The 56155-nt window shown below is 67.9% G+C and carries 49 protein-coding genes and 1 riboswitch (1 of these 50 only partly in view); of the genes, 24 read left to right on the top strand and 25 right to left on the bottom strand.

Annotated elements, in window-relative coordinates:
* Positions 1–272, bottom strand: the beginning of a protein-coding gene (locus MFF07_RS03125) for a helix-turn-helix domain-containing protein (protein ID WP_147815048.1). The gene continues 745 nt to the left of window position 1, outside the view; only the first 272 of its 1017 coding nucleotides appear in the window; its start codon is at positions 270–272; the stop codon falls past the left edge of the window.
* Between the two features lie 209 nt (positions 273–481).
* Here MFF07_RS03125 and MFF07_RS03130 point away from each other — a divergent pair, with 209 nt between their 5' ends.
* The gene (locus MFF07_RS03130) at positions 482–1486 is read left to right on the top strand and encodes a helix-turn-helix domain-containing protein (RefSeq protein ID WP_147815050.1); all 1005 of its coding nucleotides are present in this window, start codon (positions 482–484) and stop codon (positions 1484–1486) included.
* Positions 1483–2763 (top strand): MFS transporter, encoded by a 1281-nt coding sequence (locus MFF07_RS03135; protein WP_238230640.1) that lies wholly within the window; start codon positions 1483–1485, stop codon positions 2761–2763. Before MFF07_RS03130 ends, MFF07_RS03135 begins: the two co-directional genes overlap by 4 nt.
* A gap of 56 nt (positions 2764–2819) precedes the next feature.
* Here MFF07_RS03135 and rpoD read toward each other — a convergent pair whose 3' ends face one another.
* Together rpoD and dnaG are read right to left on the bottom strand one after the other, a co-directional pair.
* Positions 2820–4826: an RNA polymerase sigma factor RpoD gene (rpoD, locus tag MFF07_RS03140; RefSeq protein WP_147815054.1), complete on the bottom strand. Its 2007-nt coding sequence runs from the start codon at positions 4824–4826 to the stop codon at positions 2820–2822.
* Between the two features lie 159 nt (positions 4827–4985).
* Entirely contained in the window at positions 4986–6923 is a 1938-nt protein-coding gene (dnaG, locus tag MFF07_RS03145; RefSeq protein WP_147815136.1) for a DNA primase, read from the bottom strand.
* A 124-nt stretch (positions 6924–7047) separates the two neighbouring features.
* Between dnaG and MFF07_RS03150 the strand changes: the two genes are divergently transcribed.
* Positions 7048–8031, top strand: coding sequence for an SMP-30/gluconolactonase/LRE family protein (locus tag MFF07_RS03150; RefSeq protein ID WP_147815056.1), 984 nt, complete (start codon positions 7048–7050; stop codon positions 8029–8031).
* Positions 8032–8193: 162 nt separating this feature from the next.
* A complete protein-coding gene (locus MFF07_RS03155) occupies positions 8194–8442 on the top strand; it encodes a pilus assembly protein PilZ (RefSeq protein ID WP_147815058.1) in 249 nt (82 codons plus the stop codon).
* A 78-nt stretch (positions 8443–8520) separates the two neighbouring features.
* Here MFF07_RS03155 and MFF07_RS03160 read toward each other — a convergent pair whose 3' ends face one another.
* The 3 genes from MFF07_RS03160 to MFF07_RS03170 all read right to left on the bottom strand — a co-directional run bounded on the left by MFF07_RS03160 (position 8521) and on the right by MFF07_RS03170 (position 9632).
* A complete protein-coding gene (locus tag MFF07_RS03160) occupies positions 8521–8985 on the bottom strand; it encodes a GatB/YqeY domain-containing protein (RefSeq protein ID WP_147815060.1) in 465 nt (154 codons plus the stop codon).
* Between the two features lie 70 nt (positions 8986–9055).
* A complete protein-coding gene (locus MFF07_RS03165; protein WP_147815062.1) occupies positions 9056–9370 on the bottom strand; it encodes a BrnA antitoxin family protein in 315 nt (104 codons plus the stop codon).
* Positions 9357–9632, bottom strand: a complete 276-nt coding sequence (locus MFF07_RS03170; protein ID WP_147815064.1) for a BrnT family toxin — start codon at positions 9630–9632, stop codon at positions 9357–9359. The genes MFF07_RS03165 and MFF07_RS03170 overlap by 14 nt, the downstream gene beginning before the upstream one ends.
* Positions 9633–9820: 188 nt before the next feature.
* Between MFF07_RS03170 and carA the strand changes: the two genes are divergently transcribed.
* The gene (carA, locus tag MFF07_RS03175) at positions 9821–11050 is read left to right on the top strand and encodes a glutamine-hydrolyzing carbamoyl-phosphate synthase small subunit (RefSeq protein ID WP_147815066.1); all 1230 of its coding nucleotides are present in this window, start codon (positions 9821–9823) and stop codon (positions 11048–11050) included.
* A 177-nt stretch (positions 11051–11227) separates the two neighbouring features.
* Positions 11228–11605, top strand: coding sequence for a hypothetical protein (locus MFF07_RS03180; RefSeq protein WP_147815068.1), 378 nt, complete (start codon positions 11228–11230; stop codon positions 11603–11605).
* Between the two features lie 64 nt (positions 11606–11669).
* Here MFF07_RS03180 and MFF07_RS03185 read toward each other — a convergent pair whose 3' ends face one another.
* A complete protein-coding gene (locus MFF07_RS03185) occupies positions 11670–12113 on the bottom strand; it encodes a pseudoazurin (protein WP_147815070.1) in 444 nt (147 codons plus the stop codon).
* Between the two features lie 307 nt (positions 12114–12420).
* Between MFF07_RS03185 and carB the strand changes: the two genes are divergently transcribed.
* From carB to MFF07_RS03220, 7 genes are all read left to right on the top strand, one after another.
* Positions 12421–15894, top strand: coding sequence for a carbamoyl-phosphate synthase large subunit (carB, locus tag MFF07_RS03190; protein ID WP_147815072.1), 3474 nt, complete (start codon positions 12421–12423; stop codon positions 15892–15894).
* A 124-nt stretch (positions 15895–16018) separates the two neighbouring features.
* The gene (greA, locus tag MFF07_RS03195; RefSeq protein ID WP_187272443.1) at positions 16019–16495 is read left to right on the top strand and encodes a transcription elongation factor GreA; all 477 of its coding nucleotides are present in this window, start codon (positions 16019–16021) and stop codon (positions 16493–16495) included.
* Position 16496: 1 nt separating this feature from the next.
* On the top strand, positions 16497–17027 hold the full coding sequence (locus tag MFF07_RS03200) for a hypothetical protein (protein WP_238230642.1): 531 nt from the start codon (positions 16497–16499) through the stop codon (positions 17025–17027).
* Between the two features lie 133 nt (positions 17028–17160).
* Positions 17161–18192 carry a mitochondrial fission ELM1 family protein gene (locus MFF07_RS03205; protein WP_373322227.1) on the top strand — a complete coding sequence of 344 codons (1032 nt, stop codon included), beginning with the start codon at positions 17161–17163 and terminating at the stop codon, positions 18190–18192.
* A 62-nt stretch (positions 18193–18254) separates the two neighbouring features.
* The gene (trxB, locus tag MFF07_RS03210; protein WP_147815077.1) at positions 18255–19232 is read left to right on the top strand and encodes a thioredoxin-disulfide reductase; all 978 of its coding nucleotides are present in this window, start codon (positions 18255–18257) and stop codon (positions 19230–19232) included.
* A gap of 260 nt (positions 19233–19492) precedes the next feature.
* Positions 19493–20383 (top strand): LysR family transcriptional regulator, encoded by an 891-nt coding sequence (locus MFF07_RS03215; protein WP_147815079.1) that lies wholly within the window; start codon positions 19493–19495, stop codon positions 20381–20383.
* Positions 20384–20448: 65 nt separating this feature from the next.
* Positions 20449–20727, top strand: a complete 279-nt coding sequence (locus MFF07_RS03220) for a YARHG domain-containing protein (RefSeq protein WP_147815081.1) — start codon at positions 20449–20451, stop codon at positions 20725–20727.
* 105 nt (positions 20728–20832) lie between these two features.
* On the opposite strand, the gene MFF07_RS03225 is transcribed toward MFF07_RS03220, so the two are convergent.
* The 3 genes from MFF07_RS03225 to MFF07_RS03235 form a co-directional block, all read right to left on the bottom strand.
* Positions 20833–22536: an AMP-binding protein gene (locus MFF07_RS03225; RefSeq protein WP_238230644.1), complete on the bottom strand. Its 1704-nt coding sequence runs from the start codon at positions 22534–22536 to the stop codon at positions 20833–20835.
* A gap of 74 nt (positions 22537–22610) precedes the next feature.
* Positions 22611–23312, bottom strand: a complete 702-nt coding sequence (locus tag MFF07_RS03230; protein ID WP_238230646.1) for a hypothetical protein — start codon at positions 23310–23312, stop codon at positions 22611–22613.
* The gene (locus tag MFF07_RS03235) at positions 23309–24805 is read right to left on the bottom strand and encodes a leucyl aminopeptidase (protein ID WP_238230649.1); all 1497 of its coding nucleotides are present in this window, start codon (positions 24803–24805) and stop codon (positions 23309–23311) included. Before MFF07_RS03235 ends, MFF07_RS03230 begins: the two co-directional genes overlap by 4 nt.
* Before the next feature lie 225 nt (positions 24806–25030).
* Here MFF07_RS03235 and lptF point away from each other — a divergent pair, with 225 nt between their 5' ends.
* The 6 genes from lptF to MFF07_RS03265 all read left to right on the top strand — a co-directional run bounded on the left by lptF (position 25031) and on the right by MFF07_RS03265 (position 32685).
* The gene (gene lptF / locus MFF07_RS03240; protein ID WP_147815085.1) at positions 25031–26200 is read left to right on the top strand and encodes an LPS export ABC transporter permease LptF; all 1170 of its coding nucleotides are present in this window, start codon (positions 25031–25033) and stop codon (positions 26198–26200) included.
* Between the two features lie 7 nt (positions 26201–26207).
* On the top strand, positions 26208–27296 hold the full coding sequence (gene lptG, locus MFF07_RS03245) for an LPS export ABC transporter permease LptG (RefSeq protein WP_147815087.1): 1089 nt from the start codon (positions 26208–26210) through the stop codon (positions 27294–27296).
* Positions 27297–27353: 57 nt separating this feature from the next.
* Complete coding sequence (locus MFF07_RS03250) at positions 27354–29948, top strand: LPS-assembly protein LptD (protein WP_147815089.1); 2595 nt, start codon at positions 27354–27356, stop codon at positions 29946–29948.
* Positions 29949–29975: 27 nt separating this feature from the next.
* Positions 29976–30992, top strand: coding sequence for a 4-hydroxythreonine-4-phosphate dehydrogenase PdxA (gene pdxA, locus MFF07_RS03255; protein ID WP_147815091.1), 1017 nt, complete (start codon positions 29976–29978; stop codon positions 30990–30992).
* On the top strand, positions 30989–31849 hold the full coding sequence (gene rsmA, locus MFF07_RS03260; RefSeq protein ID WP_147815093.1) for a 16S rRNA (adenine(1518)-N(6)/adenine(1519)-N(6))-dimethyltransferase RsmA: 861 nt from the start codon (positions 30989–30991) through the stop codon (positions 31847–31849). Before pdxA ends, rsmA begins: the two co-directional genes overlap by 4 nt.
* A gap of 434 nt (positions 31850–32283) precedes the next feature.
* Positions 32284–32685, top strand: a complete 402-nt coding sequence (locus MFF07_RS03265; protein WP_147815095.1) for a hypothetical protein — start codon at positions 32284–32286, stop codon at positions 32683–32685.
* Positions 32686–32730: 45 nt separating this feature from the next.
* Here the strand turns inward: MFF07_RS03265 and MFF07_RS03270 are convergent, their stop codons facing one another.
* The 3 genes from MFF07_RS03270 to MFF07_RS03280 form a co-directional block, all read right to left on the bottom strand.
* On the bottom strand, positions 32731–33090 hold the full coding sequence (locus MFF07_RS03270; RefSeq protein WP_238230651.1) for a SpoIIAA family protein: 360 nt from the start codon (positions 33088–33090) through the stop codon (positions 32731–32733).
* A gap of 58 nt (positions 33091–33148) precedes the next feature.
* Positions 33149–35518, bottom strand: coding sequence for a primosomal protein N' (locus MFF07_RS03275; protein ID WP_147815099.1), 2370 nt, complete (start codon positions 35516–35518; stop codon positions 33149–33151).
* A gap of 106 nt (positions 35519–35624) precedes the next feature.
* Positions 35625–36917: an MFS transporter gene (locus tag MFF07_RS03280; protein WP_147815146.1), complete on the bottom strand. Its 1293-nt coding sequence runs from the start codon at positions 36915–36917 to the stop codon at positions 35625–35627.
* A 72-nt stretch (positions 36918–36989) separates the two neighbouring features.
* Here MFF07_RS03280 and MFF07_RS03285 point away from each other — a divergent pair, with 72 nt between their 5' ends.
* The 3 genes from MFF07_RS03285 (at position 36990) to MFF07_RS03295 (ending at position 39513) form a co-directional block, all read left to right on the top strand.
* Positions 36990–37694 (top strand): esterase/lipase family protein, encoded by a 705-nt coding sequence (locus tag MFF07_RS03285; protein ID WP_147815101.1) that lies wholly within the window; start codon positions 36990–36992, stop codon positions 37692–37694.
* A gap of 165 nt (positions 37695–37859) precedes the next feature.
* Entirely contained in the window at positions 37860–39035 is a 1176-nt protein-coding gene (locus tag MFF07_RS03290) for a complex I NDUFA9 subunit family protein (protein WP_238230654.1), read from the top strand.
* Positions 39036–39090: 55 nt separating this feature from the next.
* A complete protein-coding gene (locus MFF07_RS03295; RefSeq protein ID WP_147815103.1) occupies positions 39091–39513 on the top strand; it encodes a cupin domain-containing protein in 423 nt (140 codons plus the stop codon).
* A 15-nt stretch (positions 39514–39528) separates the two neighbouring features.
* Here MFF07_RS03295 and MFF07_RS03300 read toward each other — a convergent pair whose 3' ends face one another.
* Together MFF07_RS03300 and MFF07_RS03305 are read right to left on the bottom strand one after the other, a co-directional pair.
* Complete coding sequence (locus MFF07_RS03300) at positions 39529–40170, bottom strand: cyclic nucleotide-binding domain-containing protein (protein WP_147815104.1); 642 nt, start codon at positions 40168–40170, stop codon at positions 39529–39531.
* Between the two features lie 75 nt (positions 40171–40245).
* Entirely contained in the window at positions 40246–41577 is a 1332-nt protein-coding gene (locus MFF07_RS03305) for a flavin monoamine oxidase family protein (protein WP_373322229.1), read from the bottom strand.
* Positions 41578–41749: 172 nt separating this feature from the next.
* Between MFF07_RS03305 and MFF07_RS03310 the strand changes: the two genes are divergently transcribed.
* A complete protein-coding gene (locus MFF07_RS03310; RefSeq protein ID WP_238230656.1) occupies positions 41750–42238 on the top strand; it encodes a DUF3280 domain-containing protein in 489 nt (162 codons plus the stop codon).
* Between the two features lie 522 nt (positions 42239–42760).
* On the opposite strand, the gene gatB is transcribed toward MFF07_RS03310, so the two are convergent.
* From gatB to MFF07_RS03355, 9 genes are all read right to left on the bottom strand, one after another.
* Complete coding sequence (gatB, locus tag MFF07_RS03315) at positions 42761–44233, bottom strand: Asp-tRNA(Asn)/Glu-tRNA(Gln) amidotransferase subunit GatB (protein ID WP_147815106.1); 1473 nt, start codon at positions 44231–44233, stop codon at positions 42761–42763.
* Positions 44234–44306: 73 nt separating this feature from the next.
* On the bottom strand, positions 44307–45095 hold the full coding sequence (locus tag MFF07_RS03320; RefSeq protein ID WP_147815154.1) for a class I SAM-dependent methyltransferase: 789 nt from the start codon (positions 45093–45095) through the stop codon (positions 44307–44309).
* Between the two features lie 63 nt (positions 45096–45158).
* Positions 45159–46556, bottom strand: coding sequence for a GntP family permease (locus MFF07_RS03325; protein WP_147815108.1), 1398 nt, complete (start codon positions 46554–46556; stop codon positions 45159–45161).
* 79 nt (positions 46557–46635) lie between these two features.
* Entirely contained in the window at positions 46636–47136 is a 501-nt protein-coding gene (locus MFF07_RS03330; protein ID WP_238230658.1) for a GNAT family N-acetyltransferase, read from the bottom strand.
* 262 nt (positions 47137–47398) lie between these two features.
* A complete protein-coding gene (locus tag MFF07_RS03335) occupies positions 47399–48373 on the bottom strand; it encodes a DUF6925 family protein (protein WP_238230659.1) in 975 nt (324 codons plus the stop codon).
* Positions 48370–49170 carry an ABC transporter ATP-binding protein gene (locus tag MFF07_RS03340; protein WP_147815112.1) on the bottom strand — a complete coding sequence of 267 codons (801 nt, stop codon included), beginning with the start codon at positions 49168–49170 and terminating at the stop codon, positions 48370–48372. Before MFF07_RS03340 ends, MFF07_RS03335 begins: the two co-directional genes overlap by 4 nt.
* The gene (locus MFF07_RS03345; protein ID WP_238230660.1) at positions 49170–50198 is read right to left on the bottom strand and encodes a FecCD family ABC transporter permease; all 1029 of its coding nucleotides are present in this window, start codon (positions 50196–50198) and stop codon (positions 49170–49172) included. Before MFF07_RS03345 ends, MFF07_RS03340 begins: the two co-directional genes overlap by 1 nt.
* On the bottom strand, positions 50195–51055 hold the full coding sequence (locus MFF07_RS03350) for an ABC transporter substrate-binding protein (RefSeq protein ID WP_147818106.1): 861 nt from the start codon (positions 51053–51055) through the stop codon (positions 50195–50197). Before MFF07_RS03350 ends, MFF07_RS03345 begins: the two co-directional genes overlap by 4 nt.
* 5 nt (positions 51056–51060) lie before the next feature.
* On the bottom strand, positions 51061–53055 hold the full coding sequence (locus tag MFF07_RS03355) for a TonB-dependent receptor plug domain-containing protein (protein WP_147818107.1): 1995 nt from the start codon (positions 53053–53055) through the stop codon (positions 51061–51063).
* Between the two features lie 115 nt (positions 53056–53170).
* Positions 53171–53368, bottom strand: a riboswitch (cobalamin riboswitch).
* A gap of 335 nt (positions 53369–53703) precedes the next feature.
* On the opposite strand from MFF07_RS03355, the gene MFF07_RS03360 reads away from it, so the two are divergent.
* On the top strand, positions 53704–55770 hold the full coding sequence (locus MFF07_RS03360; RefSeq protein WP_147818108.1) for a M23 family metallopeptidase: 2067 nt from the start codon (positions 53704–53706) through the stop codon (positions 55768–55770).
* A 27-nt stretch (positions 55771–55797) separates the two neighbouring features.
* Here the strand turns inward: MFF07_RS03360 and MFF07_RS03365 are convergent.
* Positions 55798–56155: glutamate--tRNA ligase family protein (locus MFF07_RS03365; RefSeq protein WP_238230661.1), on the bottom strand; the 358-nt coding region annotated here is incomplete at its 5' end.

The following is a 56155-nucleotide window of genomic DNA, read 5'->3' on the forward strand; positions in this document are numbered from 1 at the left end:
CCCGCTTCCATGACGTTGATGAAGACATGGTCGAGACCGACGCGCTCGGCCGCCGCCTTCGTCCGAACGAGACGGAAATCGCTCGCCGTGATGCGCCCGACCATCACCGGCCCCAGGCGCCGCCACAGGCTTTCGCTCGTGAAACGCTCGGCCTCCTCGGGCGTCATCTGGATCTCTCCCGACGTCCCCATGGCCTCCTGCCAGGCGGCCCTGCGATAGGCGGCGTCGCCGTCCGAGAGCCGGATGGAATGCCTGACGATGGTCGCCGTCATCAACGCTGTTCTTCCGGATGCGGGCCGTCGCCGCGGTGGCGATCGTCACGGTCAATTCGTCTCGATTTTTTGCACAGTCAAGACGGATCGTCCGGTGCCCGCAAAACGGCGTTGACGGCGCCACGCGGCTGAAACACCCTTTCAATATAAGGGACTAAGCGCTCTTCCGCACTTGCGGACAAGACCGGCAGGCCGTCAGGATCTCACGCGTGGCCACCCCCTCCTTCACATTCGCGTCCGAGACCGAAACGACGGGCTTCGAGGCCTATCGCGACCTCTACGCGGCCGGCTCCGACGTCGCGGCGACCGGTGCTCCGTTCCATGCGCGGGTCGACGGTCACCGCTTCGAGCAATTGCTGCTGTTCGAGCGCCGTCTGGCCGGTGTCGCGCATAGCCGGAACCCCGCTCGGGTGCGGCGGGACGACTTCGACCACTTCACGCTCCAACTCCTCTGCGACGGAACCTTCCAGGGCGGGCCGATCGGCAGCGAGTTGGCGTTGGCACAGGGTGACATCATCCTGTTCGACATGACCCGGCCGCAGCGGACCCTGGCCGAGGGCGCGCATTTCCTGACGGTCGCGCTGCCGCGCGACGTCGTCGAAACGGTCGCGCCGCATGCCGGGAAGTTCCACGGCACCATCCTGCCGCGGGCCAATACGGGACTTCTCGGCGATCTGCTCCGATCGCTGGCACGCCGCCGCGATACGGTTCCGGCGCATTCCGCCGTGCATGTCTCGCGGGCCGTCGCCGAGTTTCTGGCGATCGCGATCGGTACCGATGCGCCCGGCGCGGCGGTTCCGCCGGCGCGGCTGACGGCGATGCGGTTGGAGCGCGCGCAAGCCTTCATCGACGCCCGCCTGGGCGATTCTCGGCTCGACGCGGCCACGATCGCCTCGGGCATCGCGGTCTCCCGCAGCGTGCTCTATCGGCTGTTCGCGCCGGCCGGCGGCGTCGCCCAGTACATCCTGAACAAGCGGCTCGAGCAGATGCGGGCGGCCCTGCGCCATTCCACCGAGAGCCGAAGCGTCTCGACGCTGGCCTACGATTTCGGCTTCTCCAGCGAGAGCCATTGCAGCCGCGCCTTCCGCACGGCCTACGGCCTGCCGCCGGGCCGTTATCGCGCCGAGACGGGCGGTGGGCGCACCACCAGCCCGGAAGATCCGGGCGTCGGCGCCAAGGCCCTGATGGTTGACTGGGTGAGCAAGCTGTATTGAGCCGGTCTTCATCGGACCGGGGAGGCTGGCCTCTGGTCGCCCTCCTGGCCGCCACCCAGCTCGCGGCCTCCAGCGACCGCTTCCTGCTGACATTGGTGGCGACGCCGGTGAAGGCAGCCCTGTCCCTGAGCGATACGCAGCTCGGGCTACTGCAGGGCTCGGCCTACGCCCTGCCCTTCGCCCTCGTCTCACCGCTCCTCGGCCTGCTCGTCGACCGCGGCCATCGCCGCCGCCTGCTGCTCGCCGGCATCCTGCTGTGGAACGTGTCGCTCCTCGCCTTCGGACTCGCGACCGGGTTTCCGGCTCTGCTGGCGAGCCGGTTCGTCCTCGGCCTCGGTCAGGCCTGCATCCTGCCGGCCGCCCTCTCGCTGATGGCGATCCGGCTCGGCCGGAACCGGCTCGGCCGTGGTGTCTCGCTGCTCACCACGGGCTCCAGCCTCGGCCGCAGCGTCGCGCTGCTGGCGGGGGGCGCATTGCTCGGATGGCTGACGGCGCGTGGGTCCGCCGATCTGCCGGTCCTCGGCCGGCTGGCACCGTGGCAGACGCTGTTCGTCCTCGCCGTCCTGCCGAACCTCGTCCTCGCGGCGATGCTGCTGCGCATCCGCGAGGTGCCCGCCTTGTCCGCGCCGGTGCCCCGGATGAAATCCCTCGGTTGGATCCGGCGGCGCTGGCGGGCCTACCTGCCCCATGCCGCCGCGGCGACGGCCTCGGTGCTGATGATCCAGACGCTGGCCGCCTGGGCGCCGACCTTCTACGTACGCGCCTTCGGCTTCACCCCGGCCGAGAGCGGCATGGCCCTGGGGCTGATCGCCCTCCTGGCGGCCCCGTGCGGGCATCTGACGGGTGGCGCCCTCCTCGACCGCATGCGCCGTGCCGGCGATGCCGCGGCCGCCTCGCGGCTGCTCGCCCTGGCCCTGGTCCTGACGGTGCCCGCGACCGTGGTGATGAGCCTTTCGCCGGGCCTCGTTAGCTCGCTCTCGGGATTCGCAGCCCTCGTCGCCGTGTTCGGCTTCGCCAGCCCACCGGGCCTCGGCGGCATCCAGCTCCTGACGCCGCGTTCCCTGCGGGGCGGGGTGAGTGCGTTCTTCCTTGCCACCGTGACCCTCGTGGCCACCGGCACGGGACCGCTCATCGTCGGCATGCTGAACGATGCCGTCTTCGGACTGGCCGGGGTCGGCCACGCGCTGCTCGCGGTGTTTTCGGTCACGGCCGTCCTCGGCACCGGGGCCGCCGTCGCGGCCACGCGCGCCTGGACGCTGCCGGCGCGCCGCCCCTGAACGAAAAAACCCTCCTTGCCGGGCAAGGAGGGTTTTGGTCGGATCGGCCATCCGGCTCAGTTGTCGAGGAAGCTCCGCAGCTTCCGCGACCGGCTTGGATGCTTGAGCTTGCGCAAAGCCTTCGCCTCGATCTGACGGATGCGCTCGCGTGTCACCGAGAACTGCTGGCCGACCTCTTCGAGAGTGTGGTCGGTGTTCATGCCGATGCCGAAGCGCATGCGCAGCACGCGCTCTTCGCGCGGCGTCAAAGAGGCCAAGACCCGCGTCGTCGTCTCGCGAAGGTTCGACTGGATCGCCGCATCGATCGGCAGGACGACGTTCTTGTCCTCGATGAAGTCGCCGAGGTGGCTGTCCTCCTCGTCGCCGATGGGCGTTTCGAGGGAGATCGGCTCCTTGGCGATCTTCAAGACCTTTCGGACTTTCTCCAGCGGCATGGCCAGCTTCTCGGCCAGCTCCTCCGGGGTCGGCTCGCGGCCGATCTCGTGCAGCATCTGGCGCGAGGTCCGCACGATCTTGTTGATCGTCTCGATCATGTGGACCGGGATGCGGATGGTCCGCGCCTGGTCGGCGATCGAGCGGGTGATCGCCTGACGGATCCACCACGTGGCGTAGGTGGAGAACTTGTAGCCGCGGCGGTACTCGAACTTGTCCACCGCCTTCATCAGGCCGATGTTGCCCTCCTGGATCAGGTCCAGGAACTGCAGGCCGCGGTTGGTGTACTTCTTGGCGATCGAGATCACGAGGCGGAGGTTCGCCTCGATCATCTCCTTCTTGGCCTGACGGGCTTCGCGTTCGCCCTTCTGGACCATGTTGACGATCTTGCGGTACTCGCCGATCTGCAGGCCCGTCTCGGAGGCGAGCGTCAGGATCTGCTCGCGTAGATCCGCGACCTGCCGGCCGCCCTTCTCGACGAAGTTCTTCCAGCCCTTGCCGCCGAGCGCGCCGACACGCTCCATCCAGTTCGGATCGAGCTCCCAGCCCTGGTAATGGCGCAGGAACTCGTCGCGGGCGACGCCGTGATTCTCGGCGGCGCGCATCAGGCGGCCCTCGTGCGAGATCAGGCGCTTATTGATGTCGTAGAGCTGCTCGACCAGCGCCTCGATGCGATTGGCATTGAGCGAGAGCGACTTCACGTCGGTGACCACGACGTCCTTCAGTTCGGACTGCTTCTTCTCCTGGGCCGGCGTCGAGTTCTCGCCGGAGACCTGGCGCTCGTTCGACTCGTTCTGGAGCTTGCGCAGCTTGCGGTAATTGCCGGCGATCGCATCGAAGATCTCGAGGACGCGCGGCTTGATCTCCAATTCCATCGCGGCGAGCGAGACGTTGTTTTCGAGATCGTCCTCGTCGTCGCCCTCGGGCGGCTGCGGCCCTTCGGGCTCGGCCTCCTCGGTCTCCTCCGCGCCCTCGGCTGCGACCTGCGGCGCGGTCTTGGCATCCGGGCCGGCATAGGTGGCTTCGAGGTCGATGATGTCGCGCAGCAGGACCTTGCCGTCGACGAGCTCGTCGCGCCAGATGATGATGGCCTGGAAGGTCAGCGGGCTCTCGCAGAGGCCCGCGATCATGGCCTCGCGGCCGGCCTCGATGCGCTTGGCGATCGCGATCTCGCCCTCGCGGGAGAGAAGCTCCACCGAGCCCATCTCGCGCAGGTACATGCGCACGGGATCGTCCGTGCGGTCGGTCGGCTCCTTGGTGGTGGTGGCCGCCACGGTCACGGCACGTGCCGTCGGCGCGACTTCCGCGACCTCGCCGCCCTCGGAGGCTTCCTCGTCCTCGGCCGCCTCGCCGTTCGGCTTCTTCTCGGCCGTGGTCTCCTCGGTCTCCTCGCTCTCGATGACACGGATGCCCATGTCGTCGAGCTGCGCCAGCACGTCCTCGATCTGATCGCCGTCGACCTGCCCGTCGGGCAGGACTTCGTTGATCTCATCGTGCGTGACATAGCCGCGCTTCTTCGCGAGCTTGACCATACGCTTGACGGCGGCATCGGTCAGATCGAGGAGAGGGCCGTCCGTCTGTTGCTCCTGAGCGACGTCGGTCTCGTCCCGCTCGGTTGCCTTCGTTGCCATGCTCAGCCTATGTTTTCGTGGCAGCCGCACCGGACGCGATCGGACGCGTTTCCCCGGTACTGGCCGCAATACGGATGCCGATCGTCACCGGCAGATTTCAGTCGGTCTACGCATCGCTGCTTGACCGACCGTTAACCATGCGCAGCGATGTTCCGCGCGTCACAGTGTCGAACTTTCATCCGTTTCCGGATCCTCCGCCTCGGCATCGGCCCCTGCGATCACCGCCAGACGTTCTTTGACGTCGCAGAGCCAAGCAAAATTGGCCTCGGTTTCATCGTCGACAAGGGCACGTTCAGCTTGGCGAAGTTCGCTATTTAGCGTTCCGGCCTTGCGGTGCAAGATCACAGCCTGCCGGAGAGTCGTTTCGAGCCGTGCAGGATCCACATGCGGATCGAGCGCCCAGCGGTCTCCGGGCCTCACCAGAGCCGCCAGACGCGCCGCCGCGTCGGTCAATCCGGCCCGGTCCAGACGGGAGGCCATGATCTCGGAATCCGACGTCGTGTCGTCGGCGGCACGGTCGAGCAGGACTCCGCGCAGGAGCTGTGCGTCCGGGTTGTCCAGCTCCAGTTCCGAGAGCGCCTCTTCCTCGATGCCCAGGAGTTCGGGGTGAACGAGGAGGCTCGACACGATCATCGCCTCGCGTTCGCGGAAGGCGCTGCCCCGCGGCGGGGGCGTGGCGCTCGACAACAGCGGGCTGAACTTGAAGTCGATGCGCGGCGACGGCGGCGGGTCGCCGGGGCGCGGACGCCGGCGGAACGTCTCGCCGCCCTGCCGGTTCGAGGATCCGCCCTGTCGGTAGTTTCCGCGCTCGCCGCGGCCCCCTGCCCCGCCGCCGGAGAGCCCGCGCAGGCGGTCCTCGATGTCGTCCCGGTAGAACCGGCGCACGGTCTCGTCGCGGATTCCCGAGACGGCCTCGCGCAGGGTCCGGGCCATGCCGGCCCGGCGCTCCGGGGTGTCGAGCGGGCCGGCCTCGCTCTCGCGCGCCCACAGCATCTCGACCAACGGGCGCGCGCCCTCCAGCACGGCATCGATCGCGGAAGCGCCACCCGAGCGCAGCAGGTCGTCCGGGTCCTGCCCCTGGGGCAGCATGGCGAAGCGCAGCGACTTGCCCGGCTCCAGCATCGGCAACGCCACGTCGAGCGCCCGGAACGCCGCCTTCTGGCCGGCCTTGTCGCCGTCGAAGCAGAGGATCGGCTCGTCGCCATGGCGCCAGAGCAGCGCAAGCTGGTCCTCGGTGAGCGCCGTGCCGAGCGGCGCGACCGTCTCGGCATGACCCGCGAGCGTCATCGCGATGACGTCGACATAGCCCTCGACTGCGATGATGGTGCCGCGGTCATGCGCGGCCTTCCGCGCGGCGTTCAGGTTGTAGAGCATCCGCCCCTTGTGGAAGAGCGGCGTCTCCGGCGAGTTCAGGTACTTGGCCTTGGCGTCCGCCTGCATGGCGCGCCCGCCGAAGGCGACGACGCGGCCGCGGATGTCGGTGATCGGGAAGATCACGCGGTCGCGGAACTTGTCGAACGGCACGGCCACGCTCTCGCTCGTGGCGAGCAGGCCGAGTTCGAGCATGAGCTCCTTCTCGACACCCTTGCCGGCGAGATGGTCGCGAAGCGCGTAGCGCTCGCTCGTCGCGTAACCGAGGCGGAACTGCCGGCGTACCCCCTCCCCCAGCGCCCGCCGGTCGAGATAGTCGCGCGCCTGGCCGCCCCGTTGGCTCTTCAGCTGCTCCTCGAAATAGACGGCGGCGAGTTCCATCACCTCGAGCGCGCCCTTGCGCTGCTCTTCCGCCCGCTCGGTCTCGGGCGAGGGTTTCGGCAGGACGACGCCGGCTTCGCTGGCCAGCCGTTCCACGGCCTCGGGGAAGCTGAGCCCCTCCGTCTCCATCAGGAACTTGAAGACGTCGCCGTGCTTGCCGGAGGAGAAGCAGTGGTAGAACTGCTTCTGGTCGTTCACGTAGAAGGACGGCGTCTTCTCCGCGTTGAACGGCGAGAGCCCGCGCCATTCGCGGCCGGCTTTCTTCAGCCGTACCCGCCGGCCGACGATGTCCGACGCGGGCAGCCGCTGGCGGATCTCTTCGAGGATGTGAGGCGGGTATCGCAACGGAGTCCGGTCGCGGATCTTTTCGGGAGTGTCGGGACCAGGCATGATACCGCATCGACCCGGCCCGAGTCTCAACCGTCTCGCAGGACCGGAGCGAAGCCGTTCCGAAGGCGCTGGCCGGGCCATGGCCGACCCGATCCATCCACAATCTCTCCACAGGCGTGCACTGCTCGGCGCAGGCCTGCTTACGCTGCTGCCCCGGCCCTTGCGCGCGGAAGCCCCGGCCGCGAGCGACGGGCTCGCGGAGGTGCTGGCGCCGGGCGCGCGGGTCGAGACGCTCTACGAGGGCGGGCGCTGGTGCGAGGGGCCGGTCTGGGTGAAGCGGCTCGGCGGCCTCGTCGTCAGCGACGTGCGCAGCAATCGGATGCTGCTGGTCACGGAAAGCGGCACCCGGACCTTCCGCGAGCCCTCCGCCAATGCCAACGGCAACGCGCTCGACGGTGAAGGCCGGCTGATCACCTGTGAACACCGCAACCGTCGCGTCGTGCGCGAGGAGCCTGACGGGCGCCTCACCGTGCTGGCTGAGAGTTTCGAAGGCCAGCCGTTGAACTCGCCGAACGACGTGGTGGTCGCCCGCGACGGGGCGGTCTGGTTCACCGATCCGACCTACGGCATCGACAATCCGGAGGAAGGCATCACGCGCTCCTCCGAGCAGCGGGCCCGCTTCGTGTTCCGGCTCGATCCAGGCGGCCGCCTCGATGCGGTCGCCGACGGATTCGTGCAACCGAACGGCCTCGCCTTCTCGCCGGACGGGCGGGTGCTCTACGTCGGCGAGTCGAGTGGGAGCCAGAACCCCGGCGGCAGGAGCGAGATCCGCGCCTTCGACGTCGGCGATGGTGGCCGTCTGACCCGCGAGCGGGTGTTTTCGACGGTCGTCGACGGCGTGCCGGACGGGCTCAGGATCGACGCGCAGGGCCGGGTGTTCGCAGGAACCGGCAGCGGCGCGCGGGTCTGGCGGCCAGACGGCACGCCGCTCGGCACGATCCCGACGCCCGGCCCGTGCGCCAACATCGCCTTCGGCGGCCCCGACGGCCGGCGGTTGTTTCTGTGCGCAGGCCCCAGCGTCCTTGCCGTGAACCTGAAGGTTCGTGGCGCAGGCTTCAGTTGATGCGACCTCCGGACGGCCGAGCCTCGGCTTTGCCTCAGCCGGGCCCCGAAAAACGTTGGCGGATCTGTACGCGACGACCGTCTCGCAGGATTGCGGTGTACCCGCCGCACGTTTTGTTAAGCTGAGACTGCAACCGTACCGGCCTTCTCTCGGACGCCCGCCATGACCGACAATCGCCGGTTGGAGACTCGCAAGAACGCCTTCCGCTTCGGATCGCTGCAGTTCCACGGACTGTCGTCCGAACTCGACTGCCTCGTCTGGGACGAATCCGAAGGCGGCGCCATGATCGAGGTCTCCACGCCGGAGCCGATCCCGGATCGACTCACCCTGACGACCGGCCCGCACCGGCGTCCACGCACCTGCATCGTCGTGCGCCGCGAGGGGCGCCGGCTCGGGGTGTTGTTCGAGTAGGCCCGTCCGCAGCCGGACACCGATAGGAACCACCGCCGCGACCACGGGCGGGGACCGGCAGCAGCCGCTCAGGGACCGTCACTTCCCGGCAAGCGCCTCCTTCACCAGTCCGCTGGCCTTCGAGAAATCCATCTGGCCGGCATACTTGCCCTTCAGCACGGCGATGACCTTGCCCATGTCCTTCGGGCCGGCGGCGGCGGTCTCGGCCACGGCGGCCGCGATGGCGGCGCGGGTCTCGGCCTCGTCCATCTGCTGCGGCAGGAACGTCGCGATGATCGCGACCTCGGCGCGTTCGCCCTCGGCGAGTTCGGGCCGGCCGCCCTGCTCGTAGACGCTCGCAGCTTCCGTGCGCTGCTTGATCATCTTCTGCAGAAGCGAAAGGATCTCGGCCTCGTCGATCTGGCCGGTGCCGTTGCCCGACACGCGCGCCTCGATGTCCTTGTCCTTCAGCGCGGCCTGGATCATCCGGACGGTCGAGAGCTTCTGCTTCTCGCCGGCCTTCATGGCCGCTTTCATCTCGGCGGTGAGGCGCTCGCGCAGCATGGTCGGTTCCTGTCGGCTCGTTGGGCGAAACGGCGGTGCCTATACGCTTCGCGAAGCAGCCGCCAGCGTTTCAGGCCGTGGGCAGGTTTGGCGCGGCTAGCCGCAGCGCTTCGTTCATCCGCGACTGCCAGCCCGGCCCACTCGCCTTGAAGCGCTCCAGCACGTCCCGGTCGATGCGCAAGGATACGAGCTGCTTGGTCGGCGCCTTCTGGGCACCGCGCGACTTTCGCAGTTTTTCCGCGAGTTCGGGGAAGACTTCGGCGAACGGGCGCGCGGCCTTGAAGTCGTCCTCGGTCCATTCGGGATTCTCCGACACTTCGTCCCAGTCCTCTTGCGTGTAGGCTGGGTTCGGAACGTAGCCGGGCGCGTGCTTAGGAGCGTTCATGCAGACGGACCTCCGAGGGGTTGGCGCGGCGGAAACTGACGATCGACAGGGCCTCCGAACCGAGCGGCGAGACGATCGCCGCCGTGACAATGCGGCCTTCGAAGAGACCGATCAGTTTGAAGCGGCTGGGCCCCGTGCGCCTCGGGCGTGTTTCGTGAACGGTGCAGCCGTCGAGGTCGAACCCGTCCTCGAACTCCGCGAGATCCAGCCCGTGCTTGGCGAGGTTCGCGAGGCGCTTCGGCTCGTCCCAGACGATCAACATGCGGATCGATACGATCTCGTGGCTCTCGGAGCAAGCAAATCGTAGCTACGCAATGCAGTGTGCACCACCCCCTCGTCCCACCACGTTGCCCGCATGCGCCCGGATCGTTATGTGCAGCGCAATCGCTCGCCGCATGAATCCGCCCCGTGGGCGCCGGAATGCGGCCGACAGCCATCCGGATCCGATCGATGCTGCACGACGCCGCCGCTCCCGCGCGCCCCGCACCCGAGCCCTGGAGCGAGCCCCTCGCCACCGCCCTGCTCGTGCTCGCCGACGGCACCGTGCTGGAAGGATTCGGGATCGGACGTGAGGGCGTCGCCGACGGCGAGGTCTGCTTCAACACGTCGATGACCGGCTATCAGGAGATCCTGACCGACCCGTCCTATGCCGGCCAGATCGTGACCTTCACCTTCCCGCATATCGGCAATGTCGGCACCAACGACGAGGACCTGGAAAGCCTGGAGGCGGCCCCGGCCTCCGGCGTGCGCGGCGCGGTCATCGCCGCAGCCGTCACGCGGCCGTCGAGCTGGCGCTCCTCGTCGCATCTCGACGCTTGGCTGAAGGCACGCGGCATCACCGGGATCACCGGCATCGATACCCGCGCCCTCACCGCGCTGATCCGCGACCACGGCATGCCGAACGCGGTGATCGCCAACGACCCCTCCGGCAACTTCGACCGCGACGCCTTGAAGGCGCGGGCCGCCGCGCTCGCTCCGATGGAAGGCCTCGACCTCGTGCCGCCGGTGACGAGCCGCGAGCGCTCGACCTGGGGTGAGACCACATGGACGGTGAAGGGCGGCTACGGCACCCGCGCCGCCGGCGGAGATTCCTATCGGGTCGTCGCGATCGATTACGGCGTGAAGCGCAACATCCTGCGCCTGCTGGCCCAGGCCGGCTGCGACGTCACCGTGGTGCCCGCCACGACGAGCGCAGAGGACATCATCGCGCTGAAGCCCGACGGCGTGTTTCTCTCGAACGGCCCCGGTGATCCGGCCGCGACCGGTGCTTACGCGGTGCCGGTGATCCGGGAGTTGCTGGCGCAGCGGGTGCCGACCTTCGGCATCTGTCTCGGCCACCAGTTGATGGGCCTGGCGCTCGGCGGCCGCACCGTGAAGATGGGCCAGGGCCATCACGGCGCGAACCATCCGGTGAAGGACCACACCACCGGCAAGGTCGAGATCGTCTCGATGAACCACGGCTTCGCGGTCGATCCGAAAAGCCTGCCGGATACGGCCGTCGAGACCCATGTCTCGCTCTTCGACGGTTCGAATTGCGGCCTCTCGCTCACCGACCGTCCCGCCTTCTCGGTGCAACACCACCCCGAGGCCTCGCCCGGCCCACGCGACAGCCATTACCTGTTCGAGCGCTTCGTGAGCCTGATGCGTGAGAACAGGCCGGAGACTGTCCAGAAGGGATAGTGACGGATCGGTCACACGGGTCTTTCGTAGCCGGCGAGACCCGCCGAAAGCACGGTCTCGGCACCGTCCCGTCACAAAAAACCCCAGCTTCCCCGGCACCCAGAGCCCATCACGAGCCGGACGCGACACGTCGCAGAATCGCCGACCGGCAGGCTTCGGATCGATGGGGATTCCCGGATGACGTTCGACGACGCGCGCGACGACTTTTCGCGCCTGCATCGCCAGTTCACCCTGCATCTCGGCGTCGGTGTCGGCTTGGCATGGCTCACCGCGCTCTATGCGGCGGTGCATGCGCCTTGGGTGCGCAACATCCGCGCCCTGATCGAGCCTGCGGCCGGCACGGCGCGGGTCGAGAGCACGCTCTCCTATCTGTTCGTGATGCCCGCCGTGCTGACGCTCGCGTGGCTATCGGTCTATTTCGGCCGCGAGATGATGCGCCGCTTCCAGACCCTGCCGAACCAGACGCACGAATTCGCTGCTGCGGCGCTGGTCGCCTTCGGCGTGTTCTACCTCTCGATCGACAGGGCCATGGCCGCGCTCCACGCCGCATTCTGAATTCGTCGATCGCACGATGGCCGGGCCGAGGAATCGGCCCGGCTTTTTGCTGTCCGGACGCGCGTTACTTCGCTTCCGCCTTGGCCCAGAGCGGCTCGAAGCGCTGCTTGGCCATCTTGTTCTGGTCGAGGCCCTTGGCCTTCTCGAGATTCTCGAGGTTCGCGCCGACGGCGACCAGCGCCACCATGCCCATGATGTAGTGCGGCGAGCACTTGAAGCCGTAGACGCCTTCCTTCTCGAAGGTGACGGTCTCGTCCTTGCCGAGCGCGCCCTTCACGGGAGCGGTACCCTCCGGCGCCATGTTCTTGATGGTCTCGACGTTGTGGCCCTTGTCGGTCGCCACGAACTTCACCGAGTCGCCGGGCGCAATCTTCACGAAAGGCGGGTCGAAGACCATCATCCCGGCCGGGCCATTGTTCAGCATCTTGATCGTGACCTCGGCCGCCTGGGCCGATGCACAGGTCGCAGCGATCAGCGACGCTGCGAGAAACGTTCTGAAGGGCGTCATCCTTTTCCTCATAATAATTCTGAAATGATCCGGCGTCCATCGCCGAACTTTCATCTATTTGCTTTCGATGACTCGATCAAATCGGTCTCATTACTTAATAAATCGAATAATTATACTCTGAGCACCAGCCATGCGGCAGGCGCCTGACCGGGCCGTCCGCCACCCTTCCAAACCCTTGCGGCTGCGTGTAAACGCGGGGCCTGACGATCATCCCTGCGCCATCCCGCCTCGCACCTCGCCGACTCGTCGGCGGCGCGCGAGGGCGGATGCACGCGGCTGCAGCCCAGATTGCGACCCAAGGCGCCCGATGCCGAAACGCACCGACATCTCCTCGATCCTCATCATCGGTGCGGGCCCCATCATCATCGGGCAGGCCTGCGAGTTCGACTATTCCGGTACCCAGGCCTGCAAGGCGCTCCGCGAGGAGGGCTACCGGATCGTGCTGGTGAATTCGAACCCGGCGACGATCATGACCGACCCGGACATGGCCGACGCCACCTATGTCGAACCGATCACCCCGGAGATCGTTGCCAAGATCATCGAGAAGGAGCGCCCCGACGCCCTGCTCCCGACCATGGGCGGGCAGACGGCGCTGAACTGTGCGCTCTCGCTCAAGAAGATGGGCGTGCTCGAAAAGTTCGGCGTGCAAATGATCGGCGCCACGGCGGAAGCCATCGACAAGGCCGAGGACCGCAACCTGTTTCGCGAGGCCATGGCCAAGATCGGGCTGGAGACCCCGAGATCCGCGCTCGCCAACGCCTCGGCCGCCAAGAAGGCCGACCGCGACCGCTACCTCGCCGAGGTGGCCCGCATCGAGGCCGCGAACGGCGAAGGCCCCGCCCGCACGACGGCCCTGTCGGAATTCGAGCGGCAGTGGAACGGCGGCGAGAGCGACCGGCGCCGGCGCTACATCGAGCACGCGCTCGGCCAGGGCCTGATCGCGCTGGCCGAGATCGGCCTGCCGGCGATCATCCGGCCGTCCTTCACCATGGGCGGCACCGGCGGCGGCATCGCCTACAACCGCGAAGAGTTCCTCGACATCGTCGAGCGCGGTGTCGACGCCTCGCCGACCAACGAGGTGCTGATCGAGGAGAGCGTGCTCGGCTGGAAGGAGTACGAGATGGAGGTCGTCCGGGACAAAGCGGACAACTGCATCATCATCTGCTCCATCGAGAACATCGATCCGATGGGCGTCCACACCGGCGATTCCATCACCGTTGCCCCGGCCCTGACGCTCACCGACAAGGAGTATCAGGTGATGCGCGACGCATCGCTCGCGGTGCTGCGCGAGATCGGCGTCGAGACCGGCGGCTCGAACGTGCAGTTCGCCATCGACCCGGCCACCGGCCGGATGATCGTCATCGAGATGAACCCGCGCGTCTCGCGCTCGTCGGCGTTGGCGTCCAAGGCCACCGGCTTCCCGATCGCCAAGGTCGCGGCCAAGCTCGCCGTCGGCTACACCCTCGACGAGATCGCCAACGACATCACCGGCGGCGCCACCCCGGCCTCGTTCGAGCCGACGATCGACTACGTCGTCACCAAGATCCCGCGCTTCGCCTTCGAGAAATTCCCGGGCGCCGAACCGACGCTGACCACCGCCATGAAGTCGGTCGGCGAGGCCATGGCTATCGGCCGCTGCTTCGCGGAATCACTGCAGAAGGCGCTGCGCTCGCTGGAGACCGGCCTGACCGGCCTCGACGAGATCGAGATCGAGGGTCTCGGCAAGGGCGACGACCACAACGCGATCAAGGCCGCGATCGGCACGCCGACGCCGGACCGCCTGCTGAAGGTCGCGCAGGCGCTCCGCCTCGGCGTCAGCCACGAGGAGGTCCACGCGTCCTGCAAGATCGACCCGTGGTTCCTCGAGCAGCTGCAGGCGATCCTCGATCTCGAATACCGCGTGAAGGCCCACGGCCTGCCGACGACCCCGGCGGCGTTCCGACAGCTCAAGGCCGCTGGCTTCTCGGATGCGCGGCTCGCCGTGCTCACGAACGCGGAAGAGGGTGACGTGCGCGCCAAGCGCCGTGCGCTCGGCGTCCGCCCGGTCTTCAAGCGCATCGATACCTGCGCCGCCGAGTTCAAGGCGCCGACCGCCTACATGTACTCGACCTACGTCGCCCCCTTCGCCGGCACCGTCGTCGACGAGGCCCGGCCGACCGACGCCAAGAAGATCATCATCCTCGGCGGCGGTCCGAACCGGATCGGCCAGGGCATCGAGTTCGACTATTGCTGCTGCCACGCCTGCTACGCGCTGTCGGAGGCCGGCTACGAGACCATCATGGTTAACTGCAACCCGGAGACGGTCTCGACCGACTACGACACCTCGGACCGGCTCTATTTCGAGCCGCTGACCGAAGAGGACGTACTCGAGATCATCGAGACCGAGCGGCAGGCCGGGACGCTGCACGGCGTCATCGTCCAGTTTGGCGGCCAGACGCCGCTGAAGCTCGCCCGCGCCCTGGAGGCCGCCGGCGTGCCGATCCTCGGCACGTCGCCCGACGCCATCGACCTCGCCGAGGACCGCGACCAGTTCAAGCGGTTGCTCGACAAGCTCGGCATGAAGCAGCCGAAGAACGGCATCGCCTATTCGGTCGAGCAGAGCCGGCTGATCGCCTCCGAACTCGGCCTGCCCTTCGTGGTGCGTCCGAGCTACGTGCTGGGCGGCCGCGCCATGGCGATCATCCGCGACGAGGCGCAGTTCGCCGACTACCTCCTCGGCACCCTGCCGAGCCTGATCCCGTCCGACATCAAGCAGCGCTACCCGAACGACAAGACCGGCCAGATCAACACGGTGCTCGGCCGCAACCCGCTGCTGTTCGACCGCTACCTCTCCGACGCGGTCGAGGTCGACGTCGACGCGGTCTGCGACGGCGAGGACGTCTACGTTGCCGGCATCATGGAGCACATCGAGGAGGCCGGCATCCACTCGGGCGATTCCGCCTGCTCGTTGCCGCCACGCTCACTCTCGCCTGAGATCCTGGCCGAGTTGGAGCGCCAGACCAAGGCGATGGCACTGGCCCTCAAGGTCGGCGGCCTGATGAACGTTCAATACGCGATCAAGGACGGCGCGATCTACGTGCTCGAGGTGAACCCGCGGGCCTCGCGCACGGTGCCCTTCGTCGCCAAGGTCATCGGCGAGCCGATCGCCAAGATCGCGGCCCGGATCATGGCCGGCGAACGCCTGTCCTCCTTCGGCCTCAAGAAGAAGAAGCTCGATCACATCGCGGTCAAGGAAGCGGTGTTCCCGTTCGCACGCTTCCCCGGCGTCGACGTGCTGCTCGGCCCCGAGATGCGCTCGACCGGCGAAGTCATCGGGCTCGATGCCGGCTTCGGCGTCGCCTTCGCCAAGAGCCAGCTCGGCTCCGGCACCACCGTGCCGCGCTCGGGCAACGTCTTCGTCTCGGTGCGCGACGACGACAAGGCGCGGATCCTGGGGACGGTGCGGGCGCTGCACGAACTCGGCTTCGGCGTGATCGCCACGGGCGGCACACAGCGCTACCTCTTCGAGAACGGCATCCCGGCCGAGCGGACCAACAAGGTTCTGGAGGGCCGGCCGCACATCGTCGACGCCATCAAGAACGGCGACATTCAGCTCGTCTTCAACACCACGGAGGGTGCGGGAGCCCTCTCGGACTCCCGCTCGCTCCGCCGCACGGCCCTCTTGCATAAAGTGCCGTACTACACCACTCTCGCCGGAGCGATGGCGGCGGCCGAGGGAATTAAAGCCTACCTTGAGGGCGATCTCCAGGTCCGCGCCTTGCAGGATTACTTCGCGGCTTAGCCGTGTTGGCATCAGGTCCATTGAAATCCGGCCGCATGGGCGGTCCGGACGTTTTCTGTGTTTGGCCCGGAGGGAGCAGCCGCTCCCGGCCGGGCCTCTTCAATTGCGGCGTGAAACGATGGCGATAGACAAGGTTCCGATCACGGTGCGTGGCTTCGCGGCCATGGAAGAGGAGCTGAAGCATCGCCAGCAGGTGGAGCGCCCGCGCATCGTCGCGGCGATCTCCGAGGCGCGAGCGCATGGCGATCTCTCTGAGAACGCCGAGTATCATGCTGCCAAGGAGGCGCAGTCGCACAACGAGGGCCGCGTGCTCGAACTGGAGAGCATGATCGCCCGCGCGGAGATCATCGACGTCTCGAAGCTGTCGGGCGACAAGATCAAGTTCGGCGCCACGGTGAAGCTCATCGACGACGACACCGAGGAAGAGAAGACCTACCAGATCGTCGGCGAGCCGGAGGCGGACGTCCATGCCGGCCGCGTCTCGATCACGTCGCCCATCGCGCGCGCGCTGATCGGCAAAGGCGCGGGGGATACCGTCGAGGTCACCACACCGAGCGGCGGAAAATCCTACGAAGTCGTTGCGGTCAAGTACGGCGCCTGAAATGGGACGGGGCTCTGCCGTGATGCGGATGGCCGGCCGGATCGCCGGGGTGGCGATCCTCTGCCTGACGTTCGCTCAGGCGGCCGTCTTGCAGGCCGCGCCGGGCTTCGGCCGGATCGCATCCGTGCGGGTCGACGTCCGGCCGATGCTGGCCCTCGGCGGCGGAGCGCAGGCGGAGGCGCTGCGTGCGGACCTGACGGCCTCGCTCAGGCAGACCTTCGCCGACCGCATCGGCGGCCGCGGCCCGAGCCTCGTGGTCGTCGTGCGCAGCCTATCGCTGAACGCGTATGCGGGCGGCCAGGGGGACGGCGGCCGTGGCGGCCTCGGCGGCGGCGGATCGAACGATTATCTCGACGGCGAGGCGCTGCTCGTCGGCGCGGACGGTCAGGTCCTGGCCCGGCATCCGCAATTGTCCGTGCTGCCGTCGAGCTCCGGCGGGGCCTGGTACGATCCGGCCTCCGAGCGCCGCCGCATCGCCGCCATCGCCGAGCAATACGCCCAGTGGCTCGTACGCATGCTGCCGGTCGAGTGATACGGTCCTCGGATGCTACTTTCGGAAACCGCATCGTGCGGCCCGCGCGGCGCATGAGCGAAGCCGAAATCCGCATTGCGGAGCAATCGACCGGATTTCGCATGACCGGCCAAAGGGTTCGAGGGCGTATCCGGTGAGCCTGTGGACTGCCGAAGCCGACGGTGAGCCCCCGTTGCCCGATCTGTCGCGCGTGCCGACCTGGATCGTCACGGACGGCAAGGCCGGCGACGAGAACCAGTGCATCGGCATCGCCGAATGCCTGAGCCTGCCCTACGAGCTCAGGCGCATCACCTCCCGGCCGTTCGGCTGGACCGCCCCCTGGGGACCAATCGATCCGCGCGATGCGCCGGGTCGGCAGGGCGGCGCGCTGGCCGGGCCGCTGCCGGAGATCGTGATCTCATCCGGCCGCCGCGCCGTGCCCTACCTGCGCGCCCTGCGGCAGGCCTCGCGCAACCGCAGTTTCACGGCCTTCCTCAAGGACCCTCGAACCGGCCACGATTCGGCGGACTTCATCTGGGTGCCGGATTACGACGACCTGCGCGGACCGAACGTCTTCACCACCCTGACCGCCCCGCATCAGGTCTCGCAGGCCCGGCTACAGGCGGCCCGAGCGTCCCCCGATCCGCGCCTCTCGGTCCTGCCGTGGCCCCGGATCGCGGTCCTGATCGGCGGCGACAGCCGGCACCTGAGCTATCGCCCCGCCGACATGAAGCGGCTGGTAGGCCATCTCGCCACCATCGCCGATGGCGGCTCCTCGCTCATGCTCACCGTCTCGCGGCGTACACCGGAAGCGCTCCGCAAAGCCCTCGAGAGGCTGGTCGCCGACAAGGGCGGCTTCTTCTGGGACGGCGGCGGCGACAACCCCTATGTCGGCATGCTGGCCATCGCCGATCAGGTCGTCGTCACGTCGGATTCCGCGAACATGGTCGGCGAGGCGGCGAGCACCGGCGTCCCACTTCTTCTGTTCGACCTGCCGAAGACCTACATCAGGCACAGACGGATGTTCGCCGGGCTCGCCATGGCGGGCGCGCTCAAGCCCTTCGTCGGCCGCCTGGAGGGCCTGCAATACGCGCCCATCGACGCGACGCCCGAGATCGCTCAGGCGATGGCCAGGGCTTTCGTCGAACACGGCAAGCGAATCGCGGCCGCGCCGAACCCGAACTAGAGACGACACCCCGCGTCTGACCGGCCTGAAGGCCCGGGCGAGCGGACAAGGAGACGGATGAGATGGCCCATACGCACGCGAAGCTCGTGATCATCGGCTCAGGTCCGGCCGGCTACACGGCTGCGATCTATGCGGCGCGCGCGCTGGTCGAGCCGCTGCTGATCTCGGGCTTCCAGCCCGGCGGGCAGCTCATGATCACGACGGATGTCGAAAACTATCCGGGCTTCGCCGACGTGATCCAGGGCCCCTGGCTGATGGAGCAGATGCGCCTCCAGGCCGAGCATGTCGGAACCAAGGTCGTCTCGGAATACATCACCGAGGTCGACCTGAAGACGCGGCCGTTCCGCCTGGTGGCCGATTCCGGCGAGACCTATTCCTGCGACGCGCTAATCATCTCAACCGGCGCCCAGGCGAAATGGCTCGGCATCCCGTCGGAGGCGAAGTTCCAGGGCTTCGGCGTCTCCGCTTGCGCGACCTGCGACGGCTTCTTCTTCCGGGGCAAGGAGGTCACGGTGGTCGGCGGCGGCAACACCGCAGTCGAGGAGGCGCTGTATCTCGCCAACGTCGCAAGCAAGGTCACCGTCGTGCACCGCCGCGGCGAGTTCCGGGCCGAGCGCATCCTGCAGGAGCGCCTGTTCAAGCATCCGAACGTCGAGGTGATCTGGCATCACGCCGTCGAAGAGATCTGCGGCAAGACCGAGCCTGCGCCCTCCGTCACGCATCTGCGCCTGAAGGACGCCCGCACGGGTGCGATCCGCGAGCATGTCACCGAGGGCATCTTCGTCGCCATCGGCCATCAGCCGGCGACCAGGATTTTCGAGGGACAGCTGCCGATGCGCCACGGCGGCTACCTCAACGTGAAGTCCGGATCGACCGCGACCGAGATCCCCGGCGTCTTCGCGGCGGGCGACGTGACGGACGACGTCTATCGTCAGGCGGTCACCGCGGCGGGCATGGGCTGCATGGCCGCGCTGGAGGCCGAAAAGTATCTCGCGGCCCTCGAAGTCGGGGAGAATCCAACCCAGGCCGCAGCCGAATAATCCCTGGTTGCAGGTCATCGATTGTTAAGATGTTGACACGCGGCCTTTCGCAACCAATTCGCAAGCCTGTCAGCTTAACCTGTGCGATGTCGGTAGAAACCGGTAGCGCGGGATTCCGTCTGGCGACGGTGCGATCGATCCATTCGGTTGTGCTCCGGTCGCGAGGGATCGAGGGCTAGGCGGAAGACGCCTGGGGTGAAAATTCGCCCGGCCAACGAGCCGGGTGGGCACACCCCGGTATGCGTACGGGAGGCACGGCCGTGGACTGGGACAAGATCCGGATATTCCTCAACGTCGCGGAGGCCGGGAGCTTCACGCGGGCCGGCGACGACATCGGTCTGAGCCAGTCGGCGGTGAGCCGCCAGATCAGTGCGCTGGAGCGGGAGCTGAAAGCTCCGCTGTTCCATCGCCACGCCCGCGGCCTGATCCTCACCGAGCAGGGCGACCTGCTGTTCCGCGCCGCGCGCGACATGAAGCTGCGCCTGGAAAACACCCAGGCCCGCCTCGTCGAGACCAGCGAACGTCCATCGGGCGATCTCCGCGTCACCACGACGGTCGGGCTCGGCACCTCGTGGCTGGCCCAGCGGGTCTCGGAATTTCTCGACCTCTATCCGGAAGTCCGCATCGAGCTGATCCTGACCAACGAGGAGCTCGATCTCGCCATGCGCGAGGCCGATATCGCGATCCGGATGCGGCGGCCCGCCCAACCGGACCTGATCCAGCGCCGCCTGTTCACGGTGCATTACCACGCCTTCGCCAGCGAGGATTACATCAAGCGCTTCGGCGAGCCGAAATCCCTCGACGACCTCGATGAGCACCGGCTGATCTCGTTCGGCGGCAACGAACCGTCCTACCTGCTCGCGACGCACTACCTCGCGAGCATCGGGCGCGACGGCCGCGAGCGGCGGCCGATCAGCTTCACCGTCAACAACGTCGCGGCTCTGCACGAGGCCATGCGAGCGGGTGCCGGCATCGGCATCCTGCCGGACTACGCCATCGACGGGAACCAGAGCCTGGTCCAGATCCTACGCGAGAGCGAGATGCCGAGCATGGAAAGCTATCTCGTCTATGCCGAGGAGATGCGCTCCGTCGCCCGCGTCCAAGCATTTCGCGATTTCCTCGTCACCAAGGCGCAGCGCTGGGCATATTGAGACGCCGGATCATCGACAGGCCGGCCTCCGCGTGATCGTTTGATCGCGCTTTTGGGAGACCTTCGATGCGATTCTCGTTCGTGCTTGCCGTTGGGTCCGCGGTTCTGATGTCGGGCTTGGCGGCCGCTTCGGCTCGGGCGGATGGCTGCGAGGAAGCCTGGTACCAGCGCAATCTGATCTACAAGCAGTCTGGCTACTGCTTCCGCACGCCCCGCGGCATCCGCGCCTTCGGCAATGCCGGCTGTTCCTACGACGCCGTGGAGGACGTGCCACTCTCGGCTCGCCAACGTCAGACGGTAGCGGAATTGAAGAGCTACGAACGGTCGAACGGCTGTCCGCAATAAGCCCTGCGACCTGCCGACGGGCCCCTTCCCCGGCTCACCCTCCCAATGCGCTCCAGGCGTCCCGGAAAGGGGGCGCTTCGACGGGCAGACTACCGCCGCGGCCCCTCAGGAATCCAGATCCCGCAGTGCCCGCCGTAGCACCTTGCCGACGTTCGTCTTCGGCAGGCTCTCGTGGAACACGATGCGGCGGGGCACCTTGTAGCCGGTGAGTTCCGAGCGGGCATGGGCCTTCAGCGCTTCCGGCGCGATGCCCTCACCTCTCGTCACCACATGGGCCACGACGACCTCGCCGTCATCGCAGCGTCCGCCGACCACCGCGCATTCGAGCACCGACGGGTGCTTGGCGAGCACGTCCTCGACCTCGTTCGGATAGACGTTGAAGCCCGAGACGAGGATCATGTCTTTCATCCGGTCGACGATGCGGATCGCTCCGCTCTCGGCCATCGTCGCGATGTCGCCGGTGCGGAAGAAGCCGTCCTCAGTCATGGCGGCCTGGGTTTCCTCGGGCCGGTTCCAGTAGCCCGCCATCACTTGCGGCCCGCGCACGCAGAGTTCGCCGGGCTCGCCATAAGGCACGTCCGCGCCGTCGACGTTCCGGATCGTGATGTCGGTGGATGAGACAGGGTAGCCGATCGTCCCCGACCATTCGTCGAGGTCGACCCGATTGATCGTGGCGACGGGCGAGGTCTCCGAAAGGCCGTAGCCCTCGATCAGGACGCGCCCGGTCGCGGCCTTCCACTTGGCGGCGACGGCCGCCTGCACCGCCATGCCGCCAGCGATGTGGTAGCCGCCGCCCGTCGAAAAATCGACCGTGTTCAGTTTCGGGTGGTTCACGAGCAGGTTGTAGAGCGTGTTCACCCCTGAGAGATGGGTGAACCGGCTGGAGGCAAGCGTCTTCACGAAGCCATCGACGTCGCGCGGGTTCGCGATCAGCAGACAGCACCCGCCGATGTCGAGGAAGAAGAAGAAACAGGCCGTCAGCGCGAAGATATGGTAAAGTGGCAGTGCAGTGACCATCACGCGCTCCTGCCCGTCCTCGCCCGAGATCTCAAACCAAGTCCGGCACTGCGCGACGTTGGCGACGATGTTGCGATGGGTCAGCATCGCCGCCTTGGCGATCCCCGTCGTGCCACCCGTATATTGCAGGAAAGCGAGATCGCCGGGCTCCACCGGCACCCGGTGGCGCGGCAGCTTGCGGCCGGCGCGCAGGACGGTGTCGAAGCGCATCACGATCTGCGGCGGAAGCTGGAAGGGCGGCACGGCGCGCTTGATGTAGCGCGAGGCGATGTCGATGACCTTGCCCTTGAGGCCGAGGCAATCGCCCGGCCCGACCAGTACCACCCGCTCCAGCTTCGGCAGTTTCGGCAGTGCCTCGGCGACGGTGTGGGCGAAATTCTCGAGCACGAACAGGATACGCGCGCCAGAATCCTCGAGTTGCCCGATCAGTTCGCGCGGCGTGTAGAGCGGGTTGACGTTGACGGCCGTGCATCCTGCCGTGAGCACGCCGAGGAGGGCCGCCGGATAGGCGGCGACGTTCGGCATCATCAGCGCCACGCGGTCGCCCTTCGCCATGCCCTGCGCGCCGAGCCAGGCGGAGACGCAGTCCGAGGCCGCACCGAGTTCGCGATAGCTGACGCTCTTGCCGAAGCTGATTAGGGCCGGACGGTCCGCATAGGCGACGATGCCGTGCTCGATCAGATCGACGAGGGTGCCGAGGCGGTCGACGTCGATCTCGGCTGGTACGCCGGGCGGATAGGCGGCCAGCCATGGGCGCGCACCGCTGCGATCGCCGGCCACTGGATCGGCCATGGTGTTCTCCCTGCGTCGAGCCTTCTGCTGCGGCTCGTACGGCTACTTGGCTTAGCGGGATCGACCGGGGCCGATCAACCCGCGGCCGTTGCGGACCGGTCCGCTCGCAGGGCGGAGATCAGCACATGGGGCAGGAAGGCGACGACGAGGCAGGCCGCGACGAGCACCGTGTCGGCAGTGTCGAGCGGTCGGCGCGGCCAGGGGCCGAGCCCGATGGTGCGCGCGAAGCCGAGCACGGCGAGCGCGTACCAGAGCGCGAGAAACCGAAAAAACAGGCTACCGAGGCTTCGCCCGAAACGGCGCATCCGGGATGACCGTTCGCGCGCGGGCTGCCCGGCGATGACCACGCCGAGACCCATGGCGGACCCGAGCGCGGAGGCTGCAACCGCCGCGCCGAGCCCGTAGGCCGCCGTCATCGGCACCTGATTCAGGAAGGCCATGCCTCCGGTCATGAAGCCGCCGCGCAGGACAAGCCCGCCGAAGGTCGGGTGCAGGCTCAAGGCCAGCACGAGGCCGAGGCCGACCAGGGCGCCGACGGCACGGCGCAGGGTTGCCGACGGACCCGGTGCGATCGCAACGGCGACCACCCGCACCAGCGCGTAGACGATGGCGAAGGCGAAGAGCGGGTAGTGGTCGAGGAAGAACCCGTAGAAGCGGGTCCCGACCTCGGCCGGAACATGGGTGCTCTGATCGAATCCGGTGATGAAGGCGGCGATCAGCGCGGCGAGTGCGGCGGCGAGGGGCGCCGCCGCGACGAGGATCGCCGAGGTGCTCACGCCTCGTATTTGTCGCGCACGAGCCGGTCGAGCAAACGCACGCCCCAGCCGGCACCCCAGCTGCGGTTGATCTCGCTGGCGGTCGAACTCATGCCGACGCCGGCGATGTCGAGATGCGCCCACGGCGTCTCGCCGACATAGCGCTTGATGAAGGCCGCCGCGGTGGCTGCGCCGCCATGGCGTCCGCCGGTGTTCTTCATGTCGGCGAACTTCGAGTCGATCGCCTTATCGAAGGCCGGGATCAGCGGCATCCGCCACACCTTCTCGCCGGCTGTCTCGCCGGCTGCCGTGATTGCGGTGGCGAGGTCGTCGTCGTTCGAGAACAGCCCGGCGATCTCCTGGCCGAGCGCCACGATGATCGCGCCGGTGAGCGTGGCGAGGTCAATGATCGCCTTCGGCTTGTAGGCCTGGTTCACGTGATAGATCACGTCGGCCAGCACGAGGCGGCCTTCGGCGTCGGTGTTGATGATCTCGATGGTCTGGCCCGACATCGAGGTGACGATGTCGGAAGGGCGGTAGGAATTGCCGTCGGGCATGTTCTCGACGATGCCGATGGCGCCGATGACGTTGGCCTTGGCGCCGCGCGAGGCGAGCGCGTGCATGGTGCCGACGACGGCGGCCGAGCCGCCCATGTCGCCCTTCATGTCCTCCATGCCGCCGGCCGACTTGATCGACACGCCGCCGGAATCGAACACCACGCCCTTGCCGACCAGCGCCAGCGGCGGCTCCGACTTATCGTCGGCGCCGTTCCAGCGCATCACGGCGATGCGCGGCTCGCGGCCCGAACCTTGCGCCACGGCCAGCAGCGCGCCCATGCCGAGCTCGCGCATCTTCGCCACGTCGAGGATCTCGACCTCGACGCCGAGCTTGGTCAGCTCGGAGGCCCGGCGGGCGTACTCCTCCGGGAAGAGGACGTTCGGCGGCTCGTTGATGAGGTTGCGGGCGAGGATCACGCCCTCGGCGACCGAACGCGCGCCCTCGGCGGCTTTCTCGGCGGCGGCCGGATCGGCGCTGAGCACGGTGAGCTGCGTGGTGCGGTCGTCCTCTGCCTCGGGCTTCTTCTTAGTCTTGTAGCGGTCGAAGCTGTAGCTGCGCAGGCGTGCGCCGAGGGTGAAGTCGGCGATGTCCTGGGCCGAGGCCTCGCTGCCCGGCCAGTCGATGGCGACGCGGGCGGTGCGGCCTGAAACCTTGCCGGCGGTGAAGCCGCCGAGCGTGACGTAGTCGATCTTGGCGCGGTCCTTCTCGGAGCCGAGCCCGATGACGACGAGGCGGTCGGCCTCGACGCCCGCGGGCGCCGGTAGCGTCAGGGCGCTCTGCGATTTGCCCTTGAAGCGTTCGCTGGCGGCGGCCCGCGCCACGAGGTCAGCGCCCGCCTTGCCGATGGCCTCGGATGCGGCCGACGAGAGCGCGAGGTCGTCCCCGACGAACACGACGAGATCGCCGGTGCCCGTCGAGGACAGCGGCTGAAAGGCGATTCCGATACCATCCGCCATGCTGAAGCTTTCCAACCCTCTTGCAACCGCGGCGTCATACGACCGCGACGTCCTGCGCCCGATCTCGGGGCGGCGCCCACGGCCCTGTGTACCCTCTGAGGCGCAGAACGCAACGCGATGGACAGGCGCCGTGAAACGGCCCAACTCGGGGTGTCTGAGCCGAGGGTTCCGGGTCGGCTCGGCACGCGGGATACCCATGACGGGAGCGGCTGGGCGCGACGGGCGATGACGCAGATCGAGCGTTACATATTCAGGATCGCGCTGGGGGCGTTCCTCGCCTGCCTGATCGGGCTGACCGGCACGATCTGGGTGACGCAGGCGTTGCGCGAGCTCGACCTCGTCACGGCCAAAGGCCAGACGCTCCTCGTCTTCCTGTTCATCACCGGATTGTCGCTGCCGACGCTGATCACGGTGATCGCCCCGGTAGCCCTGTTCATCGCCGTGATCTACGCCCTGAACAAGCTGAACGGCGATTCCGAGCTCATCGTGATGTCGGCCGCCGGCATGGCGCCGCGCCGCATCCTCAAGCCGTTCTTCACCCTGGCGCTGGCGATCAGCCTGATGGTGGCCTTCCTCACCATCCAGGTGATGCCGTCCTCCTTCCAGGAATTGCGCGACGTGCTCACCCGCGTGCGCGGCGATTTCGTCGCCAACGTCGTCAAGGAGGGCCAGTTCACCCAGCTTGACAGCGGCATCACCTTCCATTTCCGCGAGCGTGGGCGGGACGGCTCGCTCAACGGCCTGTTCATCCAGGACAAGCGCGAAGCCGGAAAGACGGTGGTGTATCTCGCCGAGAAGGGCGTGGTGACGGACTACGATGGCGCGACCTACCTCACCCTGGAGAAGGGCAGCGTCCACCGCCAGCAGAAGGATTCGCGCGATTCCTCGATCGTGACCTTCGAGCGCTATGCGGTCGACCTCGCCGCCTTCACGCCGCCGGACAGCGACACGATCTACAAGCCGCGCGAGCGCTCAACGACGCAGCTGCTCTTCCCCGACCGCAACGAGGGCTATTTCAAGCTCCAGAAGGGCCGCTTCCGGGCCGAGCTGCACGACCGGCTATCGGCCTGGCTCTACCCGATGGCGCTCGCCTTCATCGCCTTCGCCGCACTCGGTGATCCGCGCACCACGCGTCAGGGCCGTGGGCTTGCCGTGGCCGGTGCGGTGGTCGGCGTCGTCGCGCTGCGGATCGCGGGCTTCGCGGCGTCGAGCGCGGCGGTGCGCAGCCAGGGGGCCGTGGTGGCGATCTACGCCGTGCCGCTGATCGCCATCGGCCTGTCCAGCCTGCTGATCTTCTACGGTGCGCAGGTGCGGGGCTTCAATGCAGGCCTCGGCCGGTTCGTGAAGGCCCGGCTCGCCGGTCTCCTGCGCCGGCAGCGCCTCGGGACGGGCTGATGCGACCGTGCTGATCGGACCGACCCTCGGACGCTACTTCGCGATGCGCTTCCTGCGCACGATCCTCGGTGTGTTCGTCACCGTGTTCGCGCTGGTCTACACTCTCGACTTCGTCGAGCTGCTGCGACGCGCCGGCGATACCGAGGGCGCCTCCCCCGGGCTGATGGCGCAGCTCTCGCTCTACCGCACTCCGGCGGTGGCCGAGGGCGTGCTGCCCTTCGCCATCCTGTTCGGCTCGATGGCCTCGCTGCTGCAGCTCTCGCGCAAGCTCGAACTCGTGGTGGCGCGCGCCGCCGGGATCTCCGCCTGGCAGTTCCTGCAGCCGGGCCTGTTCGTGGCACTCGGCATCGGTGCCGTCTCGATCGGGATCTACAATCCGCTCTCAGCGATGATGAAGCAGCGCTCCACCGAGATCGAGGCGAAGATCTTCGCCAAGTCGACCAAGGCGGGATCGGGCAAGGACCTCTGGCTGCGCCAGCGCGGGCTGGACGGCGAGGCCATCATCCGGGCCGAGACGGCGATCGAGGGCACGACGACGCTGGCCGGCGTCACCGTCTTCACCTTCAGCCATTCCGGCGACTTCCAATCCCAGATCGTCGCGGCGCGAGCGATTCTGCACGATGGCTACTGGGAGCTGCAGGACACCCGGATTCACGTGAAGGACGAGCCGCCCGAGAGCTTCGACACCTACCTGATCGCCTCGAATCTCGACCCGGGGCAGGTCCGGCAGCGCTTCACCCCCCCGGAATCTGTGCCCTTCTGGCAACTGCAGGAAACCATCGCACGCACCGAACGGGCTGGTTTGGACGCCACGCGGTACCGTCTGCAATACGATGTGCTGACCGCCCGGCCGCTCCTGTTTCTGGCCATGGTGCTAGTTGCGGCAACGGTTTCCTTAAGGTTCTTCCGCTTTGGTGGGGTTGGAAAACTCGTCCTCGGCGGGGTGGCCGCGGGCTTCCTCCTGTACGTCGTGCGACAGGTGATGGAGGGGTTGGGAGCCTCGGGTTTGATCGCCGCGCCAGTGGCGGCGTGGTTCCCGGCCGTGGTAGGGAGTTTGCTCGGTACGCTCACGCTTCTCTACCAGGAAGACGGCTAAGACCCGTCCTCCGGAAAGAGGCGATGAGGCGACCCGGGAAAAGGTTTTGGAGACCCGTTGCGTAAGGTCACCGACATCACGGTCCAGGCCGGCCTGGCCCTGCTTCTGCTCTCGGTCGGGATCACCGCCGGGGCGCCGCAGGCGCGCGCCCAGAGTGGAATCGAGTCGAAGCTCTCTTCGGCAGCGAAGCCCAAGGGCAACGAACGTCTCCTCGTGGAGGCGGACGAGCTCATTTACGACAACGACAAGAACACCGTCGTCGCCCGCGGCAACGCGGAGCTGCACTATGGTGTCCGCACGCTCCAGGCCGACCGCGTGCGCTACGACCGCGGCACCAGCCGGGTCTTCGCCGAGGGCAACGTTCGCCTGACCGACGACACCGGCTCGGTCGTCACCGGCGAGCGCATGGAGCTCACGGACGACTTCAAGAGCGGCTTCATCGACAGCCTGCGCATCCAGACCACGATCGAGCAGAAGGGCCAGCCCATCCGGACCCGGATCGCGGCGCCGCGCGCCGAGCGGATCAGCGGTGAGCAGACGAGCTTCGACTACGCGACCTACACGGCTTGCGAGCCCTGTAAGGACCACCCGGAGAAGCCGCCGCTCTGGCAGATCAAAGCCGCCAAGATCATCCAGAACAGCGAGACGCACACGATCTACTACGAGGACTCGACGCTCGAGCTCGGCGGCATCCCGGTGGCCTACCTGCCGTATTTCGAGTCCGCCGACCCGACCGTGAAGCGCAAGACCGGCTTCCTGACGCCGCGCTTCATCACCTCGACGGCGCTCGGCACCGGCGTCGGCACGCCGTTCTTCATCAACCTCGACCCGAGCTACGACCTCACGCTGACGCCGACCTTCGTCAGCCGGCAGGGCGTGCTCGGCCAGGGCGAGTATCGCCAGCGCCTCGACAACGGCACCTTCAACGTCCGGCTGTCGGGCATCTTCCAGTCGACGCCGAGCGCCTTCCTGCCCGGCCCGCTCGGTGCGGCCGACCGTGACTTCCGCGGCTCCATCGAGTCGAAGGGCCGCTTCTACATCAACGACCGCTGGCGCACGGGCTGGGACCTCGTCGGCGTGACCGACAAGTGGTTCCTCGACAATTACCGAATCCGCAACCAGAGCGTCTCCACGGACTTCTTCCGCGAGGCGGTCTCGACGGCCTACCTGATCGGTCAGGGGGACCGCTCGTGGTTCGAGGCGCGGGGCTACTACTTCAAGTCCCTGTCGAGCTTCGACTGGCAGAAAGAGCAGCCGATCGTCGCGCCCGTCATCGACTACGACAAGCGCATCGACGGTCCCGGCGCCCTCGGCGGCGAAGTGCGCTTCGAGGCGAACGTCACCAGCCTGACCAGAGAGACCACCGACTTCCAGGGCATCCCGCGCACCGGCGCCTACCTGCTGTCGCCGAGCGTCAACGGGCTGAGCTACCCGCTCTACGAGACCTGCACGACCTTCACGCGCGACACCTGCCTGATCCGCGGGCTCGGCGGCACGAACACGCGCCTGTCCGCGCAGGCCTCCTGGCGCCGCACCTTCATCGACGACAACGGCATGGTGTGGACGCCGTTCGCGTATCTGCGCGCCGACACGTTCTTCAACAGCCCGAGCCTGTCCGGCTACCAGAACGCGCTGGCCAGCAACATCACGTCGATCAACGACGAGGTCGCCGGACGGGTGATGCCGGCGATCGGCATCGACTGGCGCTATCCCTTCATCTCCGAATTCGGAGCGCTCGGCGTCCACACGATCGAGCCGATCGTCCAGGTGATCGCGCGGCCGAGCGAGACGCGGATCGGGCGCCTGCCGAACGAGGATGCGCAGAGCCTCGTCTTCGACGACACCTCGCTGTTCGAATGGGACAAGTTCTCGGGCTACGACAGGGTCGAGGGCGGCGTGCGTGCCAACCTCGGCGGTCAGTATTCCGTGGTCACGCCGTCGGGCTGGTACGCCAACCTGATGGCCGGTGAATCCGTACAGATCGCAGGCGTGAACTCGTTCCGCCGCGGCGACATCGCCAATGTCGGCCTCGATTCGGGTCTCGAGAACCAGCGCTCCGACTTCGTCGGCCGCGCCCAGCTCTCGCCGAACCAGAACATCAGCTTCATCGCCCGCACCCGGCTCGGCCAGGGCGACCTCGGCCTGAACCGCTTCGAGGCCGGCGTCACGGCCCGCTTCGCACCGTTCCTGCCGCTCGATACCTCGGTCTTCTATTCCTACTACACGGCTCAGCCGGCACTCGGCTTCAGCCATCGCCGCGAGGGCCTGACCGCATCGGCGACCTATCACATCACGCCGAACTGGTTCGTGTCGGGATCCGCGCTGTTCGACATGACCCGCTATCTCGACAACCGCGACCTCTTCTCCGACGCCTTGACCTCCTACATCGCCAACCCCGTCGGCGCGGTGCCGGTCTACGAGAACCCCGGCCGCTTCTACCTGACCGGCATGACCCTCGGCGGCGGCTATCAGGACGAATGCACCACGGTCTCGCTGAACTACATCAACTCACCCATCGCCACGGCCATCGGCGTACGCGAGCGCAACCAGACCGTGCTTCTGCGCATCGAGCTGAAGACCCTCGGCGAAGCGGACCTGCGCCAGAACGTCAGCACCTCGACCACGTCGGACGGCATCGCCTCCGTGCGTTGAGCCGAGGATTGCTGTAGGCGTCGCCGGATCATGACCGACGACACACCGCTGGCGCTCACCCTCGGCGATCCGGCCGGGATCGGCCCCGAAATCGCCCTCGCCGCATGGCGCGCGCGCATCGCGCGGGGCGTGCCGCCCTTCCTGATGATCGGCGACCCGGAATTCCTGGAGGCCACGGCGAACCGGCTCGGACTGTTCGTGCCGGTCGCCGAGGTCGAACCGGAATCGGCCGTCGAGGTCTTTCCGAAAGCCTTGCCGGTCTGGCCGCTGCCGAGCGGCGCACGGGTCGCCGCGACGCCCGGCGCGCCAAGCCCGGCCAATGCGGGCGCGATCATCGAATCGATCACGGCGGCGGTCGATCTGGTGCGGTCCGGCCGCGCCTCGGCCGTCGTCACCAACCCGATCGCCAAGTTCGTCCTGACGCAGGTCGGCTTCGCCCATCCCGGCCACACCGAATTCCTGGCGGCGCTGGCCGCCGGCCCCGGAGGCGTGGCGCCGCTTCCGGTGATGATGCTCTGGAGCGAGAGCCTCGCCGTGGTGCCGATCACGATCCACGTGGCTTTGCGCCGCGTGCCGGACCTGCTCACCCAGGATCTCGTCGAGCGCACCGCGCGGATCGTCGCCGCCGGCCTGAGGGAGCGCTTCGGCCTCGCGAATCCGCGCCTCGTCCTGGCCGGCCTGAACCCGCATGCGGGTGAGGCCGGCACCATGGGCAGCGAGGATCGCGACGTGCTCGCTCCCGCGGTCGCGAGGCTGCGCTCCGAGGGCATCGATATCCGCGGGCCGTTGCCGGCCGACACGCTGTTCCACGAGCGCGCGCGAGCCACCTACGACGTCGCGCTGACGCCGACCCACGATCAAGCCCTGATCCCGATCAAGACGATCGCCTTCGACGACGGCGTCAACGTTACCCTCGGCCTGCCCTTCATCCGGACCTCGCCGGACCACGGCACCGCGTTCGACATCGCCGGCCAGGGCATCGCCCGGCCCGACAGCTTGATCGCGGCGCTCCGCCTCGCCCACCGCCTGGCGAACCGGTCATGAGCGAGCTTGCATCGGACGGCCTTCCGCCGCTTCGCGAGGTGGTGAAGCGACACGGGCTCGAGCCCAAGAAATCGCTCGGCCAGAACTTCCTGTTCGACCTCAACCTGACCGGCCGCATCGCGCGGGCCGCCGGACCGCTCGACGGCGTCACCGTTGTCGAGGTCGGGCCCGGCCCCGGCGGCCTGACCCGGGCGTTGCTGGCGGAGGGTGCCGGGAAGGTCGTCGCGATCGAGCGCGATCCGCGCGCCCTGCCGGCGCTCGCCGAGATCGCCGCCCATTATCCGGGGCGGTTGGAGGTGATCGACGCCGATGCCGTCGGCTTCGACCCGCGTCCGTGGATCGGGGACGGACCGGCGCGGATCGTCGCGAACCTGCCCTACAACGTCGGCACGACGCTCCTCACCGGCTGGCTCACGGACGCGGTATGGCCGCCCTGGTGGGACCGCGCCGTGCTAATGTTCCAGCGGGAGGTCGCCGAACGCATCGTCGCCGACACCGGCGACCGTGCCAATTACGGGCGCCTCGGCGTGCTCTGCGGCTGGCGCGCCGAGGCCGAGATCCTGTTCGACGTTGCGGCCTCGGCCTTCGTGCCGCCGCCGAAGGTGACGTCGAGCGTGGTCTCGATCGTGCCGCGGCCCGAGCCCCTGTCCTGTTCGATCAAGTCGCTGGAAACGATCACCCGCGCCGCCTTCGGCCAGCGCCGCAAGATGCTGCGCCAGAGCCTGAAGGCCGCCACGCCCGACTCGGGCCGGCTCCTCGCGTCGACGGGTCTGCCGGAGACGGCGCGTGCGGAGGAAATCTCCGTCGAGGGCTTCGTGGCCCTCGCCCGCGCGCTGGCAAGCCGAAGCCCGGATTAATATCGCGAGCCGAGCCGTTCACATCATGCGTCCTCCTCCGAGGAACGCGAGACCTTGTCTCACCCGCCCAACCTCGGTTGGCGCGGGTTTTTTTTGCCGATGGCCGAGTGGGTCCGAGAAGGCGCGCTCGAACGTGACGCCCGAGCGTTTGTAAATTTTGGAGTATTTGGCGGGATTGAAAACTTAGATCGTTCAAATACGAATGATTCGAATTTTTAAACGCAATTCAGAACAGAGACAGGAGCTTAGGGAAAACGTTTTTGGCTGTGAAGACGAGCGGATGAAACTTGGCCGTTATTGACCGCGATCCTATGGTAGAGCTTCTTCAGGTCACATTCTCGCCGCTTCACTGCGCATACTCGGCCCATCTCAATACTCCCCGGTTCGAAGCAGGCCGCTGCTTCGGGTCCCCCGACCTCTCGGATGGATGACGCATGTCGAAGCTCGCCCTCACGTTCGCCCTCGCTGCCGGCCTGACCTCGCACATGGCCATCCCGGCGGGAGCACGCGACGGGGCGAATTACGACGGCAACTGGTCGGTGGAGCTGGTGACGGAAAGCGGCGCGCTCTGCGATGCGCGCTACAGCTACTCGCTCTCCGTGCAGGACGGGCAGGTTCGCCCGATGGCGCGGGCCGCGAGCGGCAGCACCACGGTGACCGGGCGTGTCGGCCGGGACGGCGCCGTCGGCCTCAACGTCGCAACGAGCGCGGCGAACGGCTCAGCCTCGGGCCGGTTGCAGATCCAGAGCGGCTCCGGCACCTGGAAGGTGTCCTCGCTCTGCTCCGGCCGCTGGACGGCGCGCCGCCAGACCACGCGCACCGCGCTGGCCGATTGATCCTTCGGGTTGACGAGCCGGGACCCGGCTCGTCGAAGTGATGGATCAGGACGCCGAGAGCCAGGCGCGCGCCTCGTCGATCCTGGCGCGATCGAAGACCTTGATCTGCGTCGGCGAGACGAAGCTGAAGGTCTCGGCCACCACCTTCAACCACTGCGCGTCGGTGACGAGCGCGACATGGCTGACGCCCTTCATCATCGAGATGCCGAAGCGCGGATCCTTGAAGAATGCCGCCGGCTCCATGCCTTCGAAGGCGCGGATGTCTTCGAGAAGCTTGAGCTTGCCGCCCTTTTCCAGGTCGGCCTTCATCTTCTCGATGGCGGAGTTCATCTCCTCGTCACTGATCTTCCCGTCGACGACGATCTCGCCGTAGTCGGATTTGGGCTTTCTTTCGTAGGTCAGCACGGTCTTAGCGCTCCTTGCGATGTGAGGCGGCCTCTGCACGCAGAAACGCTGCCATCCGCTACAGGAAGCTCTGCGGATCCACGTCGATTGCAACCTTGACGTTGCCGCGGGGCTTCGGGCTCCGCCCAAGCCAATCGCGCAGATAGCTCTGGATGTCGATGGCCCGATCGGTTTTTACGAGCAGCCGGAATCGGTAGCGCCCGCGGATCAGGGCCAACGGCGCCTCGGCCGGACCGAGCACCATGATCCCGGCCGGCGGGTCGGCCACCCGCGCCATGGCCTGCCCGTGCGCCTCTGCGACCTCGCGCTCGGCAGCGGACACGATCAGCGCAGCGAGCCGGCCGAACGGCGGCAGCCCGGCATTCTCACGTTGCGCGATTTCCTCCTCGTAGAAGCGTTCGGCGTCACCCGAGAGCAGGGCCGCGATGACCGGATGGTCGGGCTGGAAGGTCTGGACCAGCGCCCGGCCCGGCCGCTCGCCGCGCCCGGCCCGACCCGTCACCTGCTGCAGGAGCTGAAACGTTCGCTCGGCCGCGCGCGGATCGCCCGAAGTCAGGCCGATATCGGCATCGAGCACGCCGACCAGCGTCAGGTGCGGGAAGTTGTGGCCCTTGGCGACGAGCTGCGTGCCGATGACGATGTCGCATTCGCCGGCAGCGACCGCCTCCAGCTCCTGCCTCAACCGCTCGGTGCCGCCCGGAAAGTCGCTCGACAGCACGATGATGCGCTTGTCAGGAAACAGTTCAGCCGCCTCCTCGGCGATGCGCTCCACGCCGGGGCCGCAGGGGGTCAGGTGGTCGAAGGCGCCGCATTCGACGCAGGCCTCGGGCTTGCGCTCGGTGTAGCCGCAATGGTGACAGACCAGCGCCTTGCGGAAGCGGTGCTCCACGAGCCAGGTCGAGCAGTTGCGGCACTGGTAGCGATGTCCGCAGGCGCTGCAGAGCGTCAGTGGCGCGTAGCCGCGACGGTTGAGGAACAGCAGCGCCTGCTCGCCGTCGGCCACGGCTTTCTTCACCGCCGCCACCATCGGCGGCGCGAGGAAGCGCCCCCGTTCCGGCTTGTCGAGGCGCATGTCGATGGCGGTGATGTCGGGCAGCCGCCGGCCGCCGAAGCGCTCGGGCAGCACGATGCGGCCGTAGCGCCCGCGCTGGGCGTTCACCCGGGTCTCGATCGAGGGGGTCGCCGAGGCCAGCACCACGGGGCAGCCTTCGAGCTTGCCCCGCACCACCGCCATGTCGCGGGCGTGATAGTGGACGCCGTCCTCCTGCTTGTAGGCGCTCTCATGCTCCTCATCGACGACGATGAGGCCGAGCTGCCGGAACGGCAGGAACAGCGCCGAGCGCGCGCCGACCACCACCGAAACGTCGCCCGCAGCAACGCCGGCCCGCAACCGCTCCCGGCGCCGGCCGCCGATGCCCGAATGCCAGGTCGCTGGCCGCACGCCGAACCGCGCGGCAAAGCGATCGAGGAACTGCGCCGTCAGCGCGATCTCCGGCATCAGCACCAGCGCCTGCCGGCCGCGGCGCACGCATTCGGCGACGGCCTCGAAATAGACTTCCGTCTTGCCGGAGCCGGTGACGCCTTCGAGGAGAATGGTGCGCGACGCATCGTGAGCATCCCCTCTCCCCGCACGCGGGGAGAGGGCCGAGCCCTCCTTGTCGAGGGCGAGGCGAGCGGAGCGATGGTGAGGAGGCGCGACCGGAAGAGTTTTCTCCGAGGAAGACCCCTCACCTTCGCCCTTCGGGCTTAGCGCGCCGACAACGATGTCGTCGCGGCTCTCTCCCTGCGTGCGGGGAGAGGGGGGACCAGCGTCGAACGCGGCGTTCAACTGCTTTGCCGCCTCGGCCTGCGCCTCCGACAAATGCGCCGTGCTCAAGAAATCCGGATCGGGCGGCAACGCCACCGGCTCCGGCACCAGCGCCACGGCTTCGAGCGCCCCGTCGTCGATCAGCCCGTCGACGACGCTCAGCGAGACTCCGGCTTCCTTCGCGAGCGTGCTCTTGCCGCGGACCACCCCATCTGCGGCCACGGCGAGCGCCTTCGCGCGCGCGGCCGTCGGCCGGGCTGGCGGCTTGCCGGAGGAGCGGACGCCGACCCGCATGGTCTCGGTGCGGGCGGATTCGTCGGGCAGGCGCAACGCCATGGCGAGCGCCGAGCCCTTCGGTGCCAGCGTGTAGCGCGCAAGCCAATCGACGAGCCGCCGGAGCGGTTCGGACAGCGGCGGAGCCTCGATCAAGCCGGTGACCGGCCGCAGGTTGCTGCCGCCCGACGCCCGCTCCTCGACACCCCAGACCACGCCAGCGATCTCGCGCGGCCCGAGGGGAATCTGCACGACGTCGCCTTCGGCCAGCACGAGGCCGGCCGGCACCGCGTAGCTGTAGGCGGTGTCGAGCGCCAAGGGGATCAGAACGTCGGCGGTCTGGGGCATGGGATCGGGGGCTGCGGGACCACAGGCTCGCAAGATCGTTCTATATTTGTACCGGACCTCCGTCGATCCAGAGCCGGCACCGCTCTCCCCCGCCAGTGCGGCGCCGTCAATTCTTCACGCGCAGCGATAAGGCCAGAGGCACGGCGGCGAGGCTGAGCGCGCTCATCACCCAGAAAGCCCGGATGCCGACCGTGACGAAGAGTTGGCCCGCGATGAGTGTCAACAACGCGGAGGCAAGTCCGAGACCGAAGGTGCCATAGACGGTGAGCGCCGTCGCACGCAGCCGTTCGGGCACGCTCTCCTCGATCAGGGCGAGGCTGGCGAGGTGAAGGGCCGCGAAGGTCAGGCCATGCAGGCACTGGATTCCGACGAGTGCCGGCAGCCATGACGTCGTGCCCTGGACGGCCCAGCGCAGGCCCCCCGCAAGCGCGGCAAGCGCAAGCGTCCCAGGCGGACCGAACCGGGCGAGCAGCCGCGGCCCGGCCCAGAGAAACACCAGAATCTCGGCGGCGACCGATTCCGACCAGAGCAGGCCTGCCGTCGCTGGGGATATTCCCGCTTCGCGCCAGACGATGACGCCGAAGGCGTCGTGCATGGCATGCGCACCGATCACCAGGGCGGCAACGATTACGACGCGCCGGAAACGGGGAGTTGCCGCCAGCGCCAGGAAGCCGCGCGGCCCGGGGTCCACCTGTAAAATCCCGTCCGCGCAAGTGTCCTGAGCCGAGAAACGCAGCCAAGTCTCGGAGGGCTCCTGGTGCCGCTGCGATCCCTGAAGCCCTCCTTCAACGCTTCCGCTCGTCTGCAACGCTTCAGGACGAGCGTGTGGGTGGGATGGTGCGCCGACCCGCGTTGCAGCGAATGCCGCGATCCCGAAAGCCGCGCCGCAGGCCCACAATCCCGCCCCGTTACCCCACGCCTCGACCAAAAATCCCGCGAGAATCGTGGCCGCGATGAAGGCGGCGGAGCCGGCGGCGCGGACCCAGCCGTATTCGAACGCCCTGCCCCCGCGTGCCGCCGCAAGCGCCAGCACGTCGGCGAGTGGTGCGACGGGCGCGGTGGCAACGGCCTGGGCAAGTCCGATGGCGATCAGCGGCCAAAATCCATGGCCGGCGAGCAGGGCGAGATTGCAGACGGCGGCGCAGCCGAGGGCGAGCGCAAGCAGGCCCCGCGTGCGGCCGCTCCGGTCGGCGAGCCGTCCGGCGAGCGGCCCGGTGATCAGCCGCGTGACCGTAGCGGCAGCCAAGAAACCCGCGATCTCCTGCGGGGCGAGCCCGCGCTCGGAAAGGAACGCCGGGAGGAAGGGCGAGAGCGCGCCGTAGGCACCGTAGAGCGCCGCGAAGAGCATCAGGAAGCCGGCGAGGCCCCTGCCCTTCTCGAACCCCTCGGCCTTCGTCATCGCGTGTCCATTCGCCTGCAACGATGGGCGGATGCGCGCCATCGCGGTATCCTGCCCCGAAACGAGGGGTGAATGATCGCCGAATCCGAAACGATTGCGCCGGAAGGCGTCGTCCTGCTGCACGGTACGGTACGGCGCGCCGCGTCGATGGGCCGGATCGAGCAGGCGTTTCGCGCGGCGGGCTATGCCACGCTCAACCTCGACTATCCGGCGCGGCAGGCCTCACTCGGCGTCATCGCCGGGATGCTGTCCCCCGAAATCGAGACTTTCACGACGCGGATCTCGCGGCTGCACGTGGTGACGCACTCGATGGGCGGCCTTGTGGCGCGCGCTCTGATCACCCGGCATCGGCCGCGCAATCTCGGCCGCGTGGTGATGCTGGCGCCGCCGAACGGCGGCAGCGAGGTTGCCGACGCCCTGCATCGCCTGCGCCCCTATCGCCGCTTCTTCGGACCGTCCGGCGCCCAACTCGTCACGCGGCGCAGCGAGGGCTTGGCGCGGCTGCTCGGCACGGTCGATTATCCCCTCGGAATCATCGCCGCGGACCGCAGCCTCTATCCGCTGGAGTCCCTGTTCCTGCTGCCGGGCCCGAATGACGGGCGCGTCACGGTGGCGCGAACGCGCGTGCCCGGCATGAGCGGCCACATCACTCTCCACACCACGCACCCGATGATGATGTGGAACCGCCGGGTCATCCGCGAGGCGCTGCACTTCGTCCGCGAAGGGCGCTTCGGCGATCCGGCTGCGATTTCGCGTGCGGAACCCGCTCCCCGCTGAACCGAAACTGTTCTAAGAAGCGACCTGCCGGGATGATGGCCCTCGGGTCACGTCACGCCGGCCGAAGCCGTACCCGATCGTCTTGCATCGGGCATGGCTACAGGTCTTTGTTCTGTCGCGCGCTCTCATGCCGAACCTTTATCCAACTCGGCGGAGCGCGCTTTCATGAGACAGGTTCGTTCGGCGATGAGCATCGATCCTCCGACCCGCCCGCAAGATCAGCTCGTGACCGTGTTCGGCGGTTCCGGCTTCGTCGGGCGCCACGTGGTGCGGGCGCTCGCCAAGCGCGGCTACCGCATCCGCGTCGCGGTGCGCCGGCCGGATCTCGCGCTCTTCCTGCAGCCGCTGGGCTGGGTCGGCCAGATCGTTGCCGTGCAGGCGAACCTTCGCTATCCGGCCTCGATCCGCCGGGCGGTCGAGAACGCGGACGTGGTGATCAACCTCGTCGGCATCCTGCAGGAAAGCGGCAGCCAGAGCTTTTCGAATTTGCAGACCGAGGGCGCGGGCGAGATCGCACGCGCCGCAGCCGAGGTCGGCGCCAGGGTCGTCCACATGTCCGCGCTCGGGGCCGACCCGGCCTCCGAGTCACTCTATGCCGCCTCGAAGGCGCTCGGCGAGGCCGAGGTGCTGAAGGCACGGCCCGACGCGGTGATCTTCCGGCCCTCGCTGCTCTTCGGCCCCGGCGACAGCTTCTTCAACCGCTTCGCGACGCTCGCCACGATGCTGCCGGTGCTGCCGCTCGCCGGCGGCCAGACCAAGTTCCAGCCGGTCTTCGTCGGCGATGTCGCCGAGGCGATCGCCCAGGCGGTCGACGGCAAGGTCGCGGGCGGCCGGGTCTACGAACTCGGCGGCCCCGAGGTCGGCACCCTGGAGCACTTCGTCCATTATATGCTCGAAGTGATCATGCGCCGTCGTATCGTCGCCGACATGCCCTGGCCGGTGGCGCGCCTGCAGGCGCGGGTGCTCGAGCTGGTCAACACGGCGACGTTCGGCCTGATGCCCGATTTCCTCAAGTTGACCCGCGACCAGGTCATCCTGCTGGCGACGGACAACGTGGTCTCGGATGCCGCCGAGGCCGAGGGCCGCAGCATCGCGGCGTTCGGCATCGTGCCGACTGCAGTCGAGGCTGTGGTGCCCGGCTATCTCTGGCGCTTCCGCAAGGCCGGCCAGTTCGCCGTCGGCCGCGGCAGCGAGAGCGAGGCGGCGATCCCGGACTCGATCGCACCGCAGCCCGCCGGAAAGGGTTCGGCGCATCATCCGCGCACGGCCAGCGGTCCCGCCATCGGGCAGGGTTCCGCGCCGGCGAGCGGCATGGGCAAGCGCTGGGGCACGCGCCGCTGAACGCGCGCTGCCGTCGCGCGTTCGATCGGAAACCGAGTTTTTGCGGAGCGAAACGATGTCGGGTGAAGCGTCGAGCGTGGACCACGCCGTCTTCGACGTGGCGGAATATGCCAGCCGGCTGCCCGAAACCTCGGACACCATGGTCGCCGACCACCGCTTCACCGACGACGCGGCCGCCAGCGCCCGGGTCTTCCGCGTCTACAAGCCGACGCCGCCGCACACTCACGCCACCTGCGACGAGTATCTCTACTCGCTTTCCGGCCGCTGCCTGATGAAGTTCGGCGACGATGAGCCGGTGGAAGTCGGGCCGGGCAAGCTCGTGGTGTTCAAGCGCGGCGTCGTGCACTCGGTGCCGAAGATTCTCGAGGAGCCGATGGTGTTCCTCTCCGTCGACACGCCCCGGCGGGCACCGCGCGACATCCGCTTCGTCGCAGACGGCACCGGCACGCCCGACAGCTTCATGCGGCAGACGGATTGAGCGGCACCCGCGCCGTCAAAGCACACCGGCCGTGACCGGCAGCGGTTTCACCGCCGAGTCCGCAGGCGGGTTTTCGGCGCGCTGGAACAGCCGCTCGCTGGTCAGCTTCAGGAAATAGAACCCGAATTCCGGGTTCTGATAGTAGAGCTGCTTAACCTCGGAATACGGCAGGCAGAGTGCACGGCCGGCCTCGACGCAGACGAGCGAGCCGGTGCGCCTGTTGCCGGGCGAGAGCATGCCGAGTTCGCCGACCACGTTGCCGGCCCCGAGCTCGATACCGTGTTCCGGGATGTGGAAGCGGCCGCTCTCGATGGTGAACATCTCGTCGGCCGCGTCGTCCTTGCGGAAAATCGTCTCGCCCGCCTTGAAGCGACGCGTGGTGCCGAAGGGCTTGAGCCAATCGAGGGAGAGATCGCCGGAGGCCGCCGTCTCCACGTCGCGCACGAGGCGGACCATCTGGTAGAGCCGCCAGGCGTTGAACGGGATCTGGATCGCCTCGGTGAGCACCACCGGCATGCTGCCGATCAGCACGCCGTAGGTGATCACGAAACAGCTCGCGACGAGCGCCACGATGCGCAACGGGATCATCGTGCTCATCGCCGAGGCGGCGACGGTGAGCACGGTGCCAGCATAGCCGATCGCCTCGACCCAGTTCATGCGCCCTCCCGTGCCACGATTCCGACCGGCCGGTTAGATCCGACATGCGACACTGGTGAGGCAATACGGCGCGGCTCAACCACGACTGAGCCCAAGCCGTTCGACGATCTCGCCGGCCGCACGAAGGCCCTCGGCATAGGCGCCCCCGACGGTGCCCCATTGCTCGCGCGACAGCGCCTCGCCCGCGAACCACAGCCTGTCGTCGACCGAAGCCTTGAGCGTGTTTCGCGCCTCGGCGTGGCCCGGTGGCACCACGGCCCAGGAGCCGCGCGACCAGGGATCGTGCCGCCATTCGGTGACGGCCGGTATGCGCAGGTCTCGCAGCGCACGGTGGCCGAAATGTTCGGCGAAGACCGTGCGCACGAAGCGCCGTGCGGCGTCTGCGGACTCCGCCTTGGCGTCGAGCACCTCCGCCGTGCCGGCATCCATCTCGAAGTAGTGGAACGGCGTCCCGTCGATCCGGGTGAGCAAGCCCGGTGGCTTATGCCGCCCGCCGACGATGCTGGCGAGCCGGTCGCGGCCCCGGAACGGCATCGAGGGCCAGTGCAGCACGGCGTGTTCGTAGGTGCCGGACCGGAAGCCGTCGATCGACGCGCGGATCTCGGCTGGGAGGGCCGGCGTGAAGCGCACGCTTTCCTGCAGCACCATGATCGGAAGGGTGACGACGACGGCCTTGGCGCGCAGCACCGCCCCGGCCTCGGTCTCGACGCTCACGCCGGTGCCCGACCGGTCGATGCGGCCGACAGGCGTGCCGAGCGCGATCGGCAATCCCTGAGCCAGCCGCGCGAGGTAGGCGCCGTAGCCGCCACCCACGAAAAAGTTGTCGCCGTATTCGAGGCTCGGCCAATCGTGCAGCGAGACCTCGTCGAGGGGGCGCCCGGAGACGAGGGCGTGGACCAGCGCGATCCGGTCCCGCCAAGGCCCGAGCCCCACCGGAACGAGCGAGCCGACCGGCCGGTCCTCGTTCGACCGCGACGCGCCGAGCGTCATCGCGCGGTCGGCGATGTCGAAGGCGCGGGAGAAGGCGGCCTTCTCGGCCGGCCGCGCCCGGCGCCTGCCGACCATGAGATGACTGTCCTGCGCCGCCTTACGAAGTGGCTCGCCGCGCGCATGGCCGAGGGCGACCAGCGGATTGACCGGGCCGGCATGCAGCCAATGCGCGCCGAGATCGATCGGATGGCCGCGCAGGCTTGTGGTCACGGCGCGACCTCCGACGCGGTCGCGCGCCTCTAGGACGGCGACGGACGACCCGGCCTCGACCAGGGATCGTGCGGCCGCGATGCCGGCGGCGCCCGCGCCGATCACGATGACATTGGGGACGCTCGGCAACGGCGCGAAGCGCGGCGGAATGGTCGACGCGAAATGGGCGTGGGCGGGCGTGACCATGGCGGCGCGAGCGGCGTTCATGGCTGCCTGCTGGCAGATCCGGGCGGTTTCGTCACCGGGAATGCCGCGCTGCACCGCTCATTCCCGGCCTTGAGCCAATCTCACGAGTCTCGGATGATCGAACGGGAGGCTCTCGCGTTGGCCCCGTGAACGGACCGTAGACGTCCGTCATCGAAAAGCATGGAGGATCCTCATGACGCCGATGAAACGCATCGCCGTGATCGCAGCGATGCTGCCGCTCTCCACAGCTGCGCAGGCCGAGCCCGAGAAGGTCGCAGTCTTCGATTTCCAGTTCGCCAGGGGCGCGCCGACGCCGCCCACCGAGGACGACAAAGTACGGCTGCAGAGGACCACGGAAGAATTCCGGACCCTCCTGAAGGATCCGGGGCGCTATACCCTCGTCTCCACCGACCCAGTCAAGCAGGACGTCGCCAAGACCGCGGATCTGCGGGCCTGCGGCGGCTGTGCCGACACTTTCGGCAAGACGCTCGGGGCCGAGGGGATCTTCGTCGGTGAAGTGCAGAAGGTCTCCAGCCTGATCCTGAACATGAACGTCTACTACAAGCCCCTGAAGGCGGGCGGACCGGAGAAGGCCTACAGCCTCGATCTGCGCGGCGACACCGACGAGTCCTTCGACCGTGGGATCAAATATCTCGTGAAGAACCAGCTCCTCGAACGCTGATGCCCTCATCGGCCTCGCTTCGTGGCTCATGATGTTTTTCACCGACGCTGCAGCGCGGTAAGTCTCTGTCGGTAAACGCAGGTGGCTTTTGAAAGCAGTGTTTCATCCGAATAGGCAAAAGCTTGGGTGCGTTTTCGGCTTGACGGACTTCGGTTACAGCCGCAGTCTCGTCAGGTGCTTCGCAATCGAGGCACAAGATCTCGGAGTGACGACGGTATGATGGTCGTCGTCGTTGCGAGATCTGGCTGAAGGAGACGGGCATGACTCCACCCCAGCGGAACGCCGCCTAGAAAATCTCGGGACCGGTTCGGCCTGAGATCGAGCGGCTCGTTACGACGGATCACCGGACGGAGGCGGCTCCAGGGGCGCAGAAGCGACCTGAATCAGGTACGACTTCGAACACGCATCAGCCCCAACTCAAGCCGTTTCCGCCGCGGTTCGTCCGCGGCGGGTATTTCGAAGCTTGTTAAGTCTGACGTCCCGGCAGCTTGGCTGCGCGGGCGTATTTTGCTGTGCGCTCGCCTACTCGATCCCCAGCTTCGCCTTTAGCAGCGCGTTCACCGAGGCCGGGTTGGCTTTGCCGCCGGTGGCCTTCATGGTCTGGCCGACGAACCAGCCGAGCAGGGTCGGCTTTTCCTTGGCCTGCTGAACCTTGTCGGGGTTCTTGGCGATGATGTCGTCGACCGCCGCCTCGATGGCGCCGGTATCCGTCACCTGCTTCATGCCGCGAGCTTCGACGACCTCGCGCGGGTTGCCGCCCTCGGTCCAGATCACCTCGAACAGGTCCTTGGCGATCTTGCCGGAGATCACGCCTTCGCCGATCAGGTCCACGATCTGCCCAAGCTGCTCGGCAGAGACCGGCGTCTGCTCGATACCGAGACCTTCCTTGTTGAGGCGGCCGAACAGCTCGTTGATCACCCAATTGGCAGCCGCTTTGCCGTCGCGAGCGCGGGCCACGGCCTCGAAGTAATCGGCCGAGGAGCGCTCGGCCACGAGCACGCCGGCATCGTAGGCGCTCAGGCCGAAATCGGCGATGAAGCGCGCCTTCTTCGCGTCCGGCAGTTCCGGCAAGCCCTCGGCCAGGGCGTCGACATAGGCCTGGTCGAATTCGAGCGGCAGCAGGTCGGGATCGGGGAAATAGCGGTAGTCGTGTGCCTCTTCCTTCGAGCGCATCGAGCGGGTCTCGCCCTTGCCCGGATCGTAGAGGCGGGTCTCCTGGTCGATGGTGCCGCCGTCCTCGATGATCGCGATCTGGCGGCGGGCCTCGACTTCGATGGCTTGGCCGATGAAACGGATTGAGTTGACGTTCTTGATCTCGCAGCGCGTGCCGAGCGGGTCGCCGGGCTTGCGCACCGAGACGTTCACGTCGGCGCGGAGCGAGCCTTTCTCCATGTCGCCGTCGCAGGTGCCGAGATAGCGCAGGATGGTCCGCAGCTTGGTCACGTAGGCGCGGGCCTCCTCCGACGAGCGCAGATCGGGACGCGAGACGATCTCCATCAGGGCGACGCCAGAGCGGTTGAGGTCAACGAAGCTCTGGGTCGGGTTCTGGTCGTGCAGCGACTTGCCGGCATCCTGCTCCAGGTGCAGCCGCTCGACGCCGACCGTGATCGTCGAGCCGTCGGCGAGGTCCACCAGCACCTCGCCCTCGCCGACGATCGGATCCTTGAACTGCGAGATCTGGTAGCCCTGCGGCAGATCCGGATAAAAATAGTTCTTCCGGTCGAAGACCGAGCGGTTGTTGATTTTGGCCTTGAGGCCGAGGCCGGTGCGTACGGCCTGTGCGACGCATTCCTCGTTGATGACCGGCAGCATGCCGGGCATGGCCGCGTCGACCAGCGAGACGTGGTCGTTGGGCTCGCCGCCGAATTCCGTCGAGGCGCCGGAGAAGAGCTTCGAGCGGCTGGTGACCTGGGCATGGATCTCCATGCCGATCACGACCTCCCAGTCGTGCAGGCCGCCCTTGATGAGTTTCTTCGGGTTTACCGGCGCGTTCATCGTGTCCGTCGTCGTTGTTGCCGGGACGGGGCCCGACCCTCTCCCTGTGTGTAGGGAGCCCGCGCCGGAGCGGTCAAGCCGAAGGCGGCGCCGCGCCCGGGCGGCTCGCAGCGAGGGTGACGGCGGGACCGTTCGGCCCGTTCGGGTCGTCGAGGATCACCGTGGTCTCGCTGAGCCCGAAATGGGCCAGCGCCGCGAGAATTTCGGGCAGCTCCATCCAGCGCGTTTTCGGCTGGTTGCCGCCGAGGAATTTCCCGAGCGCGCGATGCCGATAGGTCAGCTCGTGCAGCCGCACCGTCAGGCCGTCATGCGTGACGGTGCGAACCGTCATGGCGGGCAGTCTCGGCTGATCGAGAAAGTAATGCGTCCAGATGAACAGCCGGTCGGAGCGGGCGGCGGCCAGCCGTATCAGCTCCACCGGATCGAGCATGTGGTAGAGGATGCCGCAGCAGACGATCAGGTCGTAGCGGGGGCCGGGCGTATCGAGGTAGCGGCTGACGTCGCCGAGGAGGAAGGTCGAGCGGTTCAAGCCCGCCATGTTCTTCACGATCAGCGACTTGAGAAACGCATCCGAGTTCGATTCGACCGCCGTGATGCTGCGAGCCCCGAGCGCCTCCAACTGATAGGTGTGTGCACCTTCCAGGGGGCCGAGTTCGAGCACGTCGTAGCCATCGAGCCGCCCGTCCCGGCCGAGATGCTCGGCGGCCTGCCGCAGCCGGGAATCGTGCCGGAAGCCGGGGAAACCCGTCGCCGGAAGGCTCGGATCGATCTCGCTCAAGTCGCTCGCCCAGCGTCCTTCGAAGAGGTCGTAGGCGTTGCGATGGCTCGGTTCGTTGGTCAGGAAGCGCCGTTTCGTCGTCACGCTGCGCGGCAACCCTTGTTCTTCGCGATGGGTCCGGCCCCTTCAGGAGCCGCCGGCCCGTCCTCACACGAGGCCTGTCGCGTAGTACACCCCGATCACGAAGAACACCGCCAACGTCTTGATGACGGTGATGGCGAAGATGTCGCCGTAGGATTGCCGGTGGGTCAGGCCGGTCACGGCGAGCAGGGTGATCACCGCGCCGTTATGCGGCAGTGTGTCCATGCCGCCGCTCGCCATGGAGGCGACACGGTGCATTACCTCCAGCGGGATCCCCGAGGCCTGCGCCGCCTGCACGAACCTGTCGCCGAGCGCCCCCAGCGCGATCGAGAGACCACCGGATGCCGAACCGGTGACAGCGGCGAGGACGTTGACGGTCACGGCCTCGTTGACGAGCGGGTTCGGGATCGCGGAGAGCGCGTCCGAGATCACCTTGAAGCCCGGCAGGGCGGCGATGACCGCTCCGAAACCGTACTCGGTCGCCGTGTTCATGCCGGCGAGCAGCGAGCCGGCCACCGCCGCTTTCGAACCGGCCGCGAAGCGATCGGAGAGATTGCGGAAGCCGAGGAGCACGGTGGCCAGGATGCCGAGGATCAGCGCGCCTTCGACGGCCCAGATCGCCGCCACCGTCTTCACCTGCACCGTGACCGGATGCGTCGCCATCTCCGGATTGAGCGCGGCCGAGGCCTCGGCGCCGTAGGCGGCGGTGATCCATCCGAGCAGCAGCTTGTTGCCGACCCCGACGATCAGCAGCGGCAGCAGCGCCACCGCAGGGTGGATGGTGACTGTGTCCGCGCTCGCCGCCGGCTCCTCGGCATGGTCGGAGCCATAGCCTTCGCCAGCCGCCGCTGCCCGGCGTCGGCGAAACTCGAGCCAGCTCACCCCGAGGGCGAAAACGAAAATCGATCCGATGATCCCGAGCCAGGGCGCGGCGTACGAATCCGTCTTGAAGAAGCTCGTTGGGATGATGTTCTGGATCTGCGGCGTGCCCGGCAGCGTGTCCATCGTGAAGGTGAAGGCGCCGAGCGCGATGGTGCCGGGGATCAGGCGCTTCGGGATGTCGCTCCGGCGAAACAGCTCGGCCGCGAAGGGATAGACCGCGAACACCGCCACGAAGAGCGAGACGCCGCCATAGGTCAGGATCGCGCCGACGATCACGATGGCCGCGACCGCCCTGCCCTGCCCGAGCATGCCCGTCACCGCGCCGACGATGGAGCGGGCGAAGCCGGAAATCTCGATCAGCTTTCCGAAGACCGCGCCCAGCAGGAACAGCGGGAAATACAGCTTCAGGAAGCCGACCATCTTCTCCATGAACAGGCCGGTGAAGATCGTCGGCACCGCCGACGGGTCCGTGACCAGCACCGCGCCCATCGCCGCGACCGGCGCGAACAGGATGACGGAAAACCCGCGATAGGCGACGGCCATCAGGAAGAACAAAGCCGCGAGGCAGACCACGAAGCTCATCGGCACCCCTGCTGGCTATTCCGCCTGTGCTGTCATCGCGCGGCCCCGCGGAAGTCAAGCCTATCGAAACGTCTGCTGCTCACAGCCTGCGGTGCATCACCAGGGCATCGACGAGTCCAAGGCTCGGATGACGGAACGCCTCCGGCAGCCGGCCGACCTCGGCGAAGTCGAGGGAGCGCCACAGGACGACGGCGCGGGTGTTGCTCGCCACCACGAAGTTGAACTGCATCGCCGTGAAGCCGGCCTCCCGCGCCACGGCGAACGAGCGTTCCGCCAACGCACGGGCGATGCCCCGGCCGGCGGCATCCCGATGCGTCGCGTAGCCGGCATTGGCGACATGGCCGCCCCCGCCGAGCTGGTTCGGGCGGATGTAGCAGGTGCCGAGCGCATGGCCGTCCATCTCCGCCACCAGGACGCGATGGGCCGGTGCCATCCAGTAGGCGAGGATCGCCTCGCCGCTCCAGGTGCTCGGCAGCGCGTAGGTGTCGCCGGCGCGGACGATCGGATGGAGTATGGCGAGAATGGCATCGCGATCGGAGGACTTGGCCGGGCGGATGGTGATGGAACCGGTCTCTGTCATGGCACCCGAGCCTCCATTTTTGCCTTCAATGACCATCGATCTCGGATCCAACGGACCTGGCATAAACCACGATCCTCATGCTGAGGTGTACGCGCAGCGGGCCTCGAAACACGGCGGCCGCCTGTCCCGGTCGCCGCCTGAACTTCCGACGACGTCGCACGGGCCTGCAGGACCGTCAGCCGTGCTTCGAAGGCTCGCTCCGCGAGCGCCTCAGCATGAGGGGCGTGGGGGATGGCAGGGCCGTCGTACTCGGAACCGTCTCTCAACCCGCATCCGGCTCCTCTTCGTCCGCTGCGATCTCCATCACCTCGCCGCGTCGATAGCGCGCCTGGTTCTCGGCCACGCGCCGGGCGGCCTGGATATGGCGGCCTGGACCGATCGCGTCCGGGTCGCCCCCCTCGGTGACACGGCGCTTCACGGCGACGAGTTCCGGGTCGCCCCAGCGGTCGAGCAGGGCCTGGAACGCGTCGACGCGTTCCTGCAGGAACGGGATGCGCTGGCCCAGCGCGTCCTTGTAGGGATGGGCCGGGTGGATCGCGGCGAAGGGCACGAAGCCTTCCGGGATCGGCGTGGTGGCGGCGTGGGTTCGGCCGCCCTTGAGCAGCTTCGGCATCACGTGGGTATGCGGCCCCTCCGGACTCTTGCCGTCGGCGGGCGGGATCGGCTGAAATACCTCGACGCGGCCGGCACGGCCGACGAAGACGCGGTTGGGACTGAATTCGACGAGGCGCGGGCCGATCGGGTTAGCGTGGTCGAAGACCGGCTTGCCGGTGCCGGCGCGCAGGCAGGCAATCACCTCCGGGTCGGCCGAGCGCACGCAGGCGTCGACCGCGAGCAGGCCGAGGCCGAGATCGAACAGGATCGCGTCGCGGTCCTCGTCGCGCGCCGCGTCCTTGTCGGGGCCGAGTTCCGTGACCACCGTGCGGCGCGTCATGGCGCACGCCGCCTCCGGCAGGCAGAGGGCGATGGCGTGGTTCCAGCCCGAGTTGATCGCGGTCTCGTAGGCGACCGGACGCAGGCCCGGTATCGGTGTGAAGGCCACCGCGCCGCGGGAGGTATAGGCGCCAAGCCGGCCATCAGCGAGTTCGGTCGTCTGCTCGTCCGGGTCGCGCATGAACTCGGCGATGGCGCCGAAGCTGCCGACGCTCCAGGCGGTGTCGGGATCGGCAAGGCTCTGCCTTAGCAACGCCTCGACGGCGCGAACCTCGTCCATCTCCTTGGCGGTGGCGATCGTCATGGGCGTGTCTCTCCCGTTGATTGTTGCGAGCGGGCCCAGGGTAGGATGTATGCGCCACCGTCGGCATGGGTTCCGCGCTGGGCGGCGACGCCGAACACGCGATGCAGCAGACCGTCGTCGAGCGCTGCGGCGGGCGGAGCGTCGGCGACGATACGGCCTTCGCTCATGACGACGAGCCGGTCGCAGAACCGCGCGGCGAGGGTCAGGTCGTGCAACACGGCGATCACCCCAGCTCCGGCATGGCTGACCGTTCGTAGCATCGCCATCGCGTCGAGCTGGTGAGCCGGGTCGAGGGCGGTGATCGGCTCGTCGGCGAGCAGCATCTCCGCCTCGACCGCGAGCGCACGAGCGAGCAGCACCCGCATGCGCTCGCCGGACGAGAGCGTCGGCTCGACCCGGTCGGCGAGGTGGCCGATCTGCGTCAGCGCCATCGCTCGCGCGATCGCAGCCTGATCAGCGGCATCCTCGCCGGCGAAAGCGCGGCGATGCGGCAGGCGGCCGAGCGCCACGATCTCGCGCACCCGCATCGGCCAGCCGATGCCGGCCCCGTGGAAGAAGGCTGCGACCCGGCGAGCGCGCTCGTCACGGCTGACGGTGCCGAGCGGACGCCCGTCGAGGACGACCCGGCCGGCACTGGGCACAATCAGGCCGGCGAGCAGGCGCAGCAGCGTCGTCTTACCGGCCCCGTTCGGACCGACGAGGCCGACGAACTCGCCCGCGCCGACGCTCAACGTCACGTTGTCGAGAATCGTGCGCGCGCCGATGCGGACCACGCCCCCCTGCACGCCGAGGCGCATCAGCCCCTCCCCCGATGATGGAAGAGGAGGCCGATCAGGAACGGCGCGCCGACCAGTGCCGTGACGACGCCGAGCTTCAGTTCGGGCCGCGTCGGCAGCAGGCGCACGGCGATATCGGCGGCAAGCACCAGCGCCGCGCCAGCGAGCCCGCTCGGCCACAGGCTCGCCGAGGGCCGCGCGCCGACGAGCGGGCGCACGAGATGGGGCACCACGAGCCCGACGAAGCCGATGGCGCCGCTCACCGCGACGCCGCTGCCGACCGCCAGCGCGGCCCCGGTGACGATACGCAGCCGCACCGAGACGAGATCGAAGCCGAGGCTCGCGGCGGTGTCCTCGCCGAGCGAGAGCGCATCGAGCGCCTGGCCGGTGGTGAGCATCATCAGCCATCCGAGCGCCATCAGCGGCAGGCAGAGCCAGACATGGTCCATGCTGCGGTCGCTGAGCGAGCCCATCAGCCAGAAGACGATTTCCAGGGCGGCGTAGGGGTTCGGGGCGAGGTTCAGCGCCAGCGCGGTCATGGCCCCGGCGAGGCTCGACAGACCGACGCCGGCCAGGATCAGGCCGAGCGTGCCGGTACCGCGCATCGCCAGCAGATTGATCGCCAGCGCCGCGCCGGCAGCTCCGGCGATCCCGCCGATCGGCAGGGCGAGGCTGAGAGAACCGGCGAGACCGCCATAAAACACCACCACAGCGCCAAACGCCGCAGTGGAAGAGATACCGAGGATGCCGGGATCGGCGAGGGGATTGCGTAGATAGCCCTGCATCACCGCCCCGGTCAGGCCGAGGCTGAAGCCGACGAGCGCGCCGAGCAGGGCGCGCGGAATACGCAGTTCCCAGAGCACCAGCGCCGGCAGGGTGGTGCGCCCGGCAAACCAGTCACCGAACGCGGCCGGCACGTCGAAGGCGGCGTAGCCGATGGTGACGGAGGCGGCTGTGAGGGCGGCGACAAGGAGAGCGAGGACCGGAACGAGCCAGCGGCCGGGGCGAGTTTGCCGGGCGATAACAGGTGGGGGTAGCGGGGCGTTCATTGCGATGCTGTCCGCCTGCGAGCGGCTTGAGCCAACCGCTCGACCACCTCGGCCACCTGCGGCCCCGGACAACTCCACAGCCTGTTCGGGATCGAGACCGTACGTCCTTCACGGCGGAAGGCGCTCAGGACCGGGTGATGCAGCACCGTGTCGGCGAGCGAGGGTGTTCGGTTCTCGCCCTCGTCGAGCACGATGAGATCGAAATCGGCGAAGGCCGCCGCCTCGAGAGGAACCTGGCCCGAACGGTCGCGGCCGATCTCGGCGGCGACGTTGACGAGGCCGGCGGCGCGGATGATCGCATCGCCGAGGCTGCCGGGCGCGACCGTGAAAGCGTTGGGGCGCATCACCAGGGCACGCAGGCGAGGCCCGTCGCCGGCCGCGGCTACCGTTGCCAGCCTTGCGTCGAACACCGTGATCATCGCCTCCCCGCGTTGCGGATGCCCGACAGCCCTGGCGACGGCGCGGATCTGGGCGCGCACGCCCTCGAAATCAGACGGCACGCCGAGTTCGAGCAGCGGAAAGCCGATCCGCTTCAGGAGCCCGACGGCCGTGCGCGTGGTGAAGGCTCCCGCGATGACGAGGTCGGGCCTCAGCGCGACGATCTCCTCGGAGAGACCGCGGGTCGGCGGAACGCCAGCGGCCTCGGCGGCGACCGTCGAGCCGCGTGGATCGCGGGCGAGCCAAGTCACGGCCGCGATCTGATCGCGGTCGGCGAGGCGCAGGACCAGCTCGTCGGCACAGAGGTTCATCGAGACGATCCGCGCCGGACGCGCCGGCGCGGCCTCTTCCGCCACGACGCCGCCGGCAGCGAGGCACGCCGCCACGACGAGCGGGCGAAGGAGTTTTTGGGTCCGCATGGCGCTCAGAACGTACTCACACGCACGCCGCCATACACCGCGAGTCCCGGCCCGAGGAAACCGGTGGGGTTTTCGTAGCGGCGGTCGAACAGGTTATCGACGCGGCCGAACACGGTGACCGTCTCGTTGACGTCGTAGTTCACGGCGAGGTTCACGATGGTGAAGCCGGGATTCTTGAGCCGCGAGATCGAGAAGTCGCGGTTGCCGTCGACGAAGTGGCCGAGCACGATTACCGTGCCGCTGACGGCCAGGCCGGGCAGCGGAGTCCAGGAGGTGGTGAGGCTGCCTTTGTGGCGTGGCCGGCGCAGCAATTCCTGGTTGGCGATCTCGTCCTTGCTGACCGTGTTCGTATAGTCGATCCGGGCCGACCAGGTGTCGGTGAGCTTGAAGGCGGCGAAGGCTTCAGCCCCGTAGGATTCGGCCCTGCCGACGTTCACGAACTGGAACTGGCGCATCGGCAGGAAGGCGGTGTTGATCAGGTTCACGAAGTCGTTCTGATAGTAGGTCGCGCCGACGAGCACGTTCGGCCCGATCGGCTGCTCGAAGCCGGCATCGTAGCCCAGGCTCTCCTCCGGCCTCAGGTCGGGGTTGGCGATCTGTCCGAAGGCCGGAATGCTGACGAAGAGCTGATACAGGGTCGGCGTCTTGAAGCCGCTGCCGACGCTGCCTTTGATGCGGGTCTCCGTATAGGGCAGGATGTAGCTCGGCGCGACGCGGAACGTCGTGGCGGGACCGAACGCATCGTTCTCGTCGTGGCGGATGTTGGCCACGATGCTGGCGCGCTCGAACGGCGTCAGCTGCGCCTCGACATAGCCGGCGGTGTTGCCGTTCTGCGCCTTCAGATCGCCGGTGCCGAACGGATTGAGGTCGAGATTGCGCAGGCGCTCCTCGTCGCGCTGCGCGCCGAACAGCAGAAGGTTACCGGGTGCGAACAGGTAGTCGCCACGGTATTCGTAGCGCGTGCGCTCGCCGGTATTCGTCGTCGCGAGGGGGTTGAGCGGATCGTAGATCTGCGTCTCGTTGTCCCGGAATTGGTTCGAGTAGTTGATCGCGAAGATGTTGTGAAAACCGGCGGACGGCGTCCACTCGGCCTCGTTGCGGGTGAAGAGCTGCTGATACGTCTGCTCGTTGCGGATCGTGCCGAAGAGCACGGTCGGGAAGAACTCGTAGTTGTCGGTGTTGAACCGAAGCGTCGCGTCGGTGAAGCGCGTGATGGAGTTGATGCGGAAGTCGTCGGTGAACTGGTATCCGAGCTTCGCCGAGACGGTCGTGTTGTCGTAGTAGTTCGGATAGCGCTTGAAGCCCGGCGCTGCGAGGTCGCGGGGCGTGACCGGCGTCTCCGCCGCACGCAGGTGCTGGATCGACACCGAATAGTCGAAACCGTCCTCCGCGCCGCTGATGCGGCCGAACTGATTGAAGGTGCCGAACGAGCCACCCTCGACGCGGGTCGTGATCCGGGTCGGCCCCTCGCCGCGCGTGGTGACGAAGGAGATCACGCCGCCGATGGCGTCCGCGCCGTAGAGGCCGCTCTGCGGTCCGCGCAAGACCTCGATCCGCGAGAGATCGTCGGTCAGGAGCTGGCCGAAATCGAAGGCGCCGTTGGGCGTCGACGGATCGGTGGCGTCGATGCCGTCGATCAGGACTTTGGTCTGGTTCGCGTTCGCGCCGCGAATGAACACCGAGGTCTGGCCCCCGGGTCCGCCGGTCTGCACGACATTGAGGCCCGGCACCTGCTGAAGCGCGTCCGGGACGGTGCGCCGCTGTTGCTGCTGCAGGGTCTCGGCCGTGAGCACGGTCACGCTCGAACCGATCTGCGAGGTCGGCGTCGGTACGCCGGTGGCGCTGACCGAGATCTCTTCGAGGCTCGTCGCCGTATCCGGCGCGGTGCGGGTGAAAGGCGCGGCGGTCTGCTGAGCCAGGGCCGGCGAAGCCGCGAGCAGCGAGAGGCCGACGCACGACCGGAGAGCGCGCCGAAGCGCGGTGGGAGAGCGATGGGACACGGAAAACGAGCCTCGGGCGACGTCTGTGGCACGTCACCGCGAACGAGGCCTCACCACACGGAACGCAGCCGCGTGCTTCGACACCCGCCGGAGCACCCCGCCCGACGCGTTTCGCGTGTGACCACGACTGACGGCAGGTCTCCTGGCTCGCGGGTCACTGCCTTCCATCCGTCTTCCCGGGTCGAGGAACCCAGTGACATCGGTGGCGGAAGGCTCGCCGCTTACAGTTGCGGGGGCAGCCGCGGCATTGGGACAAGTCCCTCACCGCGTTCCCTTTTGATCCCTTTCGGGAACCGTCGGGACCCAGCTAGGCTGTACAACGACAAGTCGTCAATGCCGGCGCAGGGCGCTGCATTGTGGAAGACATGCGGTGTCGCATGCGTGTGACAGCACCGGGTCGCCCCCATTGCGCGCAATCCATGGTAGATGGTTTGAGGAACAGGGACGATCCGGCAGCCGCCGCAGGGTCCCTGAGGAACCGGTGCGGATCGTCATGTCGGGCGCCCGACGCCTCAATCTCGACACGCTGGGCTTCGACACGATGAGGGACGCCTTGCGCCCGTTCCGATGGCCCTGCCTCCGCAGGGGATGGGCTTCGTCGCATGACAGGCCGGCCCGGAGTCCGAGACCTTTGCCCATGGTACGCCGGTGACCCGCGAGCGGCTCAAGATCGGTGAAGCGCGCGGATCGTCGCCAGGGCGCCCCTCGCGCCTGTTCGAGCGCGGCATCGAGCCGCCGCTCGACATGGCCGGGGCCGAGGCGACGCAGGTCGACCGCCGCGACGTGAACCTGCGCTGGCTTTGCGCCAGCGCGCTGACCGGCATCACCGGCGCCTGCCTGATCGGAGGGGCGATCCAGGTTTCGCTCCGCAGCGACATCTCCCACGCGGCGATCCCCGAGCGAGTCACCGTGTCGTCGAAGCGTGAGGTCGGCGAGGACGGCGTCAACGTGGCGCGCAAGGGCGACCGGCTCGTACGCAACCTGATGATCGCTTCGGCCAAGCAGAGCTTTCGGACGCCTGTGACGGTCCGGCTCGGCGACCGCGAGATCATCAAGGTGAAGCCGTTCGTGCGCGTCTCGACCGCGCTGTCGATGCAGACGGGGGTGTTCGCCACCGACATCCCGCGCTTCGACCCGCTGAAGATCACCTCGGACGACTCGCAGGAGCGCTACGCCGACACCAGTGCGGCCGGCGGCGACGGCCCCGGCGGCGAAGTCAGCGTGGTCAAGCGCGACCTGACCGACCTGCCGATGGATGCGAGTGCGCCCGCGCTCACCGACGACGACGTGACGGCGCAGGTCGAGGAAGAGCGCCGCCTGACGGCGGAGGCCGGCCGGCGCACGGCGCTTCCGCTCGCGCCGCAGATCATGCTCTCGCGCACGCTGCAGCCGGGTTCGGCCAAGTTCGGCACCGAGGTTGAGGCCAAGGATGCGAGCCCGTTCAAGTCGATCGAGGTGCTCGTGGTGCCCGAGAACGTCACCAACCTCGGCAAGGTCGAGCTGAAGGGTGGCGAGTCGGCCCTCGTCGAGGAGCGAGACCTCGCGCTCAAGCGCGGAGACACACTCGAGACCGTGCTCAAGGCCACCGGGCTCACCACCGACGACGCCATCCGCGCGGTCGTCGCGGCGCTCGGCGGCAAGACGAAGACGGCGGCCCTGATCGAAGGCCAGCAGTTCCGCGTGCAGATCGCCCCCGGCCCGAAGCCCGGCGACGCCCGCCGCGTCACCCGCGTGGTGCTCTACGGAGAGAAGGGCGTCGAGGCGATCGCCGCGATGAACGACCGGGGCAGCTTCGTCTCGGTTGCGCCCCCGACGGACGAGACTCTGGGCGGCAAGCCGCAGCCTCAGGCCAATTCCTCCGAGGACGATGACGACGAGGAAGAGAGCGGCTCCGGCCCGCGCCTCTACCAGAGCCTCTACGAGACGGCCGCCCGGCACGAGCTGCCGCGCTCGGCCGTCGACGACATCGTGCGGGTGTTCAGCTACGACGTCGACTTCCAGCGCCGGATCTCGTCCGGCGACGGCCTCGACGTCTTCTACAGCTACGACGAGGATGCCGGCCCGAGCGCCGGCGAGAAACCGGAACTGCTCTACGCCGCGCTCAACCTCGGCGGCGAGACCCGCAAGATCTACCGCTTCCAGTCACCCGACGACGGCGCCGTCGACTTCCTCGACGACCAGGGCCGCTCGCTGAAGAAATTCCTGATCCGCAAGCCCATCGCCGACGGCATCATGCGCTCCGGCTTCGGTTACCGCCGCCACCCGGTGCTCGGCTACGCCAAGCTTCACACCGGCATCGACTGGGCGAACCCGATCGGCACACCGATCGTCGCCGCGGGCAACGGCACGGTTATCAAGGCGCAGTGGGATTCGGGCTACGGCCAGCGCGTCGAAATCCAGCACATCAACGGCTACGTCACCACCTACAACCACATGTCCCGCTTCGCCCGAGGCGTGACGCAGGGCGCCCGGGTGAAGCAGGGCCAGGTGATCGGCTATGTCGGCTCCACCGGGCTCTCCACCGGCCCGCACCTGCACTACGAGGTGATCATCAACGGCCACTTCGTCGACCCGCTGAAGATCCGCGTCCCCCGCGGCCGCGAGCTCGACGGCCGCCTGCTCGCCGAGTTCAAGCGCCAGCGCGACCAGATCGAGGCGACGATGCAGAAGTCGAAGAGCGCGACCGCGATGGCGCAGCGGGATGCGATGCGCTGAGGCGCCTGCGCCGGTGGCCGAACGGCATCAGAACCCGAGCCGCTGTCGGATCTCTGCCGCCGTCGCGCCCCGCGCGCGCAGATCGCCGAGGGACTCCGACCCGCGCGACTTGGCCAGCTTCTCGCCGTTCTCGGCCAGCAGCAGCCGGTGGTGGTGATAGGCCGGCGTCGATAGCCCGAGCAGCCGCTGCAGCAGGACATGCAGATCGGTCGCCGCCCTCAGATCCTCGCCGCGGACCACGTGGGTGATGCCCTGGGCGTCGTCGTCGAGCACGACCGCGAGATGATAGCTCGTCGGCACGTCGCGCCGCGCGACGACGGCATCGCCCCAGCGGGCGGGATCGGCAGCCGTTTCCTCCATCTCTCCGACACGGGCGCGCATCCCC

The sequence above is a fragment of the Methylobacterium thuringiense genome (assembly GCF_022179645.1).
GTDB classification, from domain to species: domain Bacteria; phylum Pseudomonadota; class Alphaproteobacteria; order Rhizobiales; family Beijerinckiaceae; genus Methylobacterium; species Methylobacterium thuringiense.

Excerpts from the sequence above, each read along its gene's own strand:
- MFF07_RS03220 (WP_147815081.1), top strand. The coding sequence starts at position 20,449 with ATGCGATTCTCGTTCGTGCTTGCCGTTGGGTCCGCGGTTCTGATGTCG.
- MFF07_RS03290 (WP_238230654.1), top strand. The coding sequence starts at position 37,860 with ATGAGACAGGTTCGTTCGGCGATGAGCATCGATCCTCCGACCCGCCCG.
- MFF07_RS03160 (WP_147815060.1), bottom strand. The coding sequence starts at position 8,985 with ATGCTGCGCGAGCGCCTCACCGCCGAGATGAAAGCGGCCATGAAGGCC.
- MFF07_RS03285 (WP_147815101.1), top strand. The coding sequence starts at position 36,990 with ATGATCGCCGAATCCGAAACGATTGCGCCGGAAGGCGTCGTCCTGCTG.
- trxB (WP_147815077.1), top strand. The coding sequence starts at position 18,255 with ATGGCCCATACGCACGCGAAGCTCGTGATCATCGGCTCAGGTCCGGCC.
- MFF07_RS03310 (WP_238230656.1), top strand. The coding sequence starts at position 41,750 with ATGACGCCGATGAAACGCATCGCCGTGATCGCAGCGATGCTGCCGCTC.
- rsmA (WP_147815093.1), top strand. The coding sequence starts at position 30,989 with ATGAGCGAGCTTGCATCGGACGGCCTTCCGCCGCTTCGCGAGGTGGTG.
- MFF07_RS03150 (WP_147815056.1), top strand. The coding sequence starts at position 7,048 with ATGGCCGACCCGATCCATCCACAATCTCTCCACAGGCGTGCACTGCTC.
- MFF07_RS03265 (WP_147815095.1), top strand. The coding sequence starts at position 32,284 with ATGTCGAAGCTCGCCCTCACGTTCGCCCTCGCTGCCGGCCTGACCTCG.
- rpoD (WP_147815054.1), bottom strand. The coding sequence starts at position 4,826 with ATGGCAACGAAGGCAACCGAGCGGGACGAGACCGACGTCGCTCAGGAG.
- MFF07_RS03325 (WP_147815108.1), bottom strand. The coding sequence starts at position 46,556 with ATGAGCTTCGTGGTCTGCCTCGCGGCTTTGTTCTTCCTGATGGCCGTC.
- MFF07_RS03345 (WP_238230660.1), bottom strand. The coding sequence starts at position 50,198 with ATGAACGCCCCGCTACCCCCACCTGTTATCGCCCGGCAAACTCGCCCC.
- MFF07_RS03305 (WP_373322229.1), bottom strand. The coding sequence starts at position 41,577 with ATGAACGCCGCTCGCGCCGCCATGGTCACGCCCGCCCACGCCCATTTC.
- MFF07_RS03200 (WP_238230642.1), top strand. The coding sequence starts at position 16,497 with ATGGGACGGGGCTCTGCCGTGATGCGGATGGCCGGCCGGATCGCCGGG.
- MFF07_RS03300 (WP_147815104.1), bottom strand. The coding sequence starts at position 40,170 with ATGAACTGGGTCGAGGCGATCGGCTATGCTGGCACCGTGCTCACCGTC.
- gatB (WP_147815106.1), bottom strand. The coding sequence starts at position 44,233 with ATGAACGCGCCGGTAAACCCGAAGAAACTCATCAAGGGCGGCCTGCAC.
- MFF07_RS03235 (WP_238230649.1), bottom strand. The coding sequence starts at position 24,805 with ATGGCGGATGGTATCGGAATCGCCTTTCAGCCGCTGTCCTCGACGGGC.
- MFF07_RS03275 (WP_147815099.1), bottom strand. The coding sequence starts at position 35,518 with ATGCCCCAGACCGCCGACGTTCTGATCCCCTTGGCGCTCGACACCGCC.
- MFF07_RS03170 (WP_147815064.1), bottom strand. The coding sequence starts at position 9,632 with ATGTTGATCGTCTGGGACGAGCCGAAGCGCCTCGCGAACCTCGCCAAG.
- MFF07_RS03165 (WP_147815062.1), bottom strand. The coding sequence starts at position 9,370 with ATGAACGCTCCTAAGCACGCGCCCGGCTACGTTCCGAACCCAGCCTAC.
- MFF07_RS03350 (WP_147818106.1), bottom strand. The coding sequence starts at position 51,055 with ATGCGGACCCAAAAACTCCTTCGCCCGCTCGTCGTGGCGGCGTGCCTC.
- MFF07_RS03180 (WP_147815068.1), top strand. The coding sequence starts at position 11,228 with ATGACGTTCGACGACGCGCGCGACGACTTTTCGCGCCTGCATCGCCAG.
- MFF07_RS03340 (WP_147815112.1), bottom strand. The coding sequence starts at position 49,170 with ATGCGCCTCGGCGTGCAGGGGGGCGTGGTCCGCATCGGCGCGCGCACG.
- MFF07_RS03155 (WP_147815058.1), top strand. The coding sequence starts at position 8,194 with ATGACCGACAATCGCCGGTTGGAGACTCGCAAGAACGCCTTCCGCTTC.
- MFF07_RS03335 (WP_238230659.1), bottom strand. The coding sequence starts at position 48,373 with ATGACGATCGCCACCGCCAAGGAGATGGACGAGGTTCGCGCCGTCGAG.
- lptF (WP_147815085.1), top strand. The coding sequence starts at position 25,031 with ATGACGCAGATCGAGCGTTACATATTCAGGATCGCGCTGGGGGCGTTC.
- MFF07_RS03185 (WP_147815070.1), bottom strand. The coding sequence starts at position 12,113 with ATGACGCCCTTCAGAACGTTTCTCGCAGCGTCGCTGATCGCTGCGACC.
- MFF07_RS03225 (WP_238230644.1), bottom strand. The coding sequence starts at position 22,536 with ATGGCCGATCCAGTGGCCGGCGATCGCAGCGGTGCGCGCCCATGGCTG.
- MFF07_RS03280 (WP_147815146.1), bottom strand. The coding sequence starts at position 36,917 with ATGACGAAGGCCGAGGGGTTCGAGAAGGGCAGGGGCCTCGCCGGCTTC.
- MFF07_RS03330 (WP_238230658.1), bottom strand. The coding sequence starts at position 47,136 with ATGACAGAGACCGGTTCCATCACCATCCGCCCGGCCAAGTCCTCCGAT.
- carB (WP_147815072.1), top strand. The coding sequence starts at position 12,421 with ATGCCGAAACGCACCGACATCTCCTCGATCCTCATCATCGGTGCGGGC.
- MFF07_RS03295 (WP_147815103.1), top strand. The coding sequence starts at position 39,091 with ATGTCGGGTGAAGCGTCGAGCGTGGACCACGCCGTCTTCGACGTGGCG.
- carA (WP_147815066.1), top strand. The coding sequence starts at position 9,821 with ATGCTGCACGACGCCGCCGCTCCCGCGCGCCCCGCACCCGAGCCCTGG.